The sequence below is a fragment of the Ochrobactrum sp. EDr1-4 genome, from assembly GCF_049199085.1.
In the GTDB taxonomy this organism is placed as follows: Bacteria; Pseudomonadota; Alphaproteobacteria; order Rhizobiales; family Rhizobiaceae; genus Brucella.
On sequence record NZ_JBLZOF010000002.1, the window covers coordinates 920,885 to 978,042 of the forward strand.

The following is a 57,158-nucleotide window of genomic DNA, read 5'->3' on the forward strand; positions in this document are numbered from 1 at the left end:
TCCTCAAAGCAAACGAGGATTTTTATCTCAGTATCAATGTATCTGCCGAAGATGTGTTGGATATGTCATTGCGTAATTTTCTTGATGAGGAGGTGAAGCGCCATGATCTGTCGGCGCAGCAAATCATATTGGAAATAACGGAACGCTCAACAGCCCACCACAATCATCTCATCGAGGGAATGACGTCGTTTAACCGGCTTGATTATAAGTTCTTCATTGATGATTTTGGCACGGGTTATTCCAACCTGGCTTATCTGGCAAAGTTGCCTATCGACGGTATCAAAGTGGATAGGATGTTTACACAGGCCATTGGAACCGAGGCGGTCAGCGCCGAGATTGTTGAGAATATCTGCAATATTGCACGGCGTCTGGACTTGAAACTGGTCGTCGAAGGAATAGAAAAGCCTGAACAATCGGCCTATGTGCTCAAGCTGCATTCAGACGCTGTTGGACAAGGGTGGCTGTTCGGCTATCCGGTTTCGGCGGCGGATTTTCAACAGGGAAAATATGCCAGCCAAAATGCGGTTCTATGACGGCGCATTGGATTAGTTCGAGACCAAAAACACCGTCGTTCTGGATTTAAAGCCGCGCACCTCCGACACTTTAGTATCATTGGATTTAACCTGAAGGTGCGACATTTTGTCAAAAAGTGATTTTTTTTGCTTTGATTATGCAAAAAAAGCTGCTCCCAAACGTCTTACTAATTAGAGATGCGTTGTCGGCTCATAATAGCCTGCAAATCTTGCCGAGAACAGGAATGACTAAATATGACTGACGTTACGACATTAGAGAAGCCAATTGTGCTTTCACGTTCCAAGCGCTTGAAGGCGCGCACAACTGGCACTCACGAGCGTCTCGATCAGAGCATCATGGCCTGTGATCCTTTTGCAAGCCGTGAACGCTATTCCCTGTTTGTAAAAGTGCAATACCAGTTTCACCGCGATATTGACGCGCTTTATGATGATTTGCAGCTCGACGCAGTGCTTCCAGATTTGAAGGGGCGCCGCCGTTTTGAACTGGTTGCTCAGGACTTGCGCGATCTTGGGTTTAATTTGCCTGCTGATGATGGTGAGCCTGCTTTCTCCGAGGCCAGTGAAGTCGATCTGCCAACGGCTCTTGGTTGGCTCTATGTTGCCGAAGGTTCAAACCTTGGGGCAGCGTTTTTGCTCAAGGAAGCACTGAAGCTCGACCTTTCTGAAGAATTTGGAGCCCGACATCTCGCTGGAGCGCCAGAAGGTCGTGGCCTTCATTGGCGCAGTTTCACAGCAGCGCTTGATTCAATTGACCTCACTCATGCCGAAGAAGAACGCGTTGTTGCCGGTGCAGAAGCTGCCTTTCGCCGCGTTCATGCCTTGGTGCGCGAAGGCTTCCGCGATCTGATCTGACCCTGCTGCGGCGATGATGGATGGGCGTATCCATTTCAGGAAACCAGAGGCATAATCCAGGATTCACTCTGTCGGCATTGGTTGCGAATGGTTTTCTTTATCGGTGATGCGGCTCCGGGGCGCGCAGAGCTTTGAGATCAACGACGATATAAAGTAAAGATTGTTGCAATGCGATTTACCAGACAAGCTGAGCTTTCGATTGAACTCCTTGTGCTTTGTGCAAGAGCCGCTGGCGATAATGCGGTGACAACCCGCGATGCAGCAGAAGCGACCGGAACGACAAAAGATCACGCAGCGCAGATCGTGTCGGACTTGATTCATCACGGCTTTTTGGTTGGAACACGAGGGCGCGGAGGCGGCATTCGTTTGGCCCGCCCAGCACATACAATCAATGTTGGCACGGTGTTGCGATTGGTACAGCCCGGTTTTGAGGATCATGCGCAGGCATCAGAGCAAGCTGGTTCCAATTCGGCTTTCGGAATGTTGCTGCAAGCTGCAATGCGCTCTTTTGTGGCGGCCTTTGACGACTTCACCATTGCTGACTTGAGCATTGAGACGAGCGATGGGCGGCTTGCTTGTCTTGATTGCGATCTGCGTAGTTTAATCAACCACGGTCAGATGTTATCCGAGCTTCGTCGCAGCGACGAGCATAGCCAGTCGCCCGCTCTGGTCGACTGACTATTATTGTCATACATTCGTGGCGTTCTTTCGACGCTAAAATATCCCACTATTTTTACCAATGTGGCGGGCTGTTCATATGAAAACGCTGGAAAATTTCCATACTCAGATAGTCTTCGTCAAAGCTTGCAACTTGAGTAAGAACTGGCTTGTTTAAAAACTCGACCACATTGTTACGGAAGCTAAGCAGCTGATTGCTGCGTAATTCGCGTAGCATTCTATTGATATGAATAGATGTTAGCCCCAATGCGTCACCCAATTCCGTTTGGGTGAGGGGGCAGTAAAAAGATACGTCATTGCCGGTGCCGTTTAAACGCGCACGATGGCCAAGTTCCAGTAACAGATGTGCGACCCGAACAAGCGCACTGCGTCGCCCAATGCTGATGACATGTTCGACAAGAATAGCGCGTTGTCGCGACATAAGTTCGATAAAGGTCATTGCAAGTCGCGGCGATTTCACCAAACACTCGGTCAGGTGATCAAGAGAAAGCTCGAAGACGGAGAGTTCTGTCACGGATAGAAAAGTATAATAATTAAATCCGATCCCAGTCCGGAAGCCAAGAAAATCGCCTTTCATTGGGAAGTCTAGGATTTGACGATCGCCATCGACCAAATCACGATAGATACAGCCCCACCCCGCTTTAACGATATGGAGTGAGTTTGCCCAGTCGCCCTGACTGCTGACGACACTATGGGGAGCATAGGTTTTTACGGAAACTGGAAGTGCACCGAGAATCGCGTAGTCGCTTTCCTCAAAGGCCGCACGGATAGGTGGGCTTTCCAGAAAGTGGCGCAGCGTTTTTGAATCGTCAGTATTAACCATCATGGGCACTTACCCTGCCGCTGCTTGAACAGCATTTGGAGACTGATTCTGTGGCGCTTCATTTTTTTGAAGTTTTGGAGAAGTCTGCACGCTTAATAAGTGTCAGTGAGCGTGGATATTTTGGCAAGGTAGTAAATTCTACCACTAATTGCGTATGTTTCTCGTATTTTACTAAACCATATTTCACATAACTGCCTAATCTAGGTTAATGACACTGCACTAAAATTCGGGCAATCTTTTAATCAATAAAAGCAAAAACAAGAATTGATTACGGGGTTATCAATATATCTCAGAAAAAATAGAAAACAGGCAGCCGCCGCGCTTCATTTGTCGAAAATTGAAGGCAATGAATCATGCGCATAAATCGGTTTCGAGGGCGAAAAAATGAATGTTTCTCCGCATTTTAACAGCAGAACAAGTGAAATAAAAAATAATAGTCACGTTATGCCGAAAGATGCACCTTTCAAATCAGAGGATTCTTTCGACAGTCTGTTACCATTACTTGTTATCATCGATAATCGTGCGTTGGATCGTGAATGTCTGGCGCATGGGCTGACAAATCACAGTGTTGAGATGTCTATTGCAACCTTCAGTTCTTTTGAACAATGGCAACATCAGCGTCGCGGCCGAACCGTTGGCGCGGTCCTGTTCAATATCGGCGGACAAAAGGTTTCCGACCCGGCTGTGGGAAACTATCTCAACCGCATCGTCAGTGACTGTGCACCGGCTCCAGTTATTATCCTTGCAGATAAAGAAGACATTTCGCAGGTGCTCAAAGCACTCGATTACGGTGTCAAGGGCTATATCCCGACATCGGTTAATGTGAATGTGTGTGTGGAAGCGTTACGCCTTGCCATGGCGGGTGGAACATTTGTTCCTGCAAGCAGTGTGCTGGCTCTGCGTCATGCCACTGATCCCAATTCGCACAGGCTTCAGCCCTTGGGGGGCATGTTCACCCAGCGTCAGGCGGAAGTGGTTAATGCGTTGCGTCGCGGTAAAGCCAACAAGATCATTGCTTATGAACTGAAGCTGCGTGAAAGCACTGTAAAGGTTCATATCCGCAACATTATGAAAAAGCTCAAGGCGTCCAACCGAACAGAAGTCGCTTGTATTATCAATGAGTTGTTCCCTTCGGAAACGTCCTTTTCCGACATTCAGTAAGACGGCCACACAACGGTCCTGTCTCTGAAAATGCTTGAGCGCGCGTTTTGGTCTGCATGGTGAGATCGACGTTCCAAATCCTTGTCTAACGCACATCTATATCGAAAGTCGTGTCACACGTTTCGGGATGTGCTCTGAAGGAGACTTTCAGTGATTATCTCCGACGTTTCATCAGCAAACGCGCGGCAGCCGCTGGCTGATCTGCTCGAAACGATCAGGCGAAGACGGATGCTGCTGATTGTGCCAGTGGTTGCAGGAGTTTGCATTGGTTTTGCGGGTTATCTTACCGCGCCCGTCAGTTATGTTTCGGAATCTGTGCTTGTGCTGGATATGCGCCGCGTTCAGGCGCTTCCCAATGAGAGTGCTATTACGCCTTTGCCTCAGGACAGCCCGGTTCTGCGTTCCGAACTTGATATCATCAGTTCGCGTATGATGGCCCGCAAGGTTATCGATATTTTGCAGGCCGAGAATATTTTTGTTCCGACCGAATTCCGGTCGCGTACCGTTCTGTCATCGGCATCCGATACAGCCGAGCAGCAACGTGGCGATCGTGGTGTCGACGCTGAAGCGCGCGAACGGCAGCGCATCGATCTTTTGCTTTCGCGTCTTCGCGTAAATAATGATGGTCGGTCCTATACAATATTCATTTCTTATCGTGCTTCCGATCCGGTTTATGCGGCAAAAGTTGCCAATGCGTTTGTGACGGCCTATCTGGATCATCAGATTGACGTGCAGCAATCGGCGGCCCGCCGTGTCAGCGAGTGGCTTGGCGAAAAGCTTGTTACCCTGCGCAAGAATCTTGAAGATGCTGAACGAGCCGCCGAAGATTTCCGGCAGAAATCACGCCTCGCTGGTGATCCAGGGCAGGTCAGTTTTCAGGCGCAACGTGTTGCAGCACTGAACACGGAAATCGTTGCCGCAACGGGCGCAGTGTCACTTGCAGAAGCGCGGTTGCGCACTGCTGAGCAGCTAAAAGCCAACAATGAAGCACCAGCTTTGACGGAAGTTCTGGCTTCGCCTGCCATACAATCGCTGAAAAACGAGCAGGCACGCGTTGAGCGTCAACTTGATGAGTTACGATCAAATGGTGCTTTGAAAAGCGCCGAAATTCCTGTTCTCATGGCCGAAAGCGAGGCGCTTAAGCAGCAGATCACCGCACAGGTTGATGAAATCATCAAAAGTCTCAGCAATGAAATTCAGATTGCTTTGCAACGGCGCACAGGTCTTGAAGCTGCGCTGAAAAGTGCTGAGGCTGAATTGGGTGAAGCCAATCAGGCACAGGTAAGTGCTGTACAGCTTGACCGTGAAGCCAACGCCAGCCGTACGGTTTATGAAAGCTATCTCACGCGCTACAAGCAGCTGATTGAGCAGGACGGCATCGCTGTGGCCGAAGCACAAATGATTTCGGCCGCAGAACCTGCGACGGCGAAAGCCAGTCCAAATCTCGCAAACTGGCTGTTGCTTGGTTTGGGGTTGGGTGCCATGGTTTCACTTTTAGGCACTGTCCTGAGAGAAACTTTCGACAAAATCCGCCCGGCACAAACCGCTTCCTTTGCACTGCCGGGAATTCCGGCGGCAACATTGCTCCCGCTATCTAGTCACCTGACTGTACCGCTGCTTGTTAATCGTGGGCTTGATCCAACCAGTCCTTTTGGACGCGCAATCAAGTCGGTTTATGATCGTCTGCGGGTACTCACGCGCGGCCGCGATTCACTTGCCCTTTCGGTGGTGTCGCTGACGGAAAATGAGGGAAAAACTCTGCTGATTACAGCGCTTGCGCAACAGTTTGCAGCTTCGGGGGTTGCAGTCGCTGTCATCGACGCGACCAACCGCCATTCGAGATTATCAGAAGCTTTTGGATTGCCGGTGAATGAGGATGGCTTTGCGCTGCCTGACCGTCAGCTTTCTGGCGCGACACTTATCCATGATCATGGTTCGGGTATCGATATTATAACACCGGGTGATCAGCGTCAGGAAGGTGAGTGGCTTTTGGATCTGATTGTTCAGCTTCGCGTCGATCATAAAATCATTCTCGTTGATCTGCCAGCAGCTATGGAAGACAAGCGCACCGTTCTGCTGTCGCGTGCGACTGACACGACCCTTCTGGTCGTGCAGCCCGATCAGAAAGACCATTATGCAAACCATGCGCTTATCCAGACGATGGCTTTAATGGGACGCAAACCGGCGCTCGCTGTCGTCAATCAGTTTTCAACCTCTTATCGTAGCTGGCTTAATATCGCTTTGGCCTATTGCTGGCCCATGGCCAGACGGAGCAGTGCACGCCTGCGTGCTGCGATGAACCGGCGTCATCAGCCCGCCAACAATGCAGAAGATCAGGTTTGAGGGGGCAAAATGTTAGAGAAACACTCTCGTTTGATGTCGCGCTTCAGGACGGCGATGCTGTCGGGCTTCATTATTCTTGGTTTAAGCCATGGAGCCTTTGCACAAGAACAAGTACCGGCTCAAGCTCAGGCCTATCGCATCAGTCCGAACGATGTTTTGCAGGTCACGGTTTACGGTCAGCCTTCTTTGACAGGGCTTTATCCGGTCGATGTGGACGGCAATATTGGCTACCCGGTGGTTGGAAACATCAATGTCAGCGGTCTCACGACGCCGCAGATCAGCGAAAAGATCGCAGCCTCACTTTCCCAGCATATTCCGGGACTGACAGTTACGGCAGCAATCAATCAATATGCGCCGGTTTTCATCGTTGGTGATGTCAAAGCGCCCGGGAAATACGAGTTTCGTCCGGGAATGGTTGCGCTGCAACTGATGGCATTAGGCGGAGGTGCTGGCAAAGGCGAGGCGCCGGCTGTGACTGCAGGAATGCAGCTGATTACGGCTCAACAGGAATATGCTGATCTGCAAATGCAGATCACGACGACCAATATTCGGCGTGTCCGGTTGCAGGCAGAGCTGAACGGCACGGAGTTTAAATATGACCTGCCGGATCAGCCCGCCGCGAACAAACAGGCCAATGCCCTAAGCCAGCATATGCTTGAAGGTGAAAAGACGCTGTTCAATGTTCGTCGTAATAATCTGGCTGCAGAACGGCAGGCATTGGAAGCACAAGCGGCCAGTTACGGGGATGAAATTCAAACACTTCAGCAGAGCATGAAGCTCCATGATGCCGAAATCCAGTTGCTGCAAGAAAATGTTGATTCAAGTAAGTCACTGGTGGATCGAGGTTTGGCTGCAAAATCCAATCTTCGTGATATGGAACGCGATCTTTCTGCAACCCGCCGTGATGCATTGGAACTGGCATCGTTTCTGGCGCGCGCAAGGCAAAACCAATTGGCCGTTCAACAGCGTATCGCCAATCTGGAAGAAGTGCGCAAAAGCGAAGCAGCGACGAGCTTGCAGGAATTGGACCTCAATATCGCGCGTATGGAACTGCGCGCCAATGCGCAGCTTCAGACTATGGCAGAAATTGCCAAGTCTTCAGGCAATATTTCATCGTCCGATATGCGTCAAAAGCTGGTTTTTACCATCAGTCGCAATGTCAAAGGAACGTTTGAGGAGATTGTCGCCAACGAACGCACCGAAATTAAGCCCGGTGATATTCTGCGTGTTGAGCTGGATATGAGTAAGTTGACCGGATCACCGTCATAAATATATGATTTTAATTCGACTTTACCAAAAGGCGCTTCACGTAATGAAGCGCCTTTTGGTAAAGGAAATTTGGCTTTTAAGCGGCCTCAGAGTTAGAATTTTCGTTGGCCCAGGCACTGTAAACCTCTGTAATCCCGTCTTTAAGACGAATGTTGGGCTTCCAGCCGAGTGCTCGCATTTTTGATGTGTCGAGAAGTTTGCGCGGTGTACCATCCGGTTTGCTCAGATCATATTCCAGCCAGCCTTCAAAGCCAACAACATCGGCTATTGTCAAAGCAAGGTCACGGATCGAAATCTCTTCGCCAGAACCGATATTGATTGGTTCGATACTATCGTTGAAACGCAGCAGATGCACGCAAGCATCTGCAAGATCATCGACATGCAGAAATTCGCGCAATGGTTTCCCGCTGCCCCAAAGCGTAATGTGGTCAGCGCCGTTGATTTTGGCTTCGTGAATACGACGCATCAAAGCGGGCAAAACATGCGATGTATCAGGATTGAAATTATCATTAGGGCCGTAAAGGTTTGTTGGCATTGCTGTCATGAAGTGATTGCCATACTGGCGTGAACAGGCTTGCGCGTATTTGAGCGCTGCAATTTTCGCAATGGCATAGGCTTCATTGGTGGGTTCCAGCGGCCCTGAGAGCAGTGCGGGTTCACTAAGCGGTTGAGCGGCATCACGTGGATAAATACAGCTTGAACCGAGCCAGAGCAGGCGCTCCGTGTTCGACAGATGCGCTGCACGAATAATATTCATGCCGATAGCGAGATTGTCGTAAAGAAAGTCTGCCGGATATTGCGCGTTGGCAAGAATGCCACCGACGCGGGCAGCCGCAATAACAATCACGTCGGGTTTGTGCTGCGCGATAAATGCTTCGGTTTCGCTCTGACGTGTCAGGTCGAGATCACGATGCGGACTGGTGATGAGGTCACAATCTTCAGATTGAAGCCGTCTTATAATCGCTGATCCCACCATGCCGGTATGACCTGCAACGAATATTTTCTTACCGGATAGCGAATAGACAAAACGCGGGGTTGCATCAGCCGTAAAAGTCATTGCGTCCTGCCTCTCGCATGATGTTTCGCATATCCCAATCGACCATTTCGGTGACAAGGTTTTCAAAGCCAGTCGTGTGCTGCCAGCCAAGCCGTTTCTTTGCCTTGGAAGCATCGCCCAAAAGGAAATCCACTTCATTGGGCCGGAAATAACGCGGGTCTATTTCAATCAGACACTGGCCGGATTTTCGATCGAGACCGATTTCATCAACCCCATCGCGGTGCCATTCAATCTGTTTGTCGACAGCTTTGAAAGCATGTTCGACAAATTCGCGCACGGTATGGGTTTCGCCGGTGGCGAGTACATAATCATCGGCCACATCGTCTTGCAAAATGCGCCACATGCCTTCGACATAGTCGCGTGCGTGGCCCCAGTCGCGCCGGGCATTGAGATTGCCCAGCCGCAGCTTGTCTTGCAGGCCGCGCTCAATAGCTGCTACCGCACGCGTGATCTTGCGCGTTACAAATGTTTCGCCGCGCAATGGGCTTTCGTGATTGAACAGAATGCCGTTTGAGGCATGGAAATTATAAGCCTGACGGTAATTCACTGTGGTCCAGTAGGCGTATAGTTTTGCGGTCGCATAAGGGCTTTGAGGCGCAAATGGCGTTTGCTCGCTTTGCGCATGCGGCGAACTGTTGCCAAACAGTTCTGAGGTTGAGGCCTGATAGAAACGGCACGTATTACCAAGACCCAGAATGCGCATGGATTCAAGCAGCCGAAGTGTGCCGAGCGCATCCGTATTGGCGGTATATTCCGGCGTTTCAAAACTCACCTGAACATGGCTTTGCGCGCCGAGATTATAAATCTCGTCGGGGCGGACTTCCTGAATAACCCGGCAAAGATTTGTCGCATCGGTCAAATCGCCAAAGTGCAATTTGAACCTTATGTCCTCATCATGGGGGTCTTGATAGAGATGATCAATACGCGAAGTATTGAATGAAGAGGACCGTCGTTTGAGCCCGTGTACGCGGTAGCCTTTGTTGAGCAGTAGCTCGCTGAGATAGGCGCCGTCTTGTCCTGTCACGCCAATGATGAGAGCTGTCTTTTCCTGCAAGGTCTTGCCTCCGACCATAATTTGATAGCCTCATGATAGCGATTTGGCTGCGCAACATAACGGCTTCAAAACGGTAAGCGTCGCGCGTTTTATTCCACTTAGGATGAGCATGAGAGAGCGCCGAACATGCGCTGTTTCACCCAAAGAGGTAGGCATCTCGCCCGCTGTGTGTGTTCCCTATGCCATTGGGCTTCTTGCGAGGTGGGAGCAGGTACCGCCATGCTGTTGGTAACCAAAGCTACGGGGAACCAAAGATCATGCGTGTTGTGCTTGCAAACCGGTATTTCTATCCCGATCAGTCAGCGACGAGCCGGATGGTGACAAGCCTTGCGCATGAACTTGTGCGCGAAGGTATCGAAACAACAGTTCTTGCCAGCCGCAGCTATCACGAGAAAGGCCGTGAAGCACTTCCGGCCCGCGAGATGATTGACGGCATTGATGTGCATCGCATCTGGACATCGGGCTTTGGTCGCGGAAAGCTTGTCGGGCGCGCGGTTGATTACGCAACATTCCACCTTTCTGCTGCCGCATGGTTTGCGGCTCATGCGAAAAAAGACGATATTTGTGTCGTCTGCACAGACCCACCTCTGCTTTCAGTTTCTGCCGCTTTGCCCATCCGGCTGCGTCGCGCTCGACTTGTAAACTGGGTCATGGACCTGTTTCCCGAAACAGCTATTGAGCTTGGCCTGATGAAACATCAGGCCGCATCAGGCAGGCTGGCGGTTGCATTGCGCAATTGGTCGATGCGTCAGGCAGCACTGACCATTTGCCCAATTGAGCGCATGGCAAGTTTTTTGCAGGACAAAGGAATTCCGTCGGAGAATCTGGCGGTGGTTCATCACTGGGCCGATAAGAACGAAATCTTACCTGTTAGCGCCGACGAAAACGCGTTGCGCCAAGCATGGGGTTTGAGCGAAAAATTCGTGATTGGCTATTCGGGTAATTTTGGCCGTGCACATGAATTTGCCACTCTGCTTGATGCGGCAGAGCAACTTCAGAGCGTTCCCGATATTGTCTTCCTGATGATCGGTGAAGGGCAGCAGCGCGGATATGTTGAACGCGAGATAAAACGCCGCCGACTAAACAATGTCGTCATGAAGCCTTTTCAGCCGGTGGAGCAACTTTCCGAAAGCCTCGGCGCGGCTGATGTGCATTTGGTGTCGCTTAAGCCTGAGCTTGAACATTGCATCGTACCAAGCAAATTCTATGGCGTTCTCGCCGCCGCTCGCCCTACAATTTTCATTGGTGATCCCGATGGCGAGATAGCGAATGTTGTGCGTGATTTTCATTGCGGTTTGTCGCTATGTCCGGGTGAAGTCGAGATGCTGATAAGCTCGGTGATGTTGCTTAAAAACTCCCAGCTGAACCGCAATACCATGGGCAACAATGCCCGCTATCTCATGGAAACGGCCTATTCAAAAGAAATAGGGGCTGCCGTCTGGCAGTCGGCGGTCGGACGCATCGGTAAGAAAAGCGAGCTTAGCGCTATGCCCGTTCTCGACAGACCGTCTCACGTGGGGAAAATGTGATGGCCACAAACAATATGACGAATGGCTCGTTTGTTGTCAGTCAGCTAGGCGCACGGATGCATTATGCCGTACCGCGCATCTTCGCCAGTCATCAAAGGCTCGCGCATTTTTATACCGATATTTGTGCCCAGCAGGGCTGGCCGAGACTGCTGAATGGTTTGCCTTCATCAATGCTGCCTGCCTCGGTGCGCAGGCTTGTTGGGCGCACGCCACAGGATATTCCGCAAGACAGAATGACGACATTTCCGACCTTCGGCCTTCATTCAGCGGTTCGCAGACTGTCGCATCAGACGGGGCCAAAATCCACTGCCAATGCAATTTGGGCTGGCGAGACGTTTGGTAAACTGGTTGCAGCACGTGGATTTCATGGTGCAAGCGGGGTCTATGCGTTTAGCGGCGAGGCTTATGAATTGTTGAGCGCTGCAAAAAAGCAGGGGCTTTGGACGGCTGTCGAACAAATGATTGCGCCGCGTGGTGTTGTCGATCAGCTGGCTTGCGAGGAAGAGATACTCAATCCAGACTGGCAGCTATCGGCTGCGGATGATGAAAATGCAGATGCTTTCGCGGCCAGAGAAAAAGCAGAGTGGGCGATTGCCGACGCTGTGATCTGCCCGTCAGATTTTGTCGCGCATCATGTCATTGAAGCGGGTTGTGACGCCGAAAAAGTGGTCGTTGTACCCTACGGTGTCGATGACCGGTTTAAGATCGGTGAAAGCCGACGCGTGCCGGGGCCGTTGCGTGTTTTGACCGTAGGTGCTGTGGGCTTGCGAAAAGGTTCGCCCTATGTTGGTGAGGTCGCTCGCAGGCTCGCCGGTCGGGCGCAGTTTCGGATGGTCGGACCAATAGATATTCAGCCTGAAGCGCAGGAAAAGCTTAGCAAGTGTGTCGAACTGACCGGACCTGTCCCGCGCATCGAAATGCGTGCACAATTTGAATGGGCGGATGTGTTTTTACTACCCTCTTTGTGCGAGGGTTCGGCCACCGCTTGTTATGAAGCGCTGGCTGCTGGTCTTCCGGTGATTTGCACGGACAATACCGGCAGTGTCGTGCGTCACGGAATTGATGGCTACATTGTTCCTATTCGCGATGTTGATGAGACCGTTCATATTCTGCGCGAATTTACCGGTAGTCCCGGCACGCTTGCAAGAATGAGCGAAAATGCACGCGAACGTGCACGTGACTTTACGGTTGCGCGCTATGGCGAGCGGCTGGTTGAGGCTTTATCGCAATATTCATCAGGGGCTGCTTCATGAAAATTATTCATGTGATTGGGTCTTTTGATCCGGCCAAAGGTGGGCCGCAGGCGGTCGTTGTGCGTCTTGCTGCGGCGCAGGCATCGTTCGGACATGATGTGACGATTGTCAGTTACAGCGACGATGAGGTTAATCATCGTGCGCGTAAAGCAACAGCAGAAATCCCTGACTTTGATAAGGTCAGAACGTTTTTGCTGCCGATGCCGGATTTTCGTGAAAAGCTGCTGGGTAGCCGCGCAGCACGGGCGATTGGCCCACTTATTCGTAACGCGGATTTTGTGCATATGCATGGGGTGTGGGAGACCAACTTGTTGCGAGCAGCCATGCTCTGCCGCCGCTATCATGTTGCTTATTGCATATGTTGTTGCGGGATGCTCGATCAGTGGAGCATGCAGCAAAAAGCTTGGAAAAAGCAGCTCGCGCTCAAGCTTGGCTTTCGCAAAATGCTTAACGGCGCAGCCTTTATTCAGGCGCTTAATCAGGACGAGATCGAGCTGATGCGACCGCTGGGATTGAAACCGCCGTCCATCATTATTCCCAACGGAATTTTCTTGAATGAAGTCGAGGGTGGCGAAGGCAACCGGGCTGGATTGCCCGAACGACCTTTCATACTTTTTCTGTCGCGGCTGCACTACAAAAAAGGCCTCGATATTCTGGCGGATGCCTTTCGTAAGATTGCCCCGCTGTTTCCTGAAATCGATCTTGTGGTTGCGGGGCCAGATGGCGGTGCGGGAGCTGGTTTTCGCGACAGCATCGAACAAGCCGGTCTTGAAAGCCGTGTGCACATGGTGGGCGGGCTCTATGGTCCGGCAAAGATTGCAGCGCTGAAAAATGCCGCCTGTTTTTGTCTTCCGAGTCGTCAGGAAGGGTTCAGCGTTGCCATCACAGAAGCGCTCGCTTGCGGTGTGCCGGTGGTTATCACCGATGCCTGTCATTTCCCGGAGGTCGCGCAAGCGGGTGCAGGCGTTGTGTCTGCGGTTTCCGCTCAGTCTGTCGCAGCAGGCTTGATCGAAGTGTTGGAAAACCGTGATCGTGCGGCACAAATGGGCGCTGCGGGAAGCCGCCTTGTGTGTGAGAATTATACATGGCCGCGCATTGCACTTCAGACAATCGACGCCTATCAAAAGGCGCAGCTACCAAAAGCTGGAACAGTCTCTGGCCGTGGAGGCCTTAAAGTCGTTGCTCCGGCTTAACTGGCCGTTCTGCGTCTGGCGCGCACTGGCTTTGCCGGGTTGCCCACATAGACCATCCATGGTTCCATGTCGCGAAAGCTGACGGCTCTCGCGCCCAAGACAGCGCCTTCGCCCACACTCACTCCTGGTCCGACAAAAGCTTCTGCTGCGATCCATGCACAGGGGCCAATTACAATGGGTGCTGCGGTCAATGGGAAGTCGTGCTGATCGATATTATGTCCGGCTGTGCAAAGATGTGCGCGTTGCGAAACAATCGCATAAGGCGCAAGCGTCACGGGTGCCACATTGTAACAAAGCGCACCCGGGCCCAGCGATGAATGTGCATCCATCACCAGATTTGCAGGCCACCAGATGCGCGCGCTGCCGCGCACAATAGCGGTTTTATGGATCGATGCTCCGAATGCCCGCAAGACTGTACCGCGCCAGCGCCAGAGAAATGACGGTGTCCATGCGGCCAGCATAAGCCATGTCATTTGCCAGCAAAGACGCTGGATGCGATGGCTGAGTGTGAAGGTTGCTCCACCTTCCATAGGACTGGAGGATTCTTTTCGGCCGTTTATTGCAATGCGGGGATCTGATCGTGATGCAGTGGCCATTGATCTTATCCTTTTACATAAACTGTGGAACTGTCGGGCCGCGCTGCAAAGCGGTTGGAAGGCCAACCGAGCGATTGCGGATGCGGCAAAGCCATAAAACCGGCACAAGGAAAATCGCCATATGAATCCAGACCGGAATAACCCAGTCTGTCTGGTGGGAAATGGCATGCATAGCTGGCACGATGGACAGCATGTAAACAAGTTGTCCCAGCATTTCTCCGGCCATTGCGGTTTCCCAAAGCCGTCGCATGATCCATGCAAGCAACAGGAACTTGAAAGCGCCAAAATACCAGAAAGATCCAAATGCATCGACCAGTCCGGTTTCTGTGGTGCCGGTCAGTGGATTATAATCGCGGCTTGGTTTGGGTGTGTCGAACTGGAGCGCTTCTTTTAATTTTGATCCGACAAGCTGTGCAGGAACAAAGGTAAAAATCACGCGGTTCCAGTGAAATTTGCCATAGTCAAATTCCAGCCGCCGGTCGATTTCGTCTAACCGCAACACGGCATTGCGCATTTCAAGACCGCCACGTTCCAGTGTCTCGTTAAAGTTTTCCGCATAATTGATCTGCATGATGTCATCGAGAACGAAGCCAGAGGCCGCACGTGTAATCTGGCGATAATCGCCCATACTGGTCATGAGAAATGTCCCACCCAAAATGCCGATTGCCATAAGAATACGTGGCACGACCAGACGGCGATAAAACCACAAGGGCAGCAAAATCATGAGCACAAGCTGAATGGCTTCGGCGCGTTTTCCAGTGACAAGAATACGGTCGAGATAGAAGACAAGATCGAAAATGATGATCGCCAGCGCAAGCCACGAAGGGCGGCGTGTGAAGCAAAGGAGCGCAATTGCAAGGCCATAGGGCATGAGCTGCGCAAAGAACAGATAGACCACCGGCATGCCTGTCATCTGCGTGCCGATTGACACGTCACCAGGCAGACGGCTCAACAGAAAATAGAAAACAGCGCCAAAGGCGGACAAGCCTGACGCCGCCCATAACAGCCGCCGCTCGCTGAAACTCATGCTGAGAAAACCGATTGGACGTTTTGTCATGCGCCAGCCCACTGCCAGCATTGAGAGCGAAAGAATGCCCATAAACATGGTTTTGGCATAAGCGCCGGATGGCAAAAATTGGTCGTACATCAGTGCGGGGATTTGCGGCAGCAGAAAGCCGAATGTCATTACGCCTGCAAGAAACGGAAACTGATACATGCGCTCTGCGCGAAACAGCAATCCACCCGCCAGAAACCAAGCAACTAGCCCGACAAAAATCCATGTAAGGGAGACGTTCATCGGCTTACTCCTGAGAGTGTGCAGACACCGGATGCATCAGGCGGCGTCGCATCTTTCAGAAGGTTTGATGGGTAGATGCGACCCGAAGCCAGATACCAACCGAGTTTCACATATTCTTTTGCAACAAGCTCAAAATCCGCTCGTGTTGTTGGAAAACTCGCTTGCCTCTGATCGTCGCCAATCGGCGCGGAGCTAAAATGCATTTGCGGACAGGCGGCACGAAAACTCGCTATTGCGCGGCGTGAATGATACCAGTTTGTGACGATCAGCGCCTTTTTCGCCTGAATTTCCCGCATGACGGGCGCTGAATAAAAGGCGTTCTGCCATGTGCTTCCCGATTGGCATTCGATGAAAATCGCCGACGGGTTTACCCCGTCACGCACCATAATCTGCTTGTTGAAAAGACAGTCGCCATCGCCGGTAATCAGGATATAGGGTGAGCGGCCCTCCTTCCAAAGCCGTGCCGCTTGTGCTGCGCGTGGCGGCCCATCGCCGCCCGGAACCACAATAACATCCGCCTTGCTGCCATCATCGTGCAATGTCAGCACAGGTTCTGAATAGAACATTGCGGCGAGCCCGAATAAGACGGCACAAGGCAGGAAAATCAGCAGCATCATACCATACGCCGTTCCGGTTCTTTATTATCGACGACCAGCCGAATAGGCGCTTCAGCGACTACGCTTGTCTCTTTCCGTCGCTGCTCTTCCATCTTGATAATAATCATGAATTCGTAAGCAGCGAGAAGCCTACAATAGAGATAGCCGGGCTTTCCATCCAGAAAGCCGCGGCGCAGCACATACATGTAAAGGAAGCGCAGCGAAGGACGGAACGGCATGTGATAGGAGAGCGATTTCAGCGCGCGCCGTCGCTTTTCAGGTGCGCTTGATAGTAAACCGCTCCAGTCGATTTTGCGTTCCAGCAGGCGATTAGAAGAAAGGTCAGCCTCTGCCGATGAATAGCGATTATGCTTATCGTACCAGGCTTCAAGGCCTTTGTTGAAACTGTAATGAATGAAATGCGCTTTCAAAGCCCCTTCCGGGCCACCGCTTGCGCGCGAATGCACTGAACGCTCAAACCGCACCCGATCAGGGCGCACCAGCCTGGTTATCCATGTTGGATAAAGGCTTGCATGTTTGATCCAGCGCCCCATGAACATGTTTTTGTAACGCGCTTTGAAGAACACTTCCGGTCGAGTGGGATCGGAAGCGATGGCCAGCATTTCGTCACGCAGATCGGCGGGGGTTATTTCGTCGGCATCAGGTGTGTAGACCCAATCATGTTTGAACTCAATTTCCGTGATGCCATACATCCGCTGCCGGTCTTCGGTGTCATATCGGCGCTGAAATACGCGTGCGCCCGCAGCTATTGCAATCTCCACAGTGCGGTCTTCGCTGAATGAATCGAGCACAACAATGTCATCGCACCAATCGAGCGATGCAAGACAGGCGGGCAAATTGATCTCTTCGTTCAAGGTCATGATGAGAACAGATACACTCATAAACTTGCCTCTGGAAAAGTGACGTTGGTTTTTACGGGTTGGGTGGCGTCCACAACGATGGGCCGCAAAGCGTTATTGGTGCGAAGCACGAACAGAGCGTGCGCAATCGCTGGCACAATGAGCGCAATAAGCATTGTCCATGCCGGAATTTGAAAGCGGATCGCAGCATAGGCCGTAGCTCCGGCGACAAAATTGAGCGTCATGATAGTGATTGCCGTCTGGCTGTCGGAAAAGCCGTTATCGAGCAGCAAGTGATGGAGATGTTGCCGGTCAGGTGAGAACGGGCTTTTGCGTGCTGCAAGGCGGCGCACAATCAGGCTGAGCGTGTCGATTACCGGCACAATCACTACCCATATGAGGATGGGAAAAGCTGCTGTCGCGCTGACATTTGCAAGGATCAGGATAAGACCGGCAAGGGCGGCACCCAAAAACGTGCTGCCACCATCGCCCAGAAACAGGCTGGCCTTTGCCCGCCAGCGATGGCGCATATTGAAGACGAGGAAGCCAATACAGGCCGCTGATAGTGCCAATGTTTGTACCCCGACCCGGTTTTCCCCGATACTGAAACTAATCACGGCAAGCCAGAAAAAAGCGGCCGCACTTGCAGATCCGGCAAGGCCATCAACGCCGTCGCTCATATTGACGGCATTAACGACACCGACCACGAACGTCAGCGCAAGAAGCAGGAAAATTGGCCCGGTCAGAACTCTCGATCCTATCGTGTCAATCACGCCAGTTGCAAAGCCAAGATGGATTTGTGTGATGCCTGCGATGCCGATGATCAGGAATGCCGCCAGCAACTGCATGGCAAGACGCGGTGCAACGGGGAGGTTAAATCGATCATCCGCGACGCCTGTTACGAGGATTAAAAGCAGGCCGGGCAGCACGAAAATGATATTTGCTGATCCCGCCAATGCTGGTGTGAAAAGTCCCGCAACTGATAATGACAGGAAAATCGCTATCCCTCCGCAAAGGGGAACGTGGCCATCATGTGTCTTACGCGCATTGGGAATGTCGATGAGGTGCCATTCACGTGCAAGCCCGCGAAAACCGAGACAGAACGCAACTGATAACCCAAAAGCCAGAAGCGTGATCCAGATAAGACTGACCATGACCCCTCCCAAGCGCGTGTAAAAATTAAGACTAAGTGAATTTTTACTGTCTCCCGCGCGCAGCGACGACTTGGCTATAAAGCGTGGTCCATACTCCTTTCAGGTAAGGGCTAACACCAAGAGTCACATTTCCCGGTCCCGGCAAACGGCTATTCTTAGGCGATGAAGTAAAGGCGGCACTTGTTGTCTTTGTATTGTCCGGGGGGATCAGAGGTTTTGAAAACGCGCAAGCAACACCCAATCAAGCTCCCGATAAGGAGCAGGCCATGAGTGGAAACCGCAGAGGCATTCTCATGGCGGCGCTCGAACAATATGCGGGTCTGCTGTTTAATTTTCTGACGGTAATTGCAGTGTCGCGGTTCTTAGGGCCAGCAGAGACGGGTGCCGGTGTCGTTGGACTAAGCATCGGCGCAATTATCTTTTCTTTGCGCGAGTTTGCCAGCCCAGAGTTTCTTATCCGTATCGACAAGGTTCAGGATCACGACGTCAGAACCTCTATGACATTTCTTATGATTGTAACGCTTATTTTGTCAGCGGGTCTTTATCTGGCGCGGGAATATTTTGCCGTAGCCTATCACGATCCGACACTGCTGCTTTTCCTTGATATTACGATTATTGCAGCTCTCGTCGAAAGTCTCTCGCTGCCTGTGGTGGCATTGCTACGACGCGAAATGGCATTTGGAACTCTTGCCCGTATTCGCACTGCTGGAACTGGCTTTGGAGCGGCCGTCACCATCGCCATGGCAGGGCTTGGCTTTGGGCATATGTGCTTTGCATTCGGTCTGCTTGCCAGTGCGCTGATGACAACGGGCATGGCGATTGCCATTTACCCGCTTGCGCGGCTGCTGCGCCCGTCACTTGCCAGCATCAATACCGCGTGGCGCTTTGGCATTTATCTTGGCGGTAATGCGGGTTTGAACAAAATTTGCGAAACCTTCCCGCAGCTGATGCTCGGACGCTTCATGCCTATTGCCTCGGTCGGTATTTATAACCGGGCGAATACAGTCAGTGGATTGCCGGATCGTATCTTTTTGTCGGCGGTGTTTACCGTGGCGTTCCCGATGCTATCTGCGCATGTGCGCGAAGGTGGTGATATCAGCCGGGCCTATATCCGCGCTTTGTCCTATATTTCGGTGGTCTATTGGCCTGCACAAGCGTTGCTTGCACTGCTTGCCTACCCACTCGTGAATATCATCCTGGGTCCGGGCTGGACCGAGGCCGCGCTGATTGTTTCCATTACCAGTCTTGCAAGCCTGTTCTGGTTTCCGGTTATCCTGACCTATCCCTTGCTTATGGCGCTTGGTGCAAACCGTGAGGCGTTTATTTCAAATCTTATCTCTCGACTGGTAGCAACCGCAATTCTGTGTTTTGCAGCACTTCATGGATTGTTGGCTGTGGCATTAAGCCAGTTCATCAGTCTGCCATTCCAGATGGTTGTCGCCATCGTCTATGTCCGCAAGCATACAAAATTCTCATATCGCATTCTTGGAAGTGAACTCCTTAAAAGTGCATTCGTCACCCTATTGGCGCTGTCGGGGCCGCTCGCTATGGTTGCGATGGATGGATTTAATCTTGACATGCACTGGTCAAAGGCATTGCTCATGGGGCTTGTTGCCATTGCGAGCTGGTTTGCGGCGCTGTTTGTGACGCGCCATCCTTTTACCGAAGAGCTGGTGCCGGTGCTACGCTGGTTGCTTGGAAGGTTCATGAGCCGCTTGCCATGGGTAAGACATGTTCATGAGCCTGCGGAGTGAAGCGCTCATGAGCAATCAGCCAATGATTGATGTGGTTATTCCCAGCTATAATTATGCGCATTACTTAGCCGGATGCGCCAACAGCGTGTTATCGCAAAGCGGCGTTGCGTTGCGACTGCTGATTATTGACAATGCATCTGAAGACAACAGCGCAGATGTGGCGCGTGATCTCGCCGCGCGCGATACTCGTGTCGAATTGTTCTTGCGATCAAGAAACGCCGGACCGCATGCGTCGTTTAATGCGGCGATTGACTGGGCGCAGTCTGATTATTTTCTCATTCTTTGTGCGGATGACCTGCTGGCACCGGGCGCCTTGGCGCGGGCTGTCAACATGCTGGAGCAATATCCGGATGTACATCTTTCGCATGGTGGCATCCATAAAATCTCAAAAGACGAGATGCCGCCGCAGACAATGGCAGATGGCGGAAAATGGACTATTCGCTCCGGTGCTGATTTTATCAACCTCGCTTGCCGACATGCTTTCAATCCTGTTGCGGGGCCAACGGCTGTCGTGCGAACGGCTGCGCAAAAGCAAGCGGGTTATTATCGCAAGACGCTGCCACATACAGATGATCTTGAAATGTGGTTGCGGCTTGCTTTGCTGGGTGGTGTTGCATCAACTGACAGCGTGCAGGCCTATGCGCGGGTTCATTCCGACAATCAGTCGGCCAAGGTTGCAGGCATCATGCACTGGAATCGTGAGTTTGAAGCGGGGTTTCGCTCATTCTTCGAGCACGAGGGCATGAATATGCCGCATGCTGACAGGGATTTTACGGCTGCGCGCAACTGCCTGACAAAGCGCGCTTATTGGTCGGCAATATCCAATCTCATCAGGCGAGAAGAGGGGGCCGCATCGCTTATGAGCTTTGCGCTCAAGCGCAAACCGTCGATGGCTTTGTTACCGCCCATCGACTATCTGTTTCAGCGCAGAAAGCGGACTTTATAATCGACTTTTCATGAGTAAATTGACGCGCAGGCATTCTTCCTGTTCCGCAAGCTTTTGCCGATAATGCTCTACACCAACCTCAACTGTCTTGACGAGTTGTTCCCTGCGGCTGAACATATTGTCGATCTGGCCCAGCACTGTTTGCGGATTAAAATTTTCGATGTGATGGCAGAACTCGCTCAAGCCCGTATCGTTTAAAAGCGCATCGTTTTTGCGTGCATAGCCAATTGAAATTGCAGGCCTTCCCATTGCAAGCGCGCATACGATATTGTGGTATCGGCTGGCAACGACAATATCGGTTTTGGCAATCTGCTGCATCAGAACGTCAAGTGATGTGACTGGTTCGAAAATGACATTATGTGCATGCCTTGCAGGAATACGCTGTCGCAGATCATGAATGGCTTCAAGGTCGCCCTTGTCGCCGGTCAGCAGACGCACTTGTCGCCCGTCGATTAAAAGCTCGCTGATCAGCTTGGTCATTTTGTTGAGATAATTATCGTAAATCGCCTCACCGTCGAGCGCACGCTTTTTCCAGCCCTTATAGGTCATGATGCCAAGGCCAACGCGCTGGTCGGCGCTGTTGCGCAATTCCTCTTCCGGCGTGGGAAGAGAAAAAGCGATGTCAGCACTGACAAGATCTTTTGTGACACTCACATTGAGCGATTTCATGAAATCATATGAAACCTGATCGCGATAGGAACGATAGGCCGCTATCTTCGAGGCCTTGCCAATGAAAAACCGGCTTAAAGGATGGGTGACCGGCCCGGCACCGATGGAAACAAAGGCAAAACGTGCACCGCCAAGCCGTGCTGCAACCGACCATCGTAAAATAGCAAATGGCCAGCCAAACGGGTCTTCGTTAAAGTCGTCGAGAATGCCTGTTCCGGGAACCACAATCACATCAATGCCGTGCGCCAATGAAATCGCAGCTAAAAAGCCGCTCATGCGACGCGGGAGTTGTAACAGAGCCTTATCAAGCATTCGCAAGAAGGCGTTATCCGACGCTGGCTTACCCACTGGAACCGCTTTAATCTGAAATTTCTCTTCGATGATGTCAGGTCTTGAACAGATACAGATAAATTGTGCGCCGGGGCAGTTGCGTTTCAATAGTTGCAGCATCGCTTCCAGCGACCCGTCATTGCCGGTATTGCCGGAGCCAAACTGACCGAAAAGACCTATCCTCATACAAGTGTCTCCAGCTATTTCTAGAAACTATTCCGTTAAGAGGTTTTGTGAAAATTGGCAGAAGGGTGAACAGCATCCTCTTATGTATGAGGGTATGTACCCCTCATAGCCAAAATGCACGATGAGTGATTTTCGCTACACTGATAAGCGGTATATCAAACGCCCCCCGATATGCCGAAACGAGGCTTCGAGGGACGGTTTCCCTCGAAGTCCTGATTTCTGGGCAGAGGGTGATGATCGTGAAATGTGCTTACTTCGTCCGTCCCCATATTGGCGGGACTTACTCGGTATTTACGCGGCTAAGCGCGTCGCTCAGGCAATCTGGTATTGAATTGCGCTGGCTGGCTGCGGGAGCGGCAGGTGAAACAATCAGCTTTCCTTCTGCCGATCAGGGGTTAAGCGATGCTTTGCGCAAGGGTGATGCGATAGACCGGATGGGAGTTCTTGATGAGGAAACCCGTGCACGGCGCATGATTGCCTTTTTGCGTGACAACAATTTCAAAGCGGTCTTTGTCAATGTCTTGTCCAGCCGCTTTGAAACCAATCTGGTTCGGTATCTGCCCGATGATATTCTGCGTATTATGATCGTTCATAATATCACGCCCGGCACTTATGCGGCAGCGCACGAGATCCGCGATCATGTTCATGCAACCGTGGGTGTTTCAAAGCGTTGCCGGGATGATCTGGTCAAACATTACGGATTTGATGCGGCGCGAACGCTTGTGATCCCACACGGTCTCAATCGAAATGTTCTTAAGCATGGGAGTGCCATGCACAGCGATCCTTCTGCACCTTTACGCCTGCTATATCTCGGTCGCATTGAGGATAATTCAAAGGGCGTGTTCTGGCTGCCAAATATTCTGCGTGAATTGAAATGCGACTATCATTTGAGCGTTGCCGGGGATGGCCCTGATCTGAATGAATTACGTCGTAGGCTCGAAGGTTTTGGCGACAAGGTGAGCTTCACAAGCTGGGTTGCTCCATCCGATGTGCCTTGGCTTGTCAGCCAGCATGATGTCATGGTCATGCCGTCCCGGTTTGAAGGGTTTGGCTTAACGCTGATTGAAGCCATGAGCGAGGGTTGCCCGGCGGTTGTTTCGAAAATCGCAGGTGTTACCGATTATATCGTGACCAATGGTGAGGATGGTCTGCTTTTCCCTGTTGGAGATTTCAAACAGGCCGCACGCCATATCAATCGTCTTGCAGACAATAGGCAATCGCTGGCTGAAATGGCCAAGGCGGCGCGGCTGAAAGTTGCGGTCGCGTTTGATAATGATACCGCAGGGCTTGCCTATGCCGGGCTTTTGGAAAATCTGGTTAAAAACCCACCCGACATCGCAGTTCCTCTGCCGCTTTCACAATGGCAGATGCCGACGGCACTGCATTCGAGCCTGCGGTCGCGTTTGCCCAAACCTGTCAAAAACTGGCTCAGGCAGATGCGAGAGCGGTTGCGTTCGGTATGGACAGAAAGGAAATGGGCATGAACCTTTTCACATCCCGGTTTCGCAATTCACAATTGCTCAGAAGCAAGGCCCATGCCCTGATACCGGGCGGGTGCCATACCTATGCCAAGGGTGATGACCAGTATCCGATCTTAGCACCGGGCTTTATTCAGCGCGGTTCCGGCTCACACGTGTTTGATGTCGATGGCAATCAGTATATTGAATATGGAATGGGCAACCGTGCCGTTGGTCTGGGGCACGCCTATCCGCCGGTGCTTCATGCGGTGCGCGATGCGTTGCAGGATGGCTGCAATTTCACGCGCCCCAGTGCAATTGAAATTGAATGTGCGGAAAGCTTCCTCGAACTGATTGAGGGCGCTGAAATGGTGAAATTCTGCAAAGACGGATCGGATGCAACATCTGCCGCCCTGCGTCTGGCACGCGCCTATACCGGACGCGATATGATTGCCATCTGTGCAGACCACCCATTTTTTTCGACAGATGACTGGTTTATCGGGACCACGAAAATGAATGCGGGGATTCCTGCATCTGTTTCCGCATTGACCACGACGTTTCGCTATAATGACATAGCCAGCGTGCAGGCTTTGTTTGAGAATTATCCGGGCATGATTGCAGCGCTCATTCTAGAGCCTGCAAAAGCCGATGAACCGCAGGACAATTTTCTGCATGAAGCTAAACGCATTGCGCATGAAAACGGCGCTTTGTTTATTCTGGACGAGATGATTACCGGCTTTCGCTGGCATATGCGCGGCGCGCAGCGGCTCTACGATATTGAGCCGGACCTTTCCTGTTTTGGCAAAGCTCTGGGCAACGGTTTTGCGATCTCTGCGCTGGCAGGCAAGGCTGAATATATGCAGCTCGGCGGCCTCACTCAAACCGAACATCCGCGCGTATTTTTACTTTCCACCACCCATGGCGCTGAAACGCATGCGATGGCCGCAGCCATTGCAACGATGAAGGTCTATCGCGATGAGCCGGTGATCGAACGGCTTTATCAACAGGGTACGCGGCTTGCGGAGGGCGTAAATGCTGCGATTGCAAACCACGGATTGCAAAATCACGTGCGATTACATGGTCGGCCTTGCTGTCTGGCTTATTCTACCCTTGATGAAAGCAACCAACCTTCACAGGCATTTCGCACATTATTCCTGCAAGAAACCATCCGACGCGGCATTCTGATGCCCTCACTTGTGGTTAGCTATACGCATAGCGACACGGATATTGCACGCACGGTTGATGCGATTGACGGTGCACTTGGTATCTATGCGCGAGCGCTCAGTGATGGTGTTGATACCTATCTAACCGGGCGTCCGTCGCAGGTGGTCTATCGCCGGTTTAACGAGGCATCGAGCTATCCCCCGGCTACGCGATGAGGTTTTGGCGAGCAGGTCTTATCTTTGCGGCGCTGTTCTTGATGGTTGGTGCCGCACAGGTCGAGACGGTTTTCCCGATCAAAGTCAGTCAGGATCAACGTTATTTTGAAGATGCACAGGGTCGCCCGTTTTTAGTTAACGGTGACACGGCGTGGTCATTGATTGGGGAATTAAACCGAGATGATGCCAAGACGTATTTGGAAGATCGCAGCAAACGCGGCTTTAATGCCATTCTTGTCAACCTGATCGAGCATCAGTTTTCAAGCAATCCGCCTGCCAATGCTTACGGTGATAAACCTTTTAAAAGCGAGTCATTTGGCACGCTTAATCCAAACTATTTCGATCATGCCGCATGGGTGATCGAACAGGCGCAGAAACAGGGTTTGGTTGTGTTTCTGGCCCCGGCCTATTTGGGTGTGAATGGCGGTGATCAGGGCTGGTTCGCGCAAGCACAAGCTGCTGGCCCAGATAAAATGAAAGCCTATGGTGAAGCGATTGCGCGCCGCTTTGCAAATTTCCCAAATATTGTCTGGATTTTGGGTGGTGACTTCGATGCGCCTGACCGCGCACTTGTGTCAGAACTGGCGCAAGGCATTGCATCTGTTTCGCCCGCTGCGCTTCAAACAGTTCATTCCGGGCGCGATACGAACACGGTTGAAATATGGGGCGATCACAGCTGGCTCTCTCTCGATACGGTTTATACTTATGACGATGTGCATAAGGCAATTCTGGCTCGCAGTAAGGCGGCCAAAATGCCGGTCATTCTACTCGAAGGTGCTTATGAATATGAGCGCGAGACAACCGCACGCATCACGCGTCGCAATGCCTATGGAGCTATCTTAGGCGGTGCTGCGGGTCAGTTTTTCGGCAACAATCCAATTTGGTACTTTTCAGGACCGGGAGTATTCACCTCGGATCAGAACTGGCGCGAGGCTTTAAATAGTCCCGGAGCAAAGTCTATGACGATCATGAAGGCATTTTTCGACAAACTCCCATGGCCGCAATTGCAGCCGGATCGCGATCACAGCATTGCCGCGGCTGAGGGCGTTTATGCAGCGGCTTTGCCTGATCAAAGTCTCCTTGTGATCTATGGTAATGCAGGAGAGTTTCGCATCAAGACAAGTTCGTTAAACGACAATCAAAAAGCTTTTTGGGTTGATCCGGCTTCCGGTCAGTTTTTACCTGCCAACGATCCAAAAATCGATGGCGATGCGAGCATCTATCAGGCACCGCCAGACCGGAAGAACGTCTATCAAAGCGACTGGATTTTGTTAATCGGCAGTTCTGAACAATTGAAGCTCATCCAGAAGGCGTAGTGGCCCAGACTTTTTATATCTCATATCAACGCTTGTCCTAAGCGAACATGCCTTCGGTCAACTCGCCGCTTCCCCTTGCACTCGCTAACCTAAATCAACAAACAAGGTGAGGGATTGGCTATGAAGGTACTTGTTACAGGGCATCAGGGCTATATCGGATCGGTGATGGTGCCGACGCTGATCAATGCCGGGCATCAGGTTTCAGGGTATGATGTTGGTCTCTATCAACATTGCCTGTTTGAAGAAGGCGGTTCAGTTTTTAACGTGCCGACAATCCGAAAAGATGTGCGTGATGTGTCGCCGCGTGATCTGGAAGGGTTTGATGCTGTCATTCATCTTGCGGCTTTATCCAACGATCCGCTTGGCAACCTCAACGAAGAACTCACCTATGACATCAATCATCGCGCCAGTGTTGCAATGGCGAAAGCCGCGAAAACGGCGGGTGTTAGCAGATTTCTGTTTGCCTCCTCATGCAGCAATTATGGCATCAGCGATTCCGATTTGATCGATGAGGCGGGGGAACTTAAACCCGTCACCGCATATGGTCGCTCCAAGGTGCGCGCCGAGCAGGACATACGCGAACTGGCAGATGATAGTTTCTGTCCAATCTATCTCAGACCAGCGACCGCATATGGTGTTTCGCCGTTCCTGCGCTTTGATATTGTGCTGAATAATCTGGTGGCATGGGCAGTCACCAAAGGGTTGATTTATCTCAAATCAGATGGCACGCCATGGCGTCCTATCGTGCATATCCGCGATATTTCGCGCGCTTTTAATGCGGCAATGGAAGCGCCGCGTGAGAAAGTGTTCAATGAAGCTTTCAATGTAGGTTCAACTGAACATAATTACCGCATCCGCGATATTGCAGGCATCGTTGCTGATATCGTGCCTGAATGCCGGATTGAATATGCCGACGACGCCGGACCTGACACGCGTTCTTATCGGGTGAGTTTTGAAAAACTCGCGCGCGTATTGCCGGAAGCAAAACCGCAATGGGATGCTGCCGCTGGTGCACGTGAACTGCTTGCAGCTTACAGCCGCTCATCGCTGACGCTTGAAGAGTTTGAAGGCCCGCATTTTCAGCGCATAGCCCATATTCGCAAGCTGATTGCTGAAGGCGAGCTTGATAACAGTCTGCGTCGTGTGGATGAACAAGAACAACCACTTCGGGCATCCGCATAATGGATAGTCAATCGCGGGGTCAGAGTCAGGGCGAAAAGATTTTTGATCTGGCCTCGCGGCTTTATCCGATTTGCCGCAGTCTTACTGGTGATGGCGTGCGCGAAACGCTTGCCATTATCAGTGATCATTTGCCGTTACAAATCTATCGGATACCAACCGGCACGCAGCTTTATGACTGGCAGGCGCCGAAAGAATGGATAATCCGTGAGGCCTATATTGCAGATTCAGCCGGAAATCGCATTGTCGATTTTGCCAATCATAATCTGCATGTTGTGAATTTCAGCGTTCCGATACGTGCAAAATTATCGCTCGATGCGTTGAAAGAGCATATCCATAGCTTACCCGATCAGCCCGATGTGATCCCCTATCGCACATGCTACCATACCGAGGCGTGGGGTTTCTGCATGGCGCATAATTCTCTGATGCAAATGAAAGAGGATGTCTACGATGTTGTTATTGATGCAGAGCGCCGCGACGGCTTTCTGACCTTTGGCGAATTTATTCTTAAGGGTGAAACTGACGAGATTTTTCTGCTCTCAGCCCATCTTTGCCATCCTTCGCTTGCCAATGATAATTGTTCTGGTCTGGCGCTGCTGATTGCTCTCGGTGAGGAGTTGATGCAGCGTAAAACGCGTTACACCTATAAGTTCATATTTGGTCCGGCGACGTTTGGCGCGCTGGCTTGGTTGAACCAAAACGAGGCAGATCTCCACCGTGTAAAACACGGCCTCGTTTTATCCTGCGTTGGTGATGGTGGTGGACCCAATTATAAGCGCAGTCGGCGCGGTGCAGCCGAGATTGACCGTATCATGGGGCAGGTGCTCGAAGCCTCTGGCCTTGCGGGCGCAAAGCTGCATGACTTCTGGCCCTATGGCTATGATGAACGTCAGTTCTGCTCGCCGGGTTTCAACCTGCCGGTCGGCCTGTTTCAGCGCAGTCTGTATGGTGCTTTTCCAGAATATCACACGTCTGCCGACAATCTTGATTTCATCCGGCCAAACCATCTGGAGCAGTCATATAATCTCATCCTCAGTGCTATCGAGATTGCAGAACGCAACTGGACGCCGGTGAGCACATCACCCAAAGGGGAGCCGCAGCTTGGCCGTCGCGGATTATATGCAAACACCGGCGGTGATCCTAACGCTGCACAAAAAGCTATGGCCATGTTGTGGGTGCTTAATCTGGCCGATGGCGATCATTCGCTGCTGGATATGGCAGAGCGCGCTGGCCTGCCCTTTGTGCAGATTGCAGACGCCGCAGATCGGCTTCGCAATGCGGAATTGTTGATTGCAGGTTGAATTTAAAGATGTGGCCAGGTCCGGTCTTTTTCCGACATAACACTTGGCTCGTCCGGCCATGGAATTCCAAGTGCGGGATCATCATAGCGCAAACCCGTCGCAGAATCTGGTGCGTAAGGTTTTGAAATCATATAGCGCAACAGCACATTGTCCGTGAGCGTCTGAAAGCCATGCGCGCAGCCCACTGGAATGTAAAGCTGCACCCCATTATCCGCTGAAAGTTCTAGTCCTGTCCAACGACGATAGGTCGGAGATTCTGGTCGAAGATCAACCAGAACGTCCCAGACCATGCCTTGAAGACAGGTAACGAGCTTCGTCTCTTCATGAGGTTCATTTTGATAATGAAGGCCGCGCAGAGTGCCTTTTTCGCGGGAAAATGACAGGCTGTGTTGCGGAAAACTGGTTTCTAATTGCCGGTCGGCAAATTCAGCCTCGCAAAACACGCGCGCGAACCACCCCCGATCGTCTTCAAGCCTTTCAGGCTCAATCGACCATGCACCATCAATGTTGAGCGGGGTAAATCGCATATTATGCCTCGGTTGCCAGATACCCATATTCTGACAGCTTCATGCCTGTGAGATAGCCTTGTTTTCGGCTCTGCTGAATGGCCTTAAGTTGGGAGGCAGCTTCACCCAAAGGCGTAAGCGCCTACTCCCCATCAGACATAGGGAGAAGTCAGGGGGAATGTTCATACCGCTCCGACGGGTGATGGGTGCGCCCGATCGTATATACGCCTCGCTCCACATTACAGTCTCGGAAATCCCAGGCTTACTGAGTAGTTTTAACTATCCGGCATTGATCGGAGTTCAGACCCAAATACCCATCAAGGGGCCGGGCATGGCGAGGTATCTCATATGACCATCCAGACGCCGGGCATCACGCGGAGTACAAGCATGGCCAAGGAACAGACAGGCTGTCGTTTGTGCGGAACGCTCCTGAGACATACATTTGTCGATCTCGGCATGTCGCCGCCATGTGAGAGTTTTATCACTGCGGAACAGCTTGATCATATGGAGCCGTATTATCCGCTATATGCCTATGTATGCGATCATTGCTATCTGGTGCAGCTGAAAGAATATTTCAGCCCCGCCGATATTTTTACGGAATATGCCTATTTCTCGTCCTTTGCTACCAGTTGGGTCAATCACGCTAAACTCTATTGCGATGAAATCACCGAGAAGCTTAGCCTGAACAGCGATAGCTTTGTCGTCGAGATTGCCAGCAATGACGGCTATCTGTTGCAGCATTTTTTGCCCAAAGGCATACCAATCCTCGGCATTGAGCCTGCTGCTAACGTTGCGCAAGCGGCGGTCGCTAAAGGTGTGCCAACGCGGGTGGATTTCTTTGGCTCTGATCTTGCATCACGTATGGTCAGTGATGGTAAAAAAGCTGATCTGATTATCGGTAACAATGTTCTGGCACAGGTGCCGGATCTCAATGATTTTGTCCGTGGCATGCAGATTTTGCTCAAGCCCGAAGGTGTCATCACGCTTGAGTTTCCGCACCTGACCAATCTCATCGAACAGAACCAGTTCGACACGATCTATCACGAGCACTTCTCGTATTTCTCGCTGCTGACCATTCGCTATATGGCGCATCGTCACCATCTGAAGGTCATTGATGTCGACGAATTGCCAACCCATGGCGGATCGTTGAGGGTTTATCTGGCACATAATACCAGCAAGCGAAAAGCCGGGCCGCGTGTTGCTGCCCTTTTGAAGCGCGAGCAGGCATTCGGTATCAACGATATTACGACCTATGAACAGTTTGCAGAAAAAACACGGCGCACCAAGCGCGACCTGCTGTCATTCCTTATTGCTGCAAAAAATTCAGGCAAGCGCATCTGCGGTTATGGCGCACCCGGCAAGGGCAATACGCTGCTCAACTATTGTGGAATTGGCACCGATTTTCTCGATTTTACGGTCGATCGCAACCCTTACAAGCACGGCCGTTTCACGCCCGGTATGCATATACCGATTTACGACACGACGATGATCGACAGCTACAAGCCCGATTACATTCTGATTCTGCCATGGAACTTCAAAGACGAAATTATCCGTCAGATGCAGCATGTTGTAGAGTGGGGTGGCAAGTTCATCATACCAATCCCGCATGTCACGCTGATTGATCCGGCATTGCTTACAGAGGAGCACTAGTTATGAAAGTCGTTCTGTTTTGCGGCGGTCTTGGCACCAGAATACGGGAATATTCGGAGAATGTTCCCAAGCCGATGATCCCGCTAGGGCATCAGCCGATCCTGCATCATGTCATGGAATATTACTCCGATTATGGACACAATGATTTCGTGCTTTGCCTTGGCTATAAAGCCAATGTGGTGAAGGACTTTTTCCTGAGCATAAAGCCGCAAACATTCGCCGATTGCGTGGTGTCAGATGGTGGGCGCAATGTGCGTCTGCTTGAAGAAGTGGATCGCGATTGGAGCGTCACCCTGCTTGATACGGGTATCTGGCGCAATATTGGCGAGCGCTTGTGGAGTGCGCGGTCTCATGTCGAGGGCGAGGATATGTTCCTCGCAAATTACAGCGACGGACTAAGTGATGTTGATCTGGATGAGATGACGGAACGTTTTCGCGAAAGCGGTAAAATTGCTTGCTTTCTGGCGGTCCGTCCACCGCTGACCTATCATCTGGCCGATATTGCCGAAGGTGGTGATGTACGGGCGTTCAGAACGTCGAACACGTCCGATATCTGGATCAATGGCGGCTATTTTCTGTTTCGAAAAGAGATATTTGACTACATGCGCGAGGGCGAAGAACTGGTGTTAGAACCGTTCAGCCGTCTGATCTCTGAAAACCAGTTGATGGCCTATAAATATGAGGGCTTCTGGCGCTCAATGGATACGCTGCGCGATTGGCAGACGCTGGAAGATATGGTCGAAAAAGGCGATATGCCGTGGAAGAAACATAAGACAGAGCTTCGTGCGGCCAATATCGCGATAGCACTATGATTGATCTCTATTCTCTTAATAGTCTCGACAGGCCGCTCAATGTCTTATGTCTGGGCGCGCATTCGGACGATATTGAGATTGGTTGCGGCGGCACGCTTTTAAACCTGATTGATAGGGGCATTGCGCTGCATATCGACTGGTGTGTGTTGTCGGGCGGAGATGACCGACGTGCGGAGGCACAAGCTTCAGCACAGGATTTTTTGTGTGGTGCTGCTAGTAGCAACATTCATTTTGCGCAATTTGAAGATAGTTATTTCCCGGCACAAGGGCGGGAAATCAAGGAATGGCTGATCGGGCAGCGCAGCAGGCGGCAGCCGGATATTGTGTTTACGCATAGTTGCCACGATGCGCATCAGGACCACCGCACTGTTAATGAATTGACATGGAATATTTTTCGCGATCAGTTGATCCTTGAATATGAAATTCCAAAATGGGATGGCGATTTGGGCCGCCCCAATGCTTATGTGGCTCTTCCCGCAAAAGTTCTGGAGCGAAAGATCGAATTGCTGATGCAGCATTTTGGCACTCAGCGGTCTAAAGACTGGTTTGACGAGCAAACGTTTCGTGGGATTTCACGGCTGCGCGGCATGGAGTGCCGCGCGCCGGAAGCCTATGCGGAAGGCTTTTACGCTTCCAAAATGAGGATATTTTAGAAAAGCTCCGCTAAGCCGCTGCAAGCACATGTCCAAGGCTGCGGTTCCATCGCTCATAAGCTGCTGCCATGCGGCTGTCATACTGATTACGGGCGAAGGCCGGACCGTTATAACGCCGTGCAAAATCCCGCCAGTCTTTTGCCTGTAAGCTTACCTTCAATCCGGCCTTGTCGATAAAATTCAGCATCAGTGATACTTGCCCTGCGATACCGCTGCGCGCTTCGCTGACCAATTCATCGATGCTTTGATAGCTCAGCCATTTCCAGTGGGCACCCATCACCTGACCCAAACCCCACGAGGTGGATTCCAGCGCCGCTTGCCGGTGAATGCTCATGGCGCGCTCCAGCAGCAGCCAGCGCTCACGTTGCGTTTTGGGATTGCGTACACGTCCGGCATCTGGCGAAGCCAGTCCCATCTGTCGCGCTTGTTCGCGGATGCGTCCAGAAAGCCTGCGGTCAAAATAATGGCCCTCGAAGCGAATTGCCGGTTCTTTTCTATCAGCGACAGGAAAAAGCGCCCGCCCGCCGCTTTCCACTTCGGATACTGCCAGCAAAGCGGCAGGTTCAATGTCTGCATGGCTGGCCATTGAAATAATCGCTGCGAAAGTTTCGGTATCAAACATCTGATTTCTCCTTCGAAAACTACGTTCATCGAAGCCAGATTGTCGCTGCACCTCAGAGGCCGGGGATAAATAACTTGAATTTGCCGCGTTCGAGGACTAGGTCGAAGTAAATTTAAAAGAGATAGAACCTATGAGCAATTTGCCATTTACCGTTGCCGCCCTTTATTGCTTTGCGCCGCTGCCGCAATACGAAAGCCTGCGTGAGCCGCTGGCTCAGCTTTGCTGCTCGAATGGCATCAAGGGGACGTTGTTGCTTGCATCAGAGGGTATCAATGGCACAGTTGCAGGCACCGCGGAGGCAATTGAAAAGCTCGTAGAATACATCACAGCAGTTCCCGGCCTTGCTGATCCGGAACTGAAATATTCCCATGCAACAGAAATGCCGTTCTATCGCATGAAGGTGCGTTTGAAGCGCGAAATCGTGACCATGGGTGTGGATGGCATCGATCCGCTGAAAAGTGTTGGCACTTATATTGCGCCCAAGGATTGGAACGCCCTGATTGCCGATGACAACACAGTCGTTGTCGATACGCGCAATGATTACGAATATGCCATTGGTACGTTTGAAGGCGCGCTTGATCCGAACACCAAGACCTTCCGCGAGTTTCCGGAATGGGTTGAGCAGAACCGCGATAAGCTCGAAGGCAAAAAGATCGCGATGTTCTGTACGGGTGGTATTCGTTGTGAAAAGGCCACAGCGTTTGTCAAAGGCCTTGGCTTTGATGACGTTTTCCATCTCAAGGGCGGTATCCTCAAATATCTTGAAGATGTGCCAAAAGAAGAAAGCATGTGGAACGGCGAATGCTTCGTGTTCGATGAACGCGTAGCCATCGGTCATGGCCTAACGGAAAGTGATATTGAGCTTTGCCGCGCCTGCCGCCGTCCGATTACTGCAGAAGACAAGCTTTCGCAGTTCTTCGAGGAAGGCATTTCCTGCGCTGGTTGTTATGACGAACGCACGCCGGAAGATCGCGAACGGTTTGCAGAGCGTGAAAAGCAGGTTAAGCTCGCTAAATTGCGCGGCACAAGCCACAAACATATTGGACGCTAACTTTTTTTGAACGCGCATCTTAGTCCGAAAACCGCTTCACACTTTTCGGGATGCGCTTTGATGATGCGGCCCTTTTTGCCGCATCGTTCTTATCAGGACTAGCCAAAGCGAATACACGCCTCTAAGGTGACCACGTTTTCGGAACGATATGAATTCGTTACGGAAATTCTGGGCGGCTTTTGCATGGACGCCCGTGTGAAAAGGGTCTGACGGCATCCGGGTCGCGTTTGTCTCCATCATACCCATCATCGCAAGTCGGAGGATCGAATGAAAATTCGAGACCCGAACAAACAGCGCCGGTTTTCGCCGGTGGATGATGGTGTTTGCCCGAAAACCGGGCGCTATGGAGGGCAAGAATGAAAAAACTTATCGCTGCGTTTCTTATTACGGTTGCAGCTGGTGCTGCGTCGGTTGCTCATGCTGCCGAAAAGGTCACGGTCTTTGCTGCTGCAAGCATGAAGGATGTGATTGAGGAAGCCGCCAAGCAAATCAAGGCCAAGGATGGCACGGAAGTGGTCGCTTCTTTTGCTTCGTCTTCGGTTCTGGCAAAGCAGATCGAGCAGGGCGCTCCTGCACAGATTTTCATTTCTGCCGATCTCGACTGGATGGATTATGTCGAAAAAGCCGGAGCGATCGACAAGGCATCGCGCAAGGTGATTGCTGGCAACGCGCTGGTTATTGCCACGCAGAAAGACGACGCTAAAGGTGATGCCAAGGAACTTTTAAGCGCTGGTCGCTTTGCAATGGGCGATCCAACCAACGTTCCGGCGGGCAAATATGGCAAGGCCGCACTTGAAAAGCTCGACATCTGGAAAGACGTCGAAAAGAACGCCGTCTTCACCGAAAACGTGCGTGTTGCACTGCAATATGTGAGCCGCGCTGAAGTGAAGGCCGCAATTGTCTATGCTTCGGATCGTGCGGCTGCGCCTGATCTGGTTGAAGCCTATCGTTTCCCTGCTTCAAGCCACGCGCCTATCCTTTATCCTGCAGCGCTGATTGCAAAGAACGAAAATGATGCGGCAAAAGCATTCCTTGCGTTTCTTGAAAGCGATGCCGGTCAGGCAATCATCAAGGACAAGGGCTTTGTAGGCGCTGCCGAGGCCGCTCAGTAAGGATGGAAGGCCCAAGCAATGGAAAGTAATGTCTGGCAGATTGTTGCTCTGTCGCTCCGGGTTGCCGGGATAGCTATTGTTGTGGCGCTGCCAATTGCCTTTTTTGTTGCATGGATTCTTGCCCGGTTTAATTTTCCGGGCAAGTCGCTCGCACAGGCCATTGTCACCATGCCGCTGGTTTTGCCACCAGTGGTGACGGGTTATCTGCTGCTGATCCTGTTTGGATCGCGCGGCGCGCTTGGTGCGCCGTTGCAGGAATGGCTTGGCCTCTCGTTTTCCTTCCGCTGGACAGGGGCAGCACTTGCTGCAGGCGTCATGGCTTTCCCGCTGCTTGTTCGCCCTATTCGCCTTTCTATTGAAGGGCTTGATCGCGGGCTTGAGGAAGCCGCACGCACGCTCGGCGCAAGCAAGCTGACTGCGTTTTTTACAGTTATCTTACCACCATTGTTGCCGGGCATTCTGGCCGGTGGCGTATTGGGTTTTGCCAAGGCATTGGGCGAGTTTGGTGCGACGATTACCTTTGTTTCCAACATCCCAGGCGAGACGCAAACACTCTCGCTCGCTATCTATTCCCTGATGCAGACGCCGACAGGCGATGCAGAAGCATTGCGCCTTATTTTGATTTCTGCGGCTATTTCCATCGGTGCAGTGGTGCTGTCTGAATGGTTGCAACGGAAGCTCGCAGGAGATGCAAAATGAGCGGGCTTAAAGTTTCCGTCAAAGGCCGTAATGGTAAATTCGCGGTCGAGGCAGATTTTGCTGCGGGCTTAGGCGTAACGGCACTTTTTGGTCATTCGGGCGCGGGCAAAACGACGCTTCTCAAGATGATTGCCGGAACGCTGCGTCCTGAAAGTGGGCGCATCGCAGTCGGTGATTTCACGCTTTTCGATGCCGAAAAGGGCATCAACTTGCCATCTGAAAAGCGGCGTATCGGCTATGTATTCCAGGACGCGCGGCTTTTTCCGCATATGAGTGTGAAGCGCAATCTCACATATGCGCGTTGGGCTGGAAGCCGCGCAACCACGCGCAGTATTGATGAAGTCGTTGATCTGCTCGGTATAGCGCATCTGTTGGATCGACGTCCGGCAACGCTTTCGGGTGGCGAAAGGCAACGTGTGGCTATTGGCCGTGCGCTGTTGTCTGATCCGGCACTTTTGCTGCTGGATGAACCGCTCTCCTCGTTGGATCATGCACGCAGGCAGGAGATTTTGCCCTTTATCGAACGGCTTCGAGATGAAAGCCATGTGCCGATCGTTTATGTAAGCCACGAAATCGACGAGGTTGCCCGCCTCGCCGATGAAATCGTTCTGCTGCAGGGTGGCAAGGTGAAAGCCAGTGGCGAAGCTGCCGAGATTTTCCCGCTGATTGATGGGGACGGCGAGGGCGCTGGTGTGCTGCTTGAAGGCTTGGTTTCAGCTTATGATGAGCGCTACAAGCTTGCGGAAATTGATCTTGGCGGGACGACATTCCAGCTCAGCGATGCCGGGCTTAAACAGAACATGCATGTGCGTCTTCGGGTTCGCGCACGCGATGTTTCTATCGCACGCAAGGCACCGGATGCGATCAGTATCCGCAACGTGCTACCGGTTTCCATTGTGGCGATTGAAGCAGGCGAAGGGCCGAATGCTCATGTCGCGCTTGACTTTGAAGGGCGTCGTCTTGGTGCGCGGCTGACGCGCCGCTCGGTCGATGATCTGGGCCTTGCCGTTGGCGATCAGGTCGTGGCGCTGGTAAAGGCTGTCTCCGTGGATCGTGCCGCAATCAGAGAAAAATGAAACTGAGACAATAATCCGGTTTTCGTCATGCATCTTTTATGCTCCTTTCTCTTTTAGATGGGAGTATTGAAATGACTGATTTGCGAGATTGGACGCCACGCCCGAAGCCTGAACGCAAAGTTCTTGAAGGACAATATGTCAGGCTTGAACCGATTGATGCGCAAAAGCATGGCGACGAGCTTTTTGCAGCGTCTTCCGTCAATGATGCGGATCAGCGTTTCACATGGTTGTTTGAGGTTCCGCCTGCAACGCGCGAAGCTTTTCAGCCTTGGCTTGATCGGGTATCGGCCAGCGAAGATCCGTTATTTTTTGCAGTCATTGATAAGGCCAGCGGCAAGGTCGCTGGTCGTCAGGCGCTGATGCGGATTGATCCGGCAAATGGGGCCATCGAGATCGGTAATATCTACTGGGGACCGCTGATTTCGCGCAAACCGGCTGCTACCGAAGCGCAGTTCCTGTTCATGCAGTATATTTTCGATGAGCTTGGCTATCGCCGTTATGAGTGGAAGTGCAATGACGACAATGCGCCTTCCAAACGCGCGGCGGAACGGTTTGGCTTTAAGTTCGAGGGCACTTTCCGCCAGCATATGGTGGCGAAGAGCAAAAACCGTGACACGTCATGGTTTTCGATCATCGACGGCGAATGGCCTGCACTGAAACAAGCGTATCAGGCATGGCTTGCACCGGAAAACTTTGATACTGACGGTCAGCAGATCAAAAAGTTAGAGGATTTCCGTAGTGGTGGCTGAACCGAAAAAGAGTAATCCGGCATTCGCCGCAGCTGTCATTTTGATTGGTTTTGGTGTGTTGGCCTATTATTTGCCGACCATCATGATTGCACTCGGTGAGCGTTCGCACGTTGCGGCGGCCATTTTCGGGATTTTGTTCGTACTCAGTTTCTTTGGCATATTCTGGCTGCGTTCACGCCGCCAGAATAAGGACTAACCCCAGAATAAGGACTAACCTAAGAGTGCAGCACTAAGCAGCAGAGCGCCGGTCAGCGCGATAAACAGTGCCGCGCCCACTTCAATCACTGCTTTCAGGCGACCGGACATGGCGCTGCTGCCAGCAAAGCGCAATGCCGTGTTTTTGGCCGTCACGGCCAGGGTTGCGAGAAATGCGACGGTCAGAAATGTGCCAAAGGCCATCGCGAAGACCGAAAGCAAGCCACCAACCATCAGACCATTGAGAAGCGCGAAGGTGAGCACGATCAGCGCACCGGAGCATGGGCGCAGGCCGACAGAGAAAATCGCCGACCATGCTGTCTTCCAGTTGAAGTCATCGCCAAGCGTTGATGGATCAGCGATATGGGCGCTGCCGCAATCAGCGCAGACGTCGCCTTGTCCGATAAAGACATGATCCGCCGCCGCATTGGCGGGCTTGTAGTTGAGCTTTACGGTGCTGCTCATGCCAAGCGCACGCGTGCTTTGCGATACGCTTCCTTGCCATGCAGGACCGCTGGCCATTGCTGTTTGTGGTGCTGCTGCAAAAAGCGCGCTTGTTGGGGAGGGTTCAGTGCTGTCGCGCTTCTTAAACAGAAGCGGCAATTTGCGTGCAAGCAGCCACAGGCCGAAGAATAGCACCAGCGCGAAACTGGCAATCTCCATATAGCGGGCGGTCTGGTTCATTGATATGCCGGTGCCGCGCAGCAAAAACCATGCGAGTGCAACCACGAAGACTGCCATGATCGCTTGCAGAAGCGATGAGATGAACGACAGGAAAATGCCGCGTTTCAGCGCCGTTTCATTAGCGATCATGTAAGACGAAATCACCGCCTTGCCGTGGCCGGGGCCGGCGGCATGGAAAACACCATAAACAAAAGACAGGCCGATCAGCACCCATGCTTGCCACGGATCTTCGCGCATAGCTTTAAGTGCATTGGTCATGGCGAGATAGAAAGTGCGCTGCTGTTCATTCATCCAGAGGATCAAATGTGCGAAAGGTCCGGTCGGTTTCATCGCGACTTCATTGGCACCGATGCCCAGTGATGATTGCGCCCATGCGTTTGCGGCGATCATCACAAGGGTAGCTGTGAGAATGAAACTGACCGTTCTTTTCATAAGGTAGCTTATCCTTTTTTCTCGCAGTCTATCTCAAGGCGGGTGGCGAAAATCTTCGACATGTCTGTGCCAGCAGGATCATTGAAAAATGCATCTGTCAGCGTTCCCTGATTTTGCGCAAGTGCTTCATCGGGATTAGGTCGAATGACCTCAGACTTGCAGCCTGCAGGCAGACCTTTGACGATCAGTTCATTATCGCTCACATAGTCGATGGCCGTATAGAAGGTCGGATCGTAAACGCCGAAGCTAACCTTGTGTCCCGGTGCTAGCTTGAGCGGCTTTTCAGGCTTGCTGGTGAAAACGATCATCAGATGATTGTCGGAAAAGTCTGCCGCCAGATCTTTGGGCCGCGCCATTTTCACATCTTTGCCATCCGCAAGCACGGTCTGAAAATATTTGAATTCCGCAATAGAGCCGTTGATCACATGGCCAAGGTCGATCAGCTCGTTTTTGTCGAGTTGCAAATCGCCATTCTTGTCGAATTCCATGAGTACGGTTGACGAAAATACATCGTCAAAACGCCAGATATGGGCGAGCTTTTCAACCGTGCCGTCGGGCGCAATCGTAAGCTCCAGCCTTGCATCGGCAAAGACGTGCGGATGCGCGCTCGCGGCCAAAGGCGCAAACACTGTTGTCAGTGTTACGGCAATGCCAAGAGGGCTTTTCAGCCATGAGCGCGAATTTAGCATGTATCGATTCCGTGAAAGCTTATGCAAGGCATAGTCGTGAAGGCGGCAAAAGTGGGACGAGTGCCGCCTTTTATAGCCACTTGATTACAGTTTTGTGTTTTCGCGCGCTTCGCGGTCCTTAAACCATTGGGTCAGAAAGTCGACCAGAGCGCGAATTTTGGCAGGCAAATAACGACGATGCGGATAGACCGCATAGATGCCGCCGTCTCTGATGATGAACTCATCGAGACAAGGAATGAGCCTGCCGCGTTCGATTTCTTCTTCCGCGATAAAGGCTGGAAGCGAACAGAAACCAAGTCCGGCGATTGCGGCTGTCTTGGTCGCAACCGGACTATTCACCTCGATTGGTCCATTGACCGTTACGGTCATCATCGAGCCGTCAGTATTGCGGAAATGCCAGTTGTTGCGCGAGCGCGCATTGGTATCGATGATGCAGGGCTTATCATGCAAATCTTCGGGACGTTTTGGCTTGCCCACGCGCTCGATCAGTGACGGTGCGCCGCAAAGAACAGAGTGGAAAGGCGAGAGCCTTTTTGCAATGAGTGAGGAATCTTGCAAGCGCGTGATACGGATTGCAAGGTCAAAGCCTTCTTCCACCATATCCACAAAACGATCATCCAGCCGCACATCAAGCACGATTTCAGGATGCGCGAGGCAGAAATCAATCAGCGATTGACCGATCACCGCGTCGGCAAAGGTGCGCGGGGCTGAGAGCTTTATACGGCCACGCGCATCGGAGCTTGTTTCGCTGACCGCGTCCTGCAACGCATCGATATCGCGAATGATTTCTATAGCCCTATGATAATAGGTGTGGCCTGCTTCAGTGAGCGAAAACTGGCGTGTCGTGCGGTTCAGAAGGCGCGCGCCGAGTTCATCTTCCAGTTCGCGCACATATTTGGAAAGCAGCGCTTTGGAACGTCCGATCTTTCGCGCGGCAGCCGAAAAGCCTTCCGCTTCGACCACGTCGATGAATGCGCGCATACGTGTAAGGGTGTCCATGGTCTAGTCCTGCTTTTCAAGAATGTTCCGGCCAAGCACAATCAGCGCTCGGTCGCTGCCGCGTGGGCCAATGAATGAGATGCCAAACGGCGCGCCATCAACCTGCCCCAGTGGAACAGTGATCTGTGGCAGGCCGGATAGTACGGAAAGACAAAGCAACCGCAGAGCCTGTTCACGATAGGCTTGCAGGCTTTCGAATGGTTCGTTTGCGAGAGGCGCCGCACCCGGTACGGTTGGCAATGCCAGAACCGCATTGTCGCCGATGATCGTTTCCAATTCCTGTGTAAAACGCGCACGCCGGTTGCGATGCAGGATTACAGCTTCATTGGTAATTTCCGAGCCGTAAGCAAAACGGTCCGCGACGCCCGGACCGAGATCGCGATCACCGGAAGAAATCCACGCGCCATGCGTATTCCACGCTTCCCAGCCCTGTATTTGACGAAAGGTGAGATAAAGCTCGTCGATTGTCAGTGTGGTCTGGCTCGCAGCTTTGAGACTTGAAAAATGCGGACGCACTTTTGCAAACATCGCGCGGTACGTGTCGGTCTCTTCCTGCCCAAGCATCAGATGCTCTAACAAAGGCATATAAAGAAGCTGCGAGAAGTTGAAGCTGCGCTCATCATCGCCAAGCAGAACTTGGCCGACCTTTTCATAAAGATCAATGTCGCGGGCAAACCAGCCAATTGTATCCAGCGAAGGTGCCAGCGGCATGATGCCTTCAAGCGGAATGCGTCCATGCGTGGTGCGCAAGCCAATCAGCCCGCAGAAACTGGCAGGAGCACGGATAGAGCCGCCTGTGTCGGAGCCAAGCGCAATGTCTGCAACTTTTCCCGCAACTGCTGCCGCCGACCCGGAAGATGATCCACCCGTAACGCGGTCAGGCGCGGAAGGGTTGATCGGATGAGGATAATGCGAGTTTTGCCCCATCAATGAAAAAGCCAGTTCGTCGGTCTGGGTCTTTCCGATGAAAGTTGCGCCTGCTGAGAGCAGCTTTTCAACCACCGGAGACGACTTCTGAGCGGCAAGTGATTCGGCCAGAATTTGCGGATTTCCGCATCCCGTTTGCATCCCAGCGACATCATAAATGTCTTTAACCGCCAAACGCTCGCCTTTAAGCGGACCGCTTTGCGCTGGGGGGAGGGGCTTTTCCGGTTTTGCGATGATCGCGTTGAACGGATCGAAGGGCGTCATTGTTCACAACCAGCAATGAAATTCGGGGGGTATGGTAAATTAAAGCCTAAGTTTTCCAGCAGAATGTTTCACTAATATTGAACAATGGCAAGCGCGGTAAGTGCATTACAACGCTTTAGAATTATTTTTGTCGCGACGAAGATTTGTCATTGTATGGACACATCTTTGGGATTATATCGCCCTTGCCCAAAGTCGCACGTGCCCGTGGGTGTCCGCCGATCCTCGAATGGTGAGGAATTCGGTACGGTACCTGGACCTAACCGCTCCAGTTGATCTGTAGGCCAACCGCCAGATCAAGGACATCTAAAGCAACGACGGTGCGGGCCTTTCTAGTGTCTTTCGGTTGTCCAAAAACCGAAATTACTGAAGAGGCACACCTTCATTGCCAGAAGTGCGGATGCGGTTCTCCAATTCCAATCCAAGGCAGACAAAGCGGAGTAACGCGGGTTTAGCGTTGTTCCACCGCCGCATGAGTTTTCGCGTGACCTCAGCATCTCCAAAGGCTGGCCTCACCGCGGATGCGCTTATGCTTACTTTGTCTCTTAGAGAATTTTCGGGGTCCATGGTGGGCTCGGTCAGATTCCTAAGTGTTTTTTCGCTCAATCTTTTTTTGAGATTGGGCTCTAGATGCGGCAGATCAAGCCGCGCGGGAGAACGACCATGGCAACGCAGCGTATTATCGACTTTCTTAACACCCGCCGCCCAGATGGCCCTTGCCTCGTCGTCGACACCGATGTCGTGCGCGAAAACTATCAGAATTTTGAAAAGGCATTGCCTTACTCGCGCATTTTCTATGCCGTGAAGGCAAACCCTGCACCGGAAGTCCTGCGCCTCCTCGCATCGCTCGGCTCGTGCTTCGATACGGCATCGGTTGCCGAAATCGAAATGGCACTGGAAGCCGGCGCAACGCCAAACCGCATCTCTTATGGCAACACCATCAAGAAAGAGCGCGATGTTGCACGTGCTTTCGAGCTGGGCATCCGTCTCTACGCTGTTGATTGCGTTGAAGAAGTTGAAAAGGTCGCTCGCGCTGCTCCCGGCAGCCGCGTGTTCTGCCGCGTATTGACCGATGGTGAAGGCGCTGAATGGCCGCTGTCGCGCAAGTTCGGTTGCGTGCCTGCAATGGCTATCGACGTCCTGCGTCATGCAAAGTCGCTGGGTCTTGACTCTTATGGTGTGTCGTTCCACGTCGGCTCGCAGCAGACAGATCTCACCGCATGGGATCGCGCTTTGAGCGATGCTGCATCGGTATTTCGTACGCTGGCTGACGAAGGCATTGTTCTGCGCATGGTCAACATGGGCGGCGGCTTCCCAACCCGCTACCTCAAAGACGTGCCGACCGCTCAGGCCTATGGTATGGCGATATTCGATGCGCTTTCCAAGCATTTCGGCAACCGCATTCCGGAAACCATCATTGAACCGGGCCGCGGCATGGTTGGCAATGCAGGCGTGATCAAGACCGAAGTCGTTCTGGTTTCGCGCAAGTCGGACAACGACAATGTGCGTTGGGTCTATCTCGACATCGGCAAATTCGGCGGTCTGGCCGAAACCATGGATGAGGCGATCCGCTACCAGATCGTGACGCCGCATGATGGTGACGCGACCGAACTTTGCGTGCTGGCTGGCCCAACTTGCGACAGTGCGGATGTTCTTTACGAAAAGACTCCGTATCCGCTGCCGGTTTCACTGACCATCGGTGATGAAGTCCTCATCGAAGGCACAGGCGCCTACACCACCACTTATTCAGCGGTGGCGTTCAATGGTTTCGAACCGCTCCGATCATACGTCATCTGATTTTTCAGGATTAGCCTGAAAGATCCTCTCAATCTGCCCGGCGCTGAAAAGTGTTGGGCAGGATGTGCGGCTGCCCATGCTTAGGGTGAGATGTTATGAACGCAAATCTGGAAATCCAGGAAAATATTGTCACCGGCTTCTTGCCGCTCTCTGTTCCTGCCTTCACCGTTGCGGCTGAGGCGGCAGAGCACGTCATTGCGCGCGAGGCGCTGCTTGATCGCGCAATGGGCGAGGGCCGTCGTCGCAAGTCATCGGAAAAACTGCGTCGCGGTCGGTTGCCCGCCGAATGTCTGGCTTTTTCTGCTATCGGCTATGATGGTCTGCTCGCAGGCACCGTGCGGTTGTGGAATGTCCATGCCGGTTTGGATGCGTTCGGCTTTCCGGTTTCAGCTCTGTTGCTCGGTCCGCTTGCAGTCGATCCATCGACTGCCGGTCGTGGGATCGGCTCGGCTTTGATGCAGCACGCAATTGCTGAGGCAAAGCGGCTTGGTCACGGCGCGATCCTGCTCGTTGGCGACCCTGAATATTATGCGCGGTTTGGTTTTACGGCTGAAAAGACTGGCGAACTGGCCATGCCGGGACCGTTTGAAAAGCGTCGCTTTCTGGCGTTTGAGCTTAAAGCTGGTCACCTCGATGGTGCACACGGCATTTTGCGTGCCAGCGGGCGTAAAATCTCGCGCTCTTAACCGATACGCACCAGCCGTCCGAAGTTGCGGACGGCTGTTATGGCAAGCCCTGCCAAGAAACCAGCAATCAGCCCGGCAATGACAATGAGCTTGCGCGATGATCCAGCCGGGTCGAGTGGCGGACGGGCTTCGGAAATCACACGAACATTGGTGGTGGTGATGCCTTCCTGTTCGCTTGTTTCGCGCGAGCGCAACAGAAATGCTTCATAAACTGAACGGAGCGTGGTGGCTTCGCGTTCCAGTTCGCGCAGCTTCACGCGATCATTGTTGCTGTTGGCCTGTTGCGACTTGAGCTGCGCAAGACGAGAATTCAGGTCACGTTCCTGCTGCACAGAGCGCGCCACTTCAACCTGCAATGACGCACGGATACGACGCAGTTCTGCATCAATATCATTGAGCGCCGTCTGCCTTTGTGACTGAAGCTGAATGTATTGTGGATGGCGCGGCCCAAGCTGGGTCGATGCTCCATTGGCATTCTGGCTTGCCAGTGCATATTGCGCACGCAAGGCTGTCAGTGTGTTAGAGCGCAGGTCTTCCGGCAAGGTGCCGGAAATGACGCTGCCGGTATTGGCATCGTTGAGCACCTGAACTCGCGCCTGAAGCCGCATGGTTTCGGCACGTTGATTGGTCAGCTGGTCATTGAGGCGTGTCAAGTCGTTGTCGCTGATCAGCTTGCCATCGACATCAACCAGATCGCGCGTTGCACGAAAATCTGCTGCGGCTTTTTCTGCAGTTTCTACATTGGCGCGCATATCCGCAAGCCGCTTTGAAAGTTCAGCCGCGTTGCGGCGTGCCGCATCCGATTGCAGCGAATCGAGTTCTTTCTGGAACACCGAGCCGATCAAATTGGCGATTTCGGCCGACTTTTCCGAACTGCGGGTTTTGACGGCAACAGAATAGATAAAGGTTTTTGGATCGCGCCCGATAGTCAGGCTGTCATAGAGATTATAAAGAACGCGTGTCTCAAGCGCTTGGCCATCGGCGACTGTCTTGGGCTTCACCATGCTTTTAAGCTGTGCGAAAAACCCTGCTACACCGGTCGGAACGAAGGTGCCGTTAAACTCCGGGTCTTTGGTGAGATCGGCCTCATTGATGACCTTGAGCAGAACACTACTCGAATCAAGCAATCGTGCCTGACTTTCGGCAATTGCCAGTGAAGCATCGGTCGGAAGCTGGCCGGGTGTTAGCTCTGTTCCCACAGTTTTGATATTGCGCGGATCGACCAAAATATCAGTCGAAGCAACGTACATTTGCGGAATGGTCAGCGCATAAAGTGTTCCAACAATGCCGCCAAGCAGCGTTGTCGCTATCAACAATTTGCGAGAGCCGCGAACCACTTCAATCGCAACACGAGGATCGATTAGCGGCTTCCATTCATTATCGGGTGCTGCCTGTCTTACTGGCAGCTTTTCCTCGAAGACACTCACTGGTGGTTCCACACTATCGGCTGCTTCTGCTTTGACTTTTGAAGCATTCTCGCGCTCGGCGATTTTGCGCTCGAGTTCCGCTTTAATCGAAGCCATGCGCGCACGCAGTTCAGAAGCGTCGCGCTCTTCAGCAGTTTTCTTATCCTGCTTGTTGCGAAAAAACTCGGTGCGTTCTTCTGGCGTTGCGGGAGGGGTCCATGGCGGAATTATTGACGGCTGCTCGTCTTGACGCGCGTTAGCTTCTTCACGACTTGCCTCAGGCGCGTCGGAGAATGCAAGAAGAGGCTTGTCCTCTCTTCCTTTATTGCGCTTGTCGTCACCGCTCATCGTCAAAGATGTCCGTACCCCGAAATGGCTTATCTAAACCCGACTATATGTTTTCTGTGCAGAACAAATGGTTAATTTGCGGATCGATATTTAACTTGGTGCCTTTTAATTAAGCCTTTTTCGCTAAGTGTTAGCCTATAGTCCGCATGTGCGACTAATTAAGTAAAAAACAATATAAAGACGAGGCCCGTGTTTGTTCGCGAAAGCAGTCCAGAAGTTGTTGGGAAGCCGTGGGGCAATGGTGCGGGATTATTTCTCGCTGTTTTCCGGTTCTGCTGGGCGGCTGGTAGTTTCGCTTCTTTATTTTATAGCGCTTGCAAACACGCTGTCGACTGGAGACTTCGGTATTTTTGCCACTGCATCCGGTACTGGCGTGGTGCTGTCGCGTCTGGTCTCATTAGGGTTTAGCTCGCCACTTTATCGTATCGCGACGGTCAAGCCGCTGCTGCTCGGCACTTATACGGCGGGCTATCTCGCGGCAGTTGTGCTGTCATTACCGCTTTTGGCTATTTGTTCGTGGCTGGTTTATTTCATCGTCTTTAGCCGCGATATTTCGTTCCTACCCTTCGCTCTGGTGGTAGTTGCCGAAGCGCTTTTGTGGCGTTCCACCGAAATGATCATGATCGTCAATAATGGGCTGCGCCGTTTTGGAATCACCGCGCTGCTGGTGATCTTTGGCACGGCCACACGCGCGATTGCTGCCGTTTTGTTTATGTTTCTCGCGGCCACTCATGATGTTACACATTGGGCGTGGTGGTATCTGGTCGCCAATGCTGTCGCGCTTGCTGTCGCTCTGCGCTTTTACCCGAAGGTGAAGCTTCGTTTTGAACCGCGTCTTTATATGCGGCGTGTGTCTGATTCTATCGCCGTGATGGGTGCGGAACTGCTCTTTTATATTCAGAGCGAGCTCGACAAGCTTCTGGTTTTGAGCATTGGCGGGCCAACGACTGCCGGTATTTACGCAATTATCATGCGGCTTGTTGATCTGACCGCACTGCCGATCCGCTCTTTCAATATGATGCTGGTTCAGAAGCTGATGCGTAGTCCGGATATGCTGGCGTCGCTGCGCATTCGGGCCGGGCTGGAATGTGCGGTTTTTGCGGTGTCTGTTGCAGGCCTTGGCGCGATGGTGATCTTCCTACAGTTCTTCCCGACAGCGCTTGGTGCAAGCGTTGCGCCGATTGTCGGCCTCTTGCCGCTGGTGTTGCTGGTGCCGGGGTTCCGCAACTTGATCGAGTATCAGACAGAAATCCTATATGCGCGCGGTCAGTCTGGTCTGCGTACAATAAGCATGGTGCTGATGACGGCAGGCAAGGCGCTGTTCGTCTGGCTGTTGCTTGTCAATTATGGCGATAATAACGACTGGATTGCCGGCCTGAACTTTGTTTTTGCAGGTATATATATTCTGTCGCTGGTTTTTACCTATACGAGCCTTCGGCTGCCTGCCAAACGGGTATAAAAAAAGCCCGGAGTTTGGTGCTCCAGGCTTTATTGTTTTGAATACGCTTTAGATCACGCGCCGATGATGCGGCGGATGTCGGCGACCGAAAGGCTTAGGAATGACTGCATTCCGATGGCCACCTGATGCGGCTCCATTTCGGCGATAAATGTACGGAACTCTTCTTCCGTTGGCGGGGGCGCAAACCACTGCATGCGGCACAGGTCATGGGTGTCATGGAAATGGCCAGCGCCTTCCAGAACATCATCCACATAATGGCCATAGATGAAGCATTCGGAGAAGCGGCGGACATTGCCAATTGCCGCAACCCAATGCTGACCAGTGTGCTTTTCAATGCGTTCACACATGCCTACGACTGAATCTCTGCGCCAGGAAACAAGCTGGCCGATATAGTCGTTCAGCGCGCTTTTGCCATTTGGAACGCCAAGGAGTTTTCCCGCGTTTTCCGCCCAGACCGGATGCTCCGGCCATTCTGGATTTGCCAGCGCATTGGGACGATAGAACAGACGTAATTTATCATGGTGCCAGAGCGTGCTGCAATCAAACGGCTTCACAAATGCAGTATCTGAATCGGTATAGAGAAGACCGTCCTCATCCACCTTGCTGGCCAGCGCAATGCGGCGCAACTGCTGCACATGCCAGCCGCGCAAGGGCTTGGTTTTGAACGAAAGCCAGACACGGCGGCGGCCGAGATAGGTCGGATCAGGAAATGCACGAATCCAGGAAGGCAGCAAATCGCGCTCATCAATGACGATGCGGTTTGCGCTCTCAATCTGCCTGAAAAGGGCGACATCTTTGCTGTCGACGAGAATGTAGTGCTTGGTGAAACCAGTGACAAATTTGTCCATGGTTTCGCACAGGAGCTTACAACGCTCAAAATCCTGATCCCAACTGGCCGTAACAATCGCTGTCTTCAAGGCTTACCCCCTGAGAGCTTTTCCTTGGCAACGCGCCAGAGGAAGACTGGATTGCCGACGAGGTAACGCTTTGCCAGACGGCGTGGTTCCTGCAACAGGCGATGTACCCATTCCATTTTGATTGTGCGAACCCAATGCGGAGCGCGTTGAACGCGGCCTGTATGCAGATCGAACAGCGCGCCTACAGCACTTGCAATCGTGCAATGCTCTGCTGTGATGTGCTTGTCGATGAATAGTTCCTGACGTGGGACGCCCATTGCGATGAGAAGAATGTCGGGATGGTAATCTTTAAGTTGGGCAAGAATGCCATCAACATCAGCTAGCTTGAAATAGCCATCTGAAATCACACGGAAATCATGCTGCGGTATTTGTTTCTTGAAAAGCTGTGCGGCCTCCGCAGCGACACCCGGACCGCCGCCCAGAAGCGCTATTTTCATCGGGCGTTTGATATGCTGCATCAGGCCGGGTATGAAGTCTGTTCCGTTGAGATTGGCAGGGAATTTTTCTCCGTAGGCAACCTTACTGGCAATATCGACGCCGATACCGTCAGGCAGGATCAGGAAATCCTTCAATGCCGCCATATAGTTCGGATCTTCATGCGCGATATTGGCATTGTTGGCATTCAGCCAGCCCTGCTTGAGAAATTCGCGGTTTTCTATGCGCTTTTCAAAATAAGCGAATGAACTGTCCCAGTCGAAACAGACAACTTTGATGCCGAGAATATTTTTATATTCAAGCTTTTCGGGGGAAGTAGTTGTCATGTCAGTTTGCTTTTCCTGTCACGTCCTGAAGTGTCTTAAGGCCCCGGGCGATGGCGCTGTCCATGCCTGCGATTTGTGCCTGTTTAAAGGCTTTGCCGTCCAGTTTTTGACTATCACCGTCAGTGATTGTTTTGAGCCTCTCAACGATGGCCGCAGCAAAATCGGCTGGCTTATCTGCAATAGTGCAGTTTGCCGGAATATTGCTGATGCCGCGAACCGAATGGGCTGTCGCGACGCTTGGCATTCCGAGTTCAAACGTCTCAATTGACTTTAACTGAACACCAGTGCCCGCGCGACTGATCAGCGGTACAAGTTTGCCACTTTCCACAAACTCGGTCGCATCGGGCACCTTGCCGACAAAGTTTACGCCGGGCCATGCAGCGATCAGATCGGCTGGTGTGTTTCCAGCAATGGCAATCGAAATGTCTTTTGGCAGCAGCGGTTTCACTTCGCGCAGGAACCATTCGAGGCCAATGCGGTTCGGGTGCCATGTCCATGTGCCGATCAAAGCCAGGTCATATTTCGTAGCCGCTGCCGTCGATGTTGCCGCTTTGCCCGGCATAACCAGCGGTAAAGTTGCAAATTTCTCTGATGTCAGGCCAAGCGCTGGGCCGTCATCTTCCGCGAATGTGAAGACGAAACTTGCTTGTTTGCACAGCCGGTTTTCGAGTTTTTTGAGAATGCGGGCTTCGCGGCCAAATAGGATTTTCTGAATCTTACTTTTGGTATCAGCGGCATTCTCTTCTGCCGAACGATATTCGACATTATGCGCGATAAATATCGACGGCTTATCTTTGAAAACATCTTCAAACGCGCCGGGAAGCGTGACGCCATTGAGAACATAGGCATCAAACTCACCCAGATCGGCAATCGCTTCGCGGATTTCAACCGCCGGAACCACGCGCAGCTTTGCGGAGGACACGGTAAGCCCGGTCAGAAATGATTTTAGCACCCAGCCGATCTTGCGTTTGATGCCCGCACCTTCGGTTCGTACTTCCACTTCACCAAGCACAACGGTTTCTTTGCTTTTGGCCGCTTTATGCCCGGGCCAAGTGAAGCCCAGAACTGTGACCTGTGCGCCCGCACGGCGTAGACCATCAATCACGGCTGCGTTTGCAACCTCGTAACCTGTTGAAGCGACCGCATGCGGAACAAGTGATGTTACGAAGACAAGACGAAACGGTTGCAAATCAGCTCCTGACCAATCTTAATGAGTGCCTGTTTATGACAGTCTCTACAGACATGCAGTGAACTTTTCTTTAAGCGTTTATCTATAGTGGAAAGATAATTGTAAAATAAAAATCTCTGAAATAAATCGGAAACCGAGATGTCAGATTTACCGGATCATATTGAAGTAATCGCTAAAACTCCCGGTCTTGCTTATGACGAGATCGATATTGTTGTGTCGCTTCCGACATTCAAGCGTCCTGAGCACCTGATCAGAACTCTCGATACACTCAATGCGCAGACCACCAAACGCAAATGGGCAGTTGTGGTCATTGAGAACGAGACTGAAAAGAAGGAGGGCGCAACAGTTGCCGCTCCACTTTTCGAGGCTGGCAAATACAATGGCATGCTGATTGGTGAATCGCATCGCGGCAATTGTAATGCCTATAATGCGGGCTGGTTGACGGCGACGAAATATTTCCCGAACTTCAAATACATCATCGTTATTGATGACGATGAACTGGCCGATCCAGACTGGATCGAAAACATGGTTTCGACGGCTGAGCGTTATGACGTTAGCCTCGTTGGCGGTCCGCAGTTCCCGATTTTCGAGAAGCCAAATTCGGAACAGTGGGCAAAACATCCGGTCTTCCTGCCGCATTATACAAAGACTGGTCCTGTTCCGATTATCTATTCATCTGGTAACCTTCTTATCGCGCGTGCGGTTATTGAAGCACACAGCTATCCGTTTATGGATCTTAAGTTCAACTTCACTGGCGGTGGCGATTCCGACTTCCTGTCGCGCTCAATCGCCAAGGGCTTTAGAGTTGGCTGGTGTGCAGAGGGTATCGTTCGCGAAACCATTCCAGAGCGTCGTTTGGAAAATGATTGGATCAGATCACGCGGCCTCCGCAATGGCGTTCTTTCGACGCTGATTGAACAGCGTAAGCGCAAGGATGAACCACTCGGTCAGGTACGTGTATTTCTAAAAAGCCTTGCTCTGTTAGCCTATTCACCGATTAAAGCTGTGAGAAAAGGCATTGCTGCAGGCTTTGCGCCTGCAGGCACTTACTTCGTCCATATTGGTCTAGGTCGGGTTATGGCGCATTTTGGATATTTGAATGAGCAGTATCGCAACCCGGACAAAAACTGATCCAGCTTTGTCCGATCCGACGCGAATGACGATGCGCCAAATAGCGCTCGTCATTGCAACGGCGATTTTGTGCATTCTTCTGGTTTCGTTTCGACCGTTTTCGCCGGTCGTTGCAACGGATGGCCAGCCAGCTGGTGATACGATTAATCAGCTGGGCTTTGGCATTGTTGGCGCTGTAGCGCTTATGTCTTTGGCCATGTTTGCGCAGCCCGCTAAGATTATGCGTTTGGTAAGCCTCGGCTGGATGCTGATGTTTGCCATTCTTCTGGCCTCAGCCTTCGTCAGCCCTGATCCATCAACCGCTATTCGTGGGATCATGCTGACTCTGATCGGTGTTCTCGCAATCATTGCGGTACTTGCTCTGCCGCAGGATGCAGATAGCTATTCATGGATGCTGCTTATCGTGGCCTCGATTGTTATCTTTATTTCCTATGCGGGTGTTGTGCTGTTACCCAATCTTGGCACGCACGGTGCTGATGCAGTGGAGCCACAGAATTCTTTCCTCTGGCGAGGTGTATTCACACATAAGAACATTGCCGGGCCTGTCATGGCAGTCTTCGCTTTCGCTGGCATTTATCTTTGGCGACGCGGCTGGCGCATCAGTGGAGCAGTGATTGCGCTACTTGCGTTGTTCTTTGTCGCGCATACAGGTTCAAAAACCACAGTGGCACTGGTGCCTTTCGCCATGCTGTTAGTCGTTGGGCCGGGCCTGTTTGGCCTTCGTGGACTTGCACCGCTGATGATTTTCGTCATTCAGTTGATGTTCGCCTTATTCACAATCGGTACGGTGCTGTTTGAACCGCTGCATCAAATGGTTTTGAAGTTCGCGGTTGATCCGACCTTTACGGGCAGAACCTCCATCTGGGCCTTTGCGATTGAAGCTTTGCATAATCGCCCTTGGACTGGGTTCGGCTTTGAAAGTTTTTGGAGCACTGGCGCCGCAAAAGAAGCTGCAAATCCCTATTATCTCGATTGGGATGTGCGCGGCATTGTCCATGCGCATAATGGCTATCTCGATATCACGCTTTCAATGGGCCTTATCGGCCTCATCTGCGCGATCATTGTCATCATCATTATGCCGCTGATTAATTATATGCGGTGCAGGCCAACACGCGAAAATCTGCTTCTTGCTGATTTCTTTCTGATGTTTGTGTTTTTCGGTACGCTGAACGCAATGCTGGAAAGCTTCTTTTTCCGTCGCATGGACCCGGTCTGGCTCATGCTCATTTTCGCAATCTTTGGCTTGCGCATGACGGCCAAAGTCACCATTCCCAAGCGGTCTTTATAATCTCGGAGTTACCATGAATATTGCGATCATAGGCACGGGCTTCGTTGCTGATTATTACATGACCACATTGCGCAATTACCCGCAGTTAAAGCTGCTTGGCGCTTTTGATCGCTCGGCAGAACGGCTGAAGGTATTTGCTGCGCATTACAAGGTGCGCGCCTATGAGAGCTTTGAGGCAGTGTTGGCCGATAACGACGTGCAGATAGTCCTCAATCTGACGACGCCGGAAAATCATTATGCGATTTCGCGTGCGGCACTTGAGGCTGGAAAACATGTCTATTCAGAAAAGCCGCTGGCAATGGATTACAATGATGCCAAGGCACTCGTTGAATTCGCAGCTTCCAAAGGTCTGACGCTTGCCGCAGCTCCCGCTAATGGCTTAAGCGACGCACAGAAGCTGGTTTCAAGCTCAATCAGCGAGATCGGCACCCCGCGTCTGGTCTATGCTGAAATGGAAGATGGTCCGGTTTTTCGCGATAAATGGGCGACATGGCGCTCACAATCAGGTGCACCATGGCCGGGTCTGCATGAGTTTGAGATTGGCTGCACGCTGGAACATGCGGGTTATGCGCTCTCATGGCTGGTGTCGCTGTTTGGCCCGGTTGAAAGCGTAACAGCGTTCTCCTCAATTACCTTCCAGAACAAGGGTCCAGGCACTGAGCATCTGCATATGGCCCCGGATTTTTCGGTGGGTTGCCTGCGTTTCAAATCTGGCCTTGTGGCGCGTCTAACGTCCGGCCTTGCAATGCCAAAGGATCGTAGTCTGACCATCGTTGCCGACAAGGGTTCTATCACGGTCGATGATCTTTGGGATAATCGTTCCGCAGTCCGGCTTGAATCAACAGAGCGAAAGCGTTCTATCCTGTCGCGCATCTTCGGACGGTTGGAAGCGAAGCTTGGCAAGACATTGCCGTGGAAACCGGCCGTTGGCAGCAAGCTGGCTTATCCAAAAGCTGATGCATTAACCCTGCCATCATTCCCGTCGCAGATCGATTTCATGCGCGGCGTGGCGGATCAGGCGCACGCGATTGAAACGGAAGCTACGGCGTTCTTCTCCGGTGCTGTGGCTTTGCACATCACAGAAGTCGCCCTTGCGCTCAACAATGCCGGAGAAAATGCAGCACCCTATAAGGTTCAGAGCACCTTCTAATTTGGCTTTTGCGCAAGCACAGTGCTGACGATGTTGGCCACTTCAGCGCTGTGTTCTAGTGGCATGATTGGGCTTGAAATCTCGTCGCGTTTGAGCGCATCACGCACGGCTTGCGCCTGAAACTGCAAGCCATTGCCAGAAAATGGATGATGCTCAACAGTTCTGCCGGGAAGGGGCAGGCGGTTAAGCACCTTTCCAATCAGTCCGCCCGGGCCTTTCGGGCCAAGAGCAGAATGCAGCACTTTTGCGGAAAAGAACGTAAGACGCTGTGCTTTGAGAAACGGTGCGTGGATGAGGATCGCGCCGTCTGTTCCTTCAATTAGCATCTGATTTTTGCCGTCGTGATCAAAACCGCATGAAAGCTGAGCTTCGGCGTTTGCATAGCTCAGCGTGATTTCGGTCCGCATATCGACGCCGCTTTTTGCTTTCGTCCAGCGTCCGCTCACAGCATCAGGCAGGCCCAGAAAACTGAGCGCGAGTGATACCGGATAGACACCGAGATCAAAAGCTGCTCCGCCACCTAGTGCCTGGTTAAAAAAACGGCTTTGCGGGTCTTCTTCACGGAAATAGGAGAGGTCGGCTTCAATGCGTTTAACTGTGCCGATCCGCCCGGCCTTGATATGCTCGCGGGTGGCGGTAATTGCCGGAAGAAACCGGCTCCACATGGCCTCCATTGCAAAGACGTTGTGCGCTTTACTGGCGGCAGCAATCGCATTGGCCCCATCTGCATCAAGCGTCAGCGGCTTTTCTGTGAGACATGCTTTGCCAGCAGCAATGGCCTGTAGCGTTTGCGGCACATGCATTGCGTTTGGCGTGGCAATATAGACGGCATCGAAATCGGGGCTTCTGAGAAATGCCGCGGCATCATCAAACGCGTGATCTGCGCCGATTTTGTTTTTGAACTCTACGGCACTCTCGAGCGAACGCGAGCAAACGGCGGTTACGCGCATTTCATAGCTTGCTCGAATATCGGCAGCGAAGGCGTGTGCAATTGTGCCTGTTCCCCAGATGCCCCAGCGAAAACTCTTGCCGTCGTATTTGCTCGTCATGGCTTGCCGCCGCCCCTTCGCGATACCCTTGTCATTTCTGTGTTGTATATCGCATGATATGCGCGATTACGACGGGCTTTGCCAGCCGCCTGCATCTTCATGGGATCAAGGTAAAAATATGAGTGGAATTGTTGTAGCTGTTGCGCGTGACGCTAAGCATCGCTTCTCAAAACAGCTCGTTTCGGAGATCAGCATTGTGGCGGGAGAGGGTGTTGAAGGTGATGCGCATAAGGGCGTTACGGTCAAGCATCGCTCGCGCGTGAGGGCTGATCCAACGCAACCCAATCTGCGTCAGGTTCATCTTATTCAGGCCGAGCTATTCGATGAATTGGTTGGCAAAGGTTTCGACATTTCACCGGCGCAATTGGGTGAAAACATCACGACTCGCGGCATTGATCTGCTGGCATTGCCAAAATCTGCGATTCTCAAAATCGGTAATGATGTGGTGCTCGAAATCACTGGGCTGCGCAATCCTTGTTCGCAGATTGAGAAATATGAGAAGGGCCTCTTAAACGCTGTGCTCGATAAAACCGAAAACGGTGAGTTGATACGAAAATCAGGCGTGATGTCGATCGTCCTTGCGGGTGGAAACGTGCAAGCCGGCAATACTATCGAGATTGAACTGCCACCGCTTCCACATGAGAAACTGGAACGTGTCTGATCATTTAAATCGGTTAGTTTTTTAGAAAAAGCCCTATCAAATTTGCGTCATATGCCCTAGATCATCCCAGAATAGGATAAAGACTGGCGCTATATAGTGCGATAGCAACAGCTACGACAGTCCAATCTGTCGGCTCTCTATTTATGTATGACGAGCCAGATGGCTGTGTTTCAAAAGGGCAGAAAATGGAAAAAGCAGATATCGGAATGGTCGGCCTTGGCGTTATGGGTTCGAACCTTGCGCTGAACATCGCCGAGAAGGGCTACACGGTAGCCGTCTATGACCGCGACGAGCCCGTCCTGAAAGCATTCATCGAAAAAGCGGGCGCGCTGCGTGACAAGATCATCCCTTGCGCCACTTTTGAAGAACTGGCCGACAATATCCGCAAGCCACGCCCGATCATTTTCCTGATCAAGGCTGGCGCGCCGGTCGATGCCGAAACCACCCGCCTTAAGGCATATCTCGAAGCTGGCGACATCATGATCGATGCCGGTAACTCTGACTATCGTGACACGATGCGTCGTCTGAAGGCGCTCGGCCCGAACGATCCAACCTTTGTTGGTATGGGTGTATCGGGTGGCGCAGAAGGCGCTCGCCATGGCCCGTCAATGATGGTTGGCGGCACAGAAGAAGCCTATGAGCGTATTGCGCCGATCCTTTTGGCTGCTGCTGCAAAGTATAAGGGTGAGTCCTGCTGTGCGCTGGTTGGCCCTGATGGTGCAGGCCATTTCGTGAAAACCGTTCACAACGGCATCGAATATGCTGATATGCAGATGATCGCCGAAATCTACGGCATCCTGCGTGACGGTCTTGGCCTTTCGGCGCCTGCAATTGGTGATGTGTTTGAAAAGTGGAATGCCGGTCCACTCAATTCATACCTCATTGAAATCACTGCGAAGGTTTTGAAAGCCACTGATCCAGAAACCGGCAAGGCGATGGTCGATATGATCCTCGATCAGGCAGGTCAGAAGGGTACAGGCCGCTGGTCGGCGATTGAAGCACAGATGCTCGGCGTTCCGGCTACTGGCATTGAAGCTGCGGTTGACGCGCGTTCAATCTCGTCGTTGAAAGCGGAACGTGAAGCTGCTGAAAAGGCTTATAAGCCTGCACCACGCACGCTGGATATTGCGGATCAGGCTCAGTTCCTTGCTGATCTTGAGCAGGGTTTGCTGGCTGGTAAGATCGTTGCTTATGCACAGGGCTTTGCCGTTCTGGCAGCAGCATCCAAGGAACACGACTGGAACATTCCGCTTGCAACCACTGCCCGTATCTGGCGCGAAGGCTGCATCATTCGTTCGCTGTTCCTTGATGATATTGCACAGGCCTTTGAAGGTCAGGAAATTGAAAACCTTCTGCTGGTTCCTGCCTTTGTTGAACGCATGGGCAAGGCATCGAAGGGGCTTCGCAAGATCGTTGCACAGTCAGCACTTGCTG

General features: G+C 52.1%; 53 protein-coding genes (2 of these 53 running past the window's edge). 33 read left to right on the plus strand and 20 right to left on the minus strand.

Translation table 11 applies throughout. The features are described from left to right. The 3 genes from ACOZHT_RS10590 to ACOZHT_RS10600 all read left to right on the plus strand — a co-directional run. Positions 1-533, plus strand: partial view of an EAL domain-containing protein gene (locus ACOZHT_RS10590; protein ID WP_339513371.1) — the end only. Its footprint begins 982 nt before the window's first position; the window shows 533 of its 1,515 coding nt (coding positions 983-1,515); its start codon lies beyond the left edge, outside the window; its stop codon occupies positions 531-533. A 234-nt stretch (positions 534-767) separates the two neighbouring features. After that, positions 768-1,385, plus strand: a complete 618-nt coding sequence (locus tag ACOZHT_RS10595) for a biliverdin-producing heme oxygenase (RefSeq protein WP_339513372.1) — start codon at positions 768-770, stop codon at positions 1,383-1,385. Positions 1,386-1,553: 168 nt separating this feature from the next. Then, positions 1,554-2,063, plus strand: coding sequence for an Rrf2 family transcriptional regulator (locus tag ACOZHT_RS10600; RefSeq protein ID WP_339513373.1), 510 nt, complete (start codon positions 1,554-1,556; stop codon positions 2,061-2,063). 55 nt (positions 2,064-2,118) lie between these two features. Here ACOZHT_RS10600 and ACOZHT_RS10605 read toward each other — a convergent pair whose 3' ends face one another. Then, positions 2,119-2,889 carry a Crp/Fnr family transcriptional regulator gene (locus tag ACOZHT_RS10605; protein WP_339513374.1) on the minus strand — a complete coding sequence of 257 codons (771 nt, stop codon included), beginning with the start codon at positions 2,887-2,889 and terminating at the stop codon, positions 2,119-2,121. 441 nt (positions 2,890-3,330) lie between these two features. Between ACOZHT_RS10605 and ACOZHT_RS10610 the strand changes: the two genes are divergently transcribed. The 3 genes from ACOZHT_RS10610 (at position 3,331) to ACOZHT_RS10620 (ending at position 7,659) form a co-directional block, all read left to right on the plus strand. Next, positions 3,331-4,047, plus strand: coding sequence for a response regulator transcription factor (locus ACOZHT_RS10610; RefSeq protein ID WP_339513375.1), 717 nt, complete (start codon positions 3,331-3,333; stop codon positions 4,045-4,047). A gap of 150 nt (positions 4,048-4,197) precedes the next feature. After that, positions 4,198-6,390: an exopolysaccharide transport family protein gene (locus tag ACOZHT_RS10615; protein WP_339513376.1), complete on the plus strand. Its 2,193-nt coding sequence runs from the start codon at positions 4,198-4,200 to the stop codon at positions 6,388-6,390. Positions 6,391-6,399: 9 nt separating this feature from the next. Beyond that, positions 6,400-7,659, plus strand: coding sequence for a polysaccharide biosynthesis/export family protein (locus ACOZHT_RS10620; RefSeq protein WP_421565679.1), 1,260 nt, complete (start codon positions 6,400-6,402; stop codon positions 7,657-7,659). A gap of 76 nt (positions 7,660-7,735) precedes the next feature. Here ACOZHT_RS10620 and ACOZHT_RS10625 read toward each other — a convergent pair whose 3' ends face one another. Both ACOZHT_RS10625 and gmd read right to left on the minus strand, forming a co-directional pair. Next, complete coding sequence (locus tag ACOZHT_RS10625) at positions 7,736-8,716, minus strand: GDP-L-fucose synthase (RefSeq protein WP_339513378.1); 981 nt, start codon at positions 8,714-8,716, stop codon at positions 7,736-7,738. After that, positions 8,700-9,770 carry a GDP-mannose 4,6-dehydratase gene (gene gmd / locus ACOZHT_RS10630; RefSeq protein WP_339513464.1) on the minus strand — a complete coding sequence of 357 codons (1,071 nt, stop codon included), beginning with the start codon at positions 9,768-9,770 and terminating at the stop codon, positions 8,700-8,702. Before gmd ends, ACOZHT_RS10625 begins: the two co-directional genes overlap by 17 nt. 257 nt (positions 9,771-10,027) lie before the next feature. Between gmd and ACOZHT_RS10635 the strand changes: the two genes are divergently transcribed. Genes ACOZHT_RS10635 through ACOZHT_RS10645 form a run of 3 tightly spaced genes read left to right on the plus strand, consistent with a single transcriptional unit; the run spans position 10,028 to position 13,745 of the window. Then, on the plus strand, positions 10,028-11,299 hold the full coding sequence (locus ACOZHT_RS10635) for a glycosyltransferase family 4 protein (RefSeq protein ID WP_339513379.1): 1,272 nt from the start codon (positions 10,028-10,030) through the stop codon (positions 11,297-11,299). Positions 11,300-11,313: 14 nt separating this feature from the next. Beyond that, positions 11,314-12,552, plus strand: a complete 1,239-nt coding sequence (locus tag ACOZHT_RS10640) for a glycosyltransferase family 4 protein (protein ID WP_339513466.1) — start codon at positions 11,314-11,316, stop codon at positions 12,550-12,552. Next, positions 12,549-13,745 carry a glycosyltransferase gene (locus tag ACOZHT_RS10645; RefSeq protein WP_339513380.1) on the plus strand — a complete coding sequence of 399 codons (1,197 nt, stop codon included), beginning with the start codon at positions 12,549-12,551 and terminating at the stop codon, positions 13,743-13,745. Before ACOZHT_RS10640 ends, ACOZHT_RS10645 begins: the two co-directional genes overlap by 4 nt. Here the strand turns inward: ACOZHT_RS10645 and ACOZHT_RS10650 are convergent. Genes ACOZHT_RS10650 through ACOZHT_RS10670 form a run of 5 tightly spaced genes read right to left on the minus strand, consistent with a single transcriptional unit; the run spans position 13,742 to position 18,248 of the window. Then, entirely contained in the window at positions 13,742-14,341 is a 600-nt protein-coding gene (locus ACOZHT_RS10650; protein WP_339513381.1) for a putative colanic acid biosynthesis acetyltransferase, read from the minus strand. The genes ACOZHT_RS10645 and ACOZHT_RS10650 overlap by 4 nt on opposite strands. A 13-nt stretch (positions 14,342-14,354) precedes the next feature. Further along, positions 14,355-15,638, minus strand: coding sequence for a hypothetical protein (locus ACOZHT_RS10655; protein ID WP_339513382.1), 1,284 nt, complete (start codon positions 15,636-15,638; stop codon positions 14,355-14,357). Then, entirely contained in the window at positions 15,635-16,252 is a 618-nt protein-coding gene (locus ACOZHT_RS10660; RefSeq protein ID WP_421565703.1) for a YdcF family protein, read from the minus strand. Before ACOZHT_RS10660 ends, ACOZHT_RS10655 begins: the two co-directional genes overlap by 4 nt. Next, entirely contained in the window at positions 16,252-17,136 is an 885-nt protein-coding gene (locus ACOZHT_RS10665; RefSeq protein ID WP_339513384.1) for a glycosyltransferase family 2 protein, read from the minus strand. Before ACOZHT_RS10665 ends, ACOZHT_RS10660 begins: the two co-directional genes overlap by 1 nt. Continuing rightward, positions 17,133-18,248, minus strand: a complete 1,116-nt coding sequence (locus ACOZHT_RS10670; RefSeq protein WP_339513385.1) for an MraY family glycosyltransferase — start codon at positions 18,246-18,248, stop codon at positions 17,133-17,135. Before ACOZHT_RS10670 ends, ACOZHT_RS10665 begins: the two co-directional genes overlap by 4 nt. A 266-nt stretch (positions 18,249-18,514) precedes the next feature. Between ACOZHT_RS10670 and ACOZHT_RS10675 the strand changes: the two genes are divergently transcribed. Next, positions 18,515-20,002 carry an oligosaccharide flippase family protein gene (locus ACOZHT_RS10675; RefSeq protein ID WP_339513386.1) on the plus strand — a complete coding sequence of 496 codons (1,488 nt, stop codon included), beginning with the start codon at positions 18,515-18,517 and terminating at the stop codon, positions 20,000-20,002. 7 nt (positions 20,003-20,009) lie between these two features. Further along, positions 20,010-20,948: a glycosyltransferase family 2 protein gene (locus ACOZHT_RS10680; RefSeq protein WP_339513387.1), complete on the plus strand. Its 939-nt coding sequence runs from the start codon at positions 20,010-20,012 to the stop codon at positions 20,946-20,948. Here the strand turns inward: ACOZHT_RS10680 and ACOZHT_RS10685 are convergent. Further along, positions 20,943-22,133, minus strand: a complete 1,191-nt coding sequence (locus ACOZHT_RS10685; protein ID WP_339513388.1) for a polysaccharide pyruvyl transferase family protein — start codon at positions 22,131-22,133, stop codon at positions 20,943-20,945. The genes ACOZHT_RS10680 and ACOZHT_RS10685 overlap by 6 nt on opposite strands. A 239-nt stretch (positions 22,134-22,372) precedes the next feature. Between ACOZHT_RS10685 and ACOZHT_RS10690 the strand changes: the two genes are divergently transcribed. From ACOZHT_RS10690 to ACOZHT_RS10710, 5 genes are all read left to right on the plus strand, one after another. Next, the gene (locus tag ACOZHT_RS10690; RefSeq protein WP_339513468.1) at positions 22,373-23,617 is read left to right on the plus strand and encodes a glycosyltransferase family 4 protein; all 1,245 of its coding nucleotides are present in this window, start codon (positions 22,373-22,375) and stop codon (positions 23,615-23,617) included. After that, positions 23,614-24,969 (plus strand): glutamate-1-semialdehyde 2,1-aminomutase, encoded by a 1,356-nt coding sequence (locus tag ACOZHT_RS10695; protein ID WP_339513389.1) that lies wholly within the window; start codon positions 23,614-23,616, stop codon positions 24,967-24,969. The genes ACOZHT_RS10690 and ACOZHT_RS10695 overlap by 4 nt, the downstream gene beginning before the upstream one ends. Beyond that, the gene (locus ACOZHT_RS10700; RefSeq protein WP_339513390.1) at positions 24,966-26,285 is read left to right on the plus strand and encodes a DUF4038 domain-containing protein; all 1,320 of its coding nucleotides are present in this window, start codon (positions 24,966-24,968) and stop codon (positions 26,283-26,285) included. Before ACOZHT_RS10695 ends, ACOZHT_RS10700 begins: the two co-directional genes overlap by 4 nt. A gap of 120 nt (positions 26,286-26,405) precedes the next feature. Continuing rightward, positions 26,406-27,467 carry an SDR family oxidoreductase gene (locus tag ACOZHT_RS10705; RefSeq protein ID WP_339513391.1) on the plus strand — a complete coding sequence of 354 codons (1,062 nt, stop codon included), beginning with the start codon at positions 26,406-26,408 and terminating at the stop codon, positions 27,465-27,467. Next, positions 27,467-28,765: a DUF4910 domain-containing protein gene (locus ACOZHT_RS10710; RefSeq protein WP_339513392.1), complete on the plus strand. Its 1,299-nt coding sequence runs from the start codon at positions 27,467-27,469 to the stop codon at positions 28,763-28,765. The genes ACOZHT_RS10705 and ACOZHT_RS10710 overlap by 1 nt, the downstream gene beginning before the upstream one ends. A gap of 2 nt (positions 28,766-28,767) precedes the next feature. On the opposite strand, the gene rfbC is transcribed toward ACOZHT_RS10710, so the two are convergent. Next, entirely contained in the window at positions 28,768-29,292 is a 525-nt protein-coding gene (gene rfbC / locus ACOZHT_RS10715) for a dTDP-4-dehydrorhamnose 3,5-epimerase (protein ID WP_339513393.1), read from the minus strand. 327 nt (positions 29,293-29,619) lie between these two features. On the opposite strand from rfbC, the gene ACOZHT_RS10720 reads away from it, so the two are divergent. From ACOZHT_RS10720 to ACOZHT_RS10730, 3 genes are read left to right on the plus strand one after another with little or no spacing between them, the layout of a single operon-like run. Next, complete coding sequence (locus ACOZHT_RS10720) at positions 29,620-30,921, plus strand: class I SAM-dependent methyltransferase (RefSeq protein WP_339513394.1); 1,302 nt, start codon at positions 29,620-29,622, stop codon at positions 30,919-30,921. Positions 30,922-30,923: 2 nt separating this feature from the next. Then, positions 30,924-31,733, plus strand: a complete 810-nt coding sequence (locus ACOZHT_RS10725; protein WP_339513395.1) for a sugar phosphate nucleotidyltransferase — start codon at positions 30,924-30,926, stop codon at positions 31,731-31,733. Then, positions 31,730-32,386, plus strand: a complete 657-nt coding sequence (locus ACOZHT_RS10730; protein WP_339513396.1) for a PIG-L deacetylase family protein — start codon at positions 31,730-31,732, stop codon at positions 32,384-32,386. Before ACOZHT_RS10725 ends, ACOZHT_RS10730 begins: the two co-directional genes overlap by 4 nt. Before the next feature lie 10 nt (positions 32,387-32,396). On the opposite strand, the gene ACOZHT_RS10735 is transcribed toward ACOZHT_RS10730, so the two are convergent. After that, positions 32,397-33,008, minus strand: a complete 612-nt coding sequence (locus ACOZHT_RS10735; protein ID WP_339513397.1) for an N-acetylmuramidase family protein — start codon at positions 33,006-33,008, stop codon at positions 32,397-32,399. A gap of 130 nt (positions 33,009-33,138) precedes the next feature. On the opposite strand from ACOZHT_RS10735, the gene ACOZHT_RS10740 reads away from it, so the two are divergent. From ACOZHT_RS10740 to ACOZHT_RS10765, 6 genes are all read left to right on the plus strand, one after another. Continuing rightward, positions 33,139-34,059 carry a rhodanese-related sulfurtransferase gene (locus ACOZHT_RS10740; RefSeq protein ID WP_339513398.1) on the plus strand — a complete coding sequence of 307 codons (921 nt, stop codon included), beginning with the start codon at positions 33,139-33,141 and terminating at the stop codon, positions 34,057-34,059. Positions 34,060-34,415: 356 nt separating this feature from the next. Then, positions 34,416-35,171 (plus strand): molybdate ABC transporter substrate-binding protein, encoded by a 756-nt coding sequence (gene modA / locus ACOZHT_RS10745; protein WP_339513399.1) that lies wholly within the window; start codon positions 34,416-34,418, stop codon positions 35,169-35,171. Positions 35,172-35,189: 18 nt separating this feature from the next. Continuing rightward, the gene (gene modB, locus ACOZHT_RS10750; protein WP_339513400.1) at positions 35,190-35,870 is read left to right on the plus strand and encodes a molybdate ABC transporter permease subunit; all 681 of its coding nucleotides are present in this window, start codon (positions 35,190-35,192) and stop codon (positions 35,868-35,870) included. After that, positions 35,867-36,946 (plus strand): molybdenum ABC transporter ATP-binding protein, encoded by a 1,080-nt coding sequence (gene modC, locus ACOZHT_RS10755; RefSeq protein WP_339513401.1) that lies wholly within the window; start codon positions 35,867-35,869, stop codon positions 36,944-36,946. Before modB ends, modC begins: the two co-directional genes overlap by 4 nt. A 71-nt stretch (positions 36,947-37,017) precedes the next feature. Continuing rightward, positions 37,018-37,695 (plus strand): GNAT family protein, encoded by a 678-nt coding sequence (locus ACOZHT_RS10760; protein ID WP_339513402.1) that lies wholly within the window; start codon positions 37,018-37,020, stop codon positions 37,693-37,695. Continuing rightward, a complete protein-coding gene (locus ACOZHT_RS10765) occupies positions 37,688-37,891 on the plus strand; it encodes a hypothetical protein (protein WP_339513403.1) in 204 nt (67 codons plus the stop codon). Before ACOZHT_RS10760 ends, ACOZHT_RS10765 begins: the two co-directional genes overlap by 8 nt. Before the next feature lie 14 nt (positions 37,892-37,905). On the opposite strand, the gene ACOZHT_RS10770 is transcribed toward ACOZHT_RS10765, so the two are convergent. From ACOZHT_RS10770 to ACOZHT_RS10785, 4 genes are all read right to left on the minus strand, one after another. Next, a complete protein-coding gene (locus ACOZHT_RS10770; protein ID WP_339513404.1) occupies positions 37,906-39,006 on the minus strand; it encodes a nickel/cobalt transporter in 1,101 nt (366 codons plus the stop codon). 8 nt (positions 39,007-39,014) lie between these two features. Continuing rightward, positions 39,015-39,695, minus strand: a complete 681-nt coding sequence (locus ACOZHT_RS10775) for a DUF1007 family protein (RefSeq protein ID WP_421565680.1) — start codon at positions 39,693-39,695, stop codon at positions 39,015-39,017. A gap of 84 nt (positions 39,696-39,779) precedes the next feature. Next, on the minus strand, positions 39,780-40,694 hold the full coding sequence (locus tag ACOZHT_RS10780) for a LysR family transcriptional regulator (protein WP_339513406.1): 915 nt from the start codon (positions 40,692-40,694) through the stop codon (positions 39,780-39,782). Between the two features lie 3 nt (positions 40,695-40,697). Further along, positions 40,698-41,885 carry an amidase gene (locus ACOZHT_RS10785; RefSeq protein ID WP_339513408.1) on the minus strand — a complete coding sequence of 396 codons (1,188 nt, stop codon included), beginning with the start codon at positions 41,883-41,885 and terminating at the stop codon, positions 40,698-40,700. Between the two features lie 660 nt (positions 41,886-42,545). On the opposite strand from ACOZHT_RS10785, the gene odc2 reads away from it, so the two are divergent. Further along, positions 42,546-43,679, plus strand: coding sequence for an ornithine/lysine decarboxylase (gene odc2, locus ACOZHT_RS10790; RefSeq protein WP_339513410.1), 1,134 nt, complete (start codon positions 42,546-42,548; stop codon positions 43,677-43,679). A gap of 95 nt (positions 43,680-43,774) precedes the next feature. Beyond that, positions 43,775-44,365: an N-acetyltransferase gene (locus ACOZHT_RS10795; protein ID WP_339513412.1), complete on the plus strand. Its 591-nt coding sequence runs from the start codon at positions 43,775-43,777 to the stop codon at positions 44,363-44,365. On the opposite strand, the gene ACOZHT_RS10800 is transcribed toward ACOZHT_RS10795, so the two are convergent. Beyond that, entirely contained in the window at positions 44,362-46,119 is a 1,758-nt protein-coding gene (locus tag ACOZHT_RS10800) for a GumC family protein (RefSeq protein WP_339513414.1), read from the minus strand. The two genes, ACOZHT_RS10795 and ACOZHT_RS10800, sit on opposite strands and share 4 nt — an antisense overlap. A gap of 193 nt (positions 46,120-46,312) precedes the next feature. On the opposite strand from ACOZHT_RS10800, the gene ACOZHT_RS10805 reads away from it, so the two are divergent. Continuing rightward, entirely contained in the window at positions 46,313-47,578 is a 1,266-nt protein-coding gene (locus ACOZHT_RS10805) for a lipopolysaccharide biosynthesis protein (protein WP_339513416.1), read from the plus strand. A gap of 53 nt (positions 47,579-47,631) precedes the next feature. Here the strand turns inward: ACOZHT_RS10805 and ACOZHT_RS10810 are convergent, their stop codons facing one another. Genes ACOZHT_RS10810 through ACOZHT_RS10820 form a run of 3 tightly spaced genes read right to left on the minus strand, consistent with a single transcriptional unit; the run spans position 47,632 to position 50,445 of the window. Beyond that, on the minus strand, positions 47,632-48,495 hold the full coding sequence (locus ACOZHT_RS10810; RefSeq protein WP_339513418.1) for a DUF6492 family protein: 864 nt from the start codon (positions 48,493-48,495) through the stop codon (positions 47,632-47,634). Next, positions 48,492-49,256 carry a WecB/TagA/CpsF family glycosyltransferase gene (locus tag ACOZHT_RS10815; protein ID WP_339513420.1) on the minus strand — a complete coding sequence of 255 codons (765 nt, stop codon included), beginning with the start codon at positions 49,254-49,256 and terminating at the stop codon, positions 48,492-48,494. Before ACOZHT_RS10815 ends, ACOZHT_RS10810 begins: the two co-directional genes overlap by 4 nt. A 1-nt stretch (position 49,257) precedes the next feature. Then, entirely contained in the window at positions 49,258-50,445 is a 1,188-nt protein-coding gene (locus tag ACOZHT_RS10820; protein WP_339513422.1) for a glycosyltransferase family 4 protein, read from the minus strand. A 138-nt stretch (positions 50,446-50,583) separates the two neighbouring features. Here ACOZHT_RS10820 and ACOZHT_RS10825 point away from each other — a divergent pair, with 138 nt between their 5' ends. Genes ACOZHT_RS10825 through ACOZHT_RS10835 form a run of 3 tightly spaced genes read left to right on the plus strand, consistent with a single transcriptional unit; the run spans position 50,584 to position 54,014 of the window. Continuing rightward, positions 50,584-51,576: a glycosyltransferase family 2 protein gene (locus ACOZHT_RS10825; protein WP_339513424.1), complete on the plus strand. Its 993-nt coding sequence runs from the start codon at positions 50,584-50,586 to the stop codon at positions 51,574-51,576. Next, entirely contained in the window at positions 51,545-52,864 is a 1,320-nt protein-coding gene (locus ACOZHT_RS10830; protein WP_339513425.1) for an O-antigen ligase, read from the plus strand. The genes ACOZHT_RS10825 and ACOZHT_RS10830 overlap by 32 nt, the downstream gene beginning before the upstream one ends. Before the next feature lie 13 nt (positions 52,865-52,877). Next, a complete protein-coding gene (locus ACOZHT_RS10835) occupies positions 52,878-54,014 on the plus strand; it encodes a Gfo/Idh/MocA family oxidoreductase (RefSeq protein WP_339513427.1) in 1,137 nt (378 codons plus the stop codon). On the opposite strand, the gene ACOZHT_RS10840 is transcribed toward ACOZHT_RS10835, so the two are convergent. Further along, positions 54,011-55,063, minus strand: a complete 1,053-nt coding sequence (locus ACOZHT_RS10840; protein WP_339513429.1) for a Gfo/Idh/MocA family oxidoreductase — start codon at positions 55,061-55,063, stop codon at positions 54,011-54,013. The genes ACOZHT_RS10835 and ACOZHT_RS10840 overlap by 4 nt on opposite strands. Positions 55,064-55,181: 118 nt before the next feature. Here ACOZHT_RS10840 and ACOZHT_RS10845 point away from each other — a divergent pair, with 118 nt between their 5' ends. Together ACOZHT_RS10845 and gndA are read left to right on the plus strand one after the other, a co-directional pair. Continuing rightward, positions 55,182-55,724, plus strand: coding sequence for an MOSC domain-containing protein (locus ACOZHT_RS10845; RefSeq protein ID WP_339513431.1), 543 nt, complete (start codon positions 55,182-55,184; stop codon positions 55,722-55,724). 185 nt (positions 55,725-55,909) lie between these two features. Further along, positions 55,910-57,158, plus strand: the 5' portion of a protein-coding gene (gene gndA, locus ACOZHT_RS10850; protein WP_339513433.1) for an NADP-dependent phosphogluconate dehydrogenase. 161 nt of this gene lie beyond the right edge of the window; only the first 1,249 of its 1,410 coding nucleotides appear in the window; it begins with the start codon at positions 55,910-55,912; its stop codon lies off the right edge, out of view.

Coding starts and splice junctions, on each gene's coding strand:
- modB (WP_339513400.1), top strand. CDS start 35,190: ATGGAAAGTAATGTCTGGCAGATTGTTGCTCTGTCGCTCCGGGTTGCC.
- ACOZHT_RS10680 (WP_339513387.1), top strand. CDS start 20,010: ATGAGCAATCAGCCAATGATTGATGTGGTTATTCCCAGCTATAATTAT.
- odc2 (WP_339513410.1), top strand. CDS start 42,546: ATGGCAACGCAGCGTATTATCGACTTTCTTAACACCCGCCGCCCAGAT.
- ACOZHT_RS10620 (WP_421565679.1), top strand. CDS start 6,400: ATGTTAGAGAAACACTCTCGTTTGATGTCGCGCTTCAGGACGGCGATG.
- ACOZHT_RS10725 (WP_339513395.1), top strand. CDS start 30,924: ATGAAAGTCGTTCTGTTTTGCGGCGGTCTTGGCACCAGAATACGGGAA.
- ACOZHT_RS10710 (WP_339513392.1), top strand. CDS start 27,467: ATGGATAGTCAATCGCGGGGTCAGAGTCAGGGCGAAAAGATTTTTGAT.
- ACOZHT_RS10800 (WP_339513414.1), bottom strand. CDS start 46,119: ATGAGCGGTGACGACAAGCGCAATAAAGGAAGAGAGGACAAGCCTCTT.
- ACOZHT_RS10655 (WP_339513382.1), bottom strand. CDS start 15,638: ATGAACGTCTCCCTTACATGGATTTTTGTCGGGCTAGTTGCTTGGTTT.
- ACOZHT_RS10605 (WP_339513374.1), bottom strand. CDS start 2,889: ATGATGGTTAATACTGACGATTCAAAAACGCTGCGCCACTTTCTGGAA.
- rfbC (WP_339513393.1), bottom strand. CDS start 29,292: ATGCGATTTACCCCGCTCAACATTGATGGTGCATGGTCGATTGAGCCT.
- modC (WP_339513401.1), top strand. CDS start 35,867: ATGAGCGGGCTTAAAGTTTCCGTCAAAGGCCGTAATGGTAAATTCGCG.
- ACOZHT_RS10695 (WP_339513389.1), top strand. CDS start 23,614: ATGAACCTTTTCACATCCCGGTTTCGCAATTCACAATTGCTCAGAAGC.
- ACOZHT_RS10670 (WP_339513385.1), bottom strand. CDS start 18,248: ATGGTCAGTCTTATCTGGATCACGCTTCTGGCTTTTGGGTTATCAGTT.
- ACOZHT_RS10640 (WP_339513466.1), top strand. CDS start 11,314: ATGACGAATGGCTCGTTTGTTGTCAGTCAGCTAGGCGCACGGATGCAT.
- ACOZHT_RS10650 (WP_339513381.1), bottom strand. CDS start 14,341: ATGGCCACTGCATCACGATCAGATCCCCGCATTGCAATAAACGGCCGA.
- ACOZHT_RS10825 (WP_339513424.1), top strand. CDS start 50,584: ATGTCAGATTTACCGGATCATATTGAAGTAATCGCTAAAACTCCCGGT.
- ACOZHT_RS10780 (WP_339513406.1), bottom strand. CDS start 40,694: ATGGACACCCTTACACGTATGCGCGCATTCATCGACGTGGTCGAAGCG.
- ACOZHT_RS10785 (WP_339513408.1), bottom strand. CDS start 41,885: ATGACGCCCTTCGATCCGTTCAACGCGATCATCGCAAAACCGGAAAAG.
- ACOZHT_RS10685 (WP_339513388.1), bottom strand. CDS start 22,133: ATGAGGATAGGTCTTTTCGGTCAGTTTGGCTCCGGCAATACCGGCAAT.
- ACOZHT_RS10835 (WP_339513427.1), top strand. CDS start 52,878: ATGAATATTGCGATCATAGGCACGGGCTTCGTTGCTGATTATTACATG.
- ACOZHT_RS10770 (WP_339513404.1), bottom strand. CDS start 39,006: ATGAAAAGAACGGTCAGTTTCATTCTCACAGCTACCCTTGTGATGATC.
- ACOZHT_RS10795 (WP_339513412.1), top strand. CDS start 43,775: ATGAACGCAAATCTGGAAATCCAGGAAAATATTGTCACCGGCTTCTTG.
- ACOZHT_RS10815 (WP_339513420.1), bottom strand. CDS start 49,256: ATGACAACTACTTCCCCCGAAAAGCTTGAATATAAAAATATTCTCGGC.
- ACOZHT_RS10720 (WP_339513394.1), top strand. CDS start 29,620: ATGACCATCCAGACGCCGGGCATCACGCGGAGTACAAGCATGGCCAAG.
- modA (WP_339513399.1), top strand. CDS start 34,416: ATGAAAAAACTTATCGCTGCGTTTCTTATTACGGTTGCAGCTGGTGCT.
- ACOZHT_RS10625 (WP_339513378.1), bottom strand. CDS start 8,716: ATGACTTTTACGGCTGATGCAACCCCGCGTTTTGTCTATTCGCTATCC.
- ACOZHT_RS10705 (WP_339513391.1), top strand. CDS start 26,406: ATGAAGGTACTTGTTACAGGGCATCAGGGCTATATCGGATCGGTGATG.
- ACOZHT_RS10775 (WP_421565680.1), bottom strand. CDS start 39,695: ATGCTAAATTCGCGCTCATGGCTGAAAAGCCCTCTTGGCATTGCCGTA.
- ACOZHT_RS10845 (WP_339513431.1), top strand. CDS start 55,182: ATGAGTGGAATTGTTGTAGCTGTTGCGCGTGACGCTAAGCATCGCTTC.
- ACOZHT_RS10645 (WP_339513380.1), top strand. CDS start 12,549: ATGAAAATTATTCATGTGATTGGGTCTTTTGATCCGGCCAAAGGTGGG.
- ACOZHT_RS10595 (WP_339513372.1), top strand. CDS start 768: ATGACTGACGTTACGACATTAGAGAAGCCAATTGTGCTTTCACGTTCC.
- ACOZHT_RS10610 (WP_339513375.1), top strand. CDS start 3,331: ATGCCGAAAGATGCACCTTTCAAATCAGAGGATTCTTTCGACAGTCTG.
- ACOZHT_RS10665 (WP_339513384.1), bottom strand. CDS start 17,136: ATGAGTGTATCTGTTCTCATCATGACCTTGAACGAAGAGATCAATTTG.
- ACOZHT_RS10840 (WP_339513429.1), bottom strand. CDS start 55,063: ATGACGAGCAAATACGACGGCAAGAGTTTTCGCTGGGGCATCTGGGGA.
- ACOZHT_RS10740 (WP_339513398.1), top strand. CDS start 33,139: ATGAGCAATTTGCCATTTACCGTTGCCGCCCTTTATTGCTTTGCGCCG.
- ACOZHT_RS10735 (WP_339513397.1), bottom strand. CDS start 33,008: ATGTTTGATACCGAAACTTTCGCAGCGATTATTTCAATGGCCAGCCAT.
- ACOZHT_RS10830 (WP_339513425.1), top strand. CDS start 51,545: ATGAGCAGTATCGCAACCCGGACAAAAACTGATCCAGCTTTGTCCGAT.
- ACOZHT_RS10660 (WP_421565703.1), bottom strand. CDS start 16,252: ATGCTGCTGATTTTCCTGCCTTGTGCCGTCTTATTCGGGCTCGCCGCA.
- ACOZHT_RS10730 (WP_339513396.1), top strand. CDS start 31,730: ATGATTGATCTCTATTCTCTTAATAGTCTCGACAGGCCGCTCAATGTC.
- ACOZHT_RS10760 (WP_339513402.1), top strand. CDS start 37,018: ATGACTGATTTGCGAGATTGGACGCCACGCCCGAAGCCTGAACGCAAA.
- ACOZHT_RS10675 (WP_339513386.1), top strand. CDS start 18,515: ATGAGTGGAAACCGCAGAGGCATTCTCATGGCGGCGCTCGAACAATAT.
- ACOZHT_RS10600 (WP_339513373.1), top strand. CDS start 1,554: ATGCGATTTACCAGACAAGCTGAGCTTTCGATTGAACTCCTTGTGCTT.
- ACOZHT_RS10635 (WP_339513379.1), top strand. CDS start 10,028: ATGCGTGTTGTGCTTGCAAACCGGTATTTCTATCCCGATCAGTCAGCG.
- ACOZHT_RS10700 (WP_339513390.1), top strand. CDS start 24,966: ATGAGGTTTTGGCGAGCAGGTCTTATCTTTGCGGCGCTGTTCTTGATG.